This is a genomic window from Paenibacillus sp. J31R120 (assembly GCF_056269225.1).
Genome location: NZ_JBWDNN010000002.1, coordinates 115,344 through 172,883, shown reverse-complemented (window position 1 = coordinate 172,883; position 57,540 = coordinate 115,344). Strand labels below are relative to the sequence as shown.

General features: G+C 49.3%; 58 protein-coding genes and 1 pseudogene (2 of these 59 running past the window's edge). 26 read left to right on the top strand and 33 right to left on the bottom strand.

What is annotated here, in order from left to right; all coding sequences use genetic code 11:
- The 8 genes from AC0YNW_RS07390 to AC0YNW_RS07355 form a co-directional block, all read right to left on the bottom strand.
- Positions 1–48: the 5' portion of a hypothetical protein gene (locus AC0YNW_RS07390; RefSeq protein ID WP_475831391.1), read on the bottom strand. 1,176 nt of this gene lie to the left of the window's left edge; 48 of the gene's 1,224 nt are visible here — the first part of the coding sequence; it begins with the start codon at positions 46–48; its stop codon lies off the left edge, out of view.
- A 174-nt stretch (positions 49–222) separates the two neighbouring features.
- Positions 223–1,371, bottom strand: coding sequence for an efflux RND transporter periplasmic adaptor subunit (locus AC0YNW_RS07385; protein WP_475831390.1), 1,149 nt, complete (start codon positions 1,369–1,371; stop codon positions 223–225).
- Positions 1,372–1,392: 21 nt separating this feature from the next.
- Positions 1,393–2,271: a carbohydrate ABC transporter permease gene (locus AC0YNW_RS07380; RefSeq protein WP_475832173.1), complete on the bottom strand. Its 879-nt coding sequence runs from the start codon at positions 2,269–2,271 to the stop codon at positions 1,393–1,395.
- Between the two features lie 16 nt (positions 2,272–2,287).
- Positions 2,288–3,169, bottom strand: coding sequence for a carbohydrate ABC transporter permease (locus tag AC0YNW_RS07375; protein ID WP_475831389.1), 882 nt, complete (start codon positions 3,167–3,169; stop codon positions 2,288–2,290).
- Positions 3,162–4,565, bottom strand: a complete 1,404-nt coding sequence (locus AC0YNW_RS07370; RefSeq protein WP_475831388.1) for an ABC transporter substrate-binding protein — start codon at positions 4,563–4,565, stop codon at positions 3,162–3,164. Before AC0YNW_RS07370 ends, AC0YNW_RS07375 begins: the two co-directional genes overlap by 8 nt.
- Before the next feature lie 178 nt (positions 4,566–4,743).
- Entirely contained in the window at positions 4,744–5,937 is a 1,194-nt protein-coding gene (locus tag AC0YNW_RS07365; protein WP_475831387.1) for a hypothetical protein, read from the bottom strand.
- Positions 5,934–7,406, bottom strand: coding sequence for a sensor histidine kinase (locus tag AC0YNW_RS07360; RefSeq protein ID WP_475831386.1), 1,473 nt, complete (start codon positions 7,404–7,406; stop codon positions 5,934–5,936). The genes AC0YNW_RS07365 and AC0YNW_RS07360 overlap by 4 nt, the downstream gene beginning before the upstream one ends.
- A 2-nt stretch (positions 7,407–7,408) precedes the next feature.
- Positions 7,409–8,107, bottom strand: coding sequence for a response regulator (locus AC0YNW_RS07355; protein ID WP_475831385.1), 699 nt, complete (start codon positions 8,105–8,107; stop codon positions 7,409–7,411).
- Between the two features lie 183 nt (positions 8,108–8,290).
- Here AC0YNW_RS07355 and AC0YNW_RS07350 point away from each other — a divergent pair, with 183 nt between their 5' ends.
- The 4 genes from AC0YNW_RS07350 to AC0YNW_RS07335 all read left to right on the top strand — a co-directional run bounded on the left by AC0YNW_RS07350 (position 8,291) and on the right by AC0YNW_RS07335 (position 12,850).
- Positions 8,291–9,760, top strand: coding sequence for a sensor histidine kinase (locus AC0YNW_RS07350; protein WP_475831384.1), 1,470 nt, complete (start codon positions 8,291–8,293; stop codon positions 9,758–9,760).
- Between the two features lie 3 nt (positions 9,761–9,763).
- Positions 9,764–10,459 (top strand): response regulator transcription factor, encoded by a 696-nt coding sequence (locus tag AC0YNW_RS07345; protein WP_475832172.1) that lies wholly within the window; start codon positions 9,764–9,766, stop codon positions 10,457–10,459.
- A gap of 136 nt (positions 10,460–10,595) precedes the next feature.
- Positions 10,596–12,092 carry an S-layer homology domain-containing protein gene (locus tag AC0YNW_RS07340; RefSeq protein ID WP_475831383.1) on the top strand — a complete coding sequence of 499 codons (1,497 nt, stop codon included), beginning with the start codon at positions 10,596–10,598 and terminating at the stop codon, positions 12,090–12,092.
- Between the two features lie 32 nt (positions 12,093–12,124).
- On the top strand, positions 12,125–12,850 hold the full coding sequence (locus AC0YNW_RS07335) for an ankyrin repeat domain-containing protein (protein WP_475831382.1): 726 nt from the start codon (positions 12,125–12,127) through the stop codon (positions 12,848–12,850).
- 96 nt (positions 12,851–12,946) lie between these two features.
- Here the strand turns inward: AC0YNW_RS07335 and AC0YNW_RS07330 are convergent, their stop codons facing one another.
- The 5 genes from AC0YNW_RS07330 to AC0YNW_RS07310 all read right to left on the bottom strand — a co-directional run bounded on the left by AC0YNW_RS07330 (position 12,947) and on the right by AC0YNW_RS07310 (position 18,310).
- Positions 12,947–14,302: a hypothetical protein gene (locus AC0YNW_RS07330; protein ID WP_475831381.1), complete on the bottom strand. Its 1,356-nt coding sequence runs from the start codon at positions 14,300–14,302 to the stop codon at positions 12,947–12,949.
- Between the two features lie 150 nt (positions 14,303–14,452).
- Positions 14,453–15,220 (bottom strand): tryptophan-rich sensory protein, encoded by a 768-nt coding sequence (locus tag AC0YNW_RS07325; protein ID WP_475831380.1) that lies wholly within the window; start codon positions 15,218–15,220, stop codon positions 14,453–14,455.
- A 129-nt stretch (positions 15,221–15,349) separates the two neighbouring features.
- Entirely contained in the window at positions 15,350–16,555 is a 1,206-nt protein-coding gene (locus tag AC0YNW_RS07320) for an MFS transporter (protein WP_475831379.1), read from the bottom strand.
- A gap of 27 nt (positions 16,556–16,582) precedes the next feature.
- Positions 16,583–17,617 (bottom strand): ROK family transcriptional regulator, encoded by a 1,035-nt coding sequence (locus tag AC0YNW_RS07315; protein ID WP_475831378.1) that lies wholly within the window; start codon positions 17,615–17,617, stop codon positions 16,583–16,585.
- A 261-nt stretch (positions 17,618–17,878) separates the two neighbouring features.
- Positions 17,879–18,310 carry a hypothetical protein gene (locus tag AC0YNW_RS07310; RefSeq protein ID WP_475831377.1) on the bottom strand — a complete coding sequence of 144 codons (432 nt, stop codon included), beginning with the start codon at positions 18,308–18,310 and terminating at the stop codon, positions 17,879–17,881.
- A gap of 145 nt (positions 18,311–18,455) precedes the next feature.
- Here AC0YNW_RS07310 and AC0YNW_RS07305 point away from each other — a divergent pair, with 145 nt between their 5' ends.
- Positions 18,456–18,818 carry a helix-turn-helix domain-containing protein gene (locus AC0YNW_RS07305; protein WP_119803166.1) on the top strand — a complete coding sequence of 121 codons (363 nt, stop codon included), beginning with the start codon at positions 18,456–18,458 and terminating at the stop codon, positions 18,816–18,818.
- Between the two features lie 60 nt (positions 18,819–18,878).
- Here AC0YNW_RS07305 and AC0YNW_RS07300 read toward each other — a convergent pair whose 3' ends face one another.
- Both AC0YNW_RS07300 and AC0YNW_RS07295 read right to left on the bottom strand, forming a co-directional pair.
- A complete protein-coding gene (locus tag AC0YNW_RS07300) occupies positions 18,879–19,745 on the bottom strand; it encodes a phosphorothioated DNA-binding restriction endonuclease (protein ID WP_475831376.1) in 867 nt (288 codons plus the stop codon).
- Positions 19,746–19,931: 186 nt separating this feature from the next.
- Positions 19,932–20,327: a hypothetical protein gene (locus tag AC0YNW_RS07295; protein WP_475831375.1), complete on the bottom strand. Its 396-nt coding sequence runs from the start codon at positions 20,325–20,327 to the stop codon at positions 19,932–19,934.
- A 454-nt stretch (positions 20,328–20,781) separates the two neighbouring features.
- On the opposite strand from AC0YNW_RS07295, the gene AC0YNW_RS07290 reads away from it, so the two are divergent.
- The 8 genes from AC0YNW_RS07290 (at position 20,782) to AC0YNW_RS07255 (ending at position 28,152) form a co-directional block, all read left to right on the top strand.
- Positions 20,782–22,233 (top strand): helix-turn-helix domain-containing protein, encoded by a 1,452-nt coding sequence (locus tag AC0YNW_RS07290; protein ID WP_475831374.1) that lies wholly within the window; start codon positions 20,782–20,784, stop codon positions 22,231–22,233.
- 131 nt (positions 22,234–22,364) lie between these two features.
- Positions 22,365–23,075, top strand: a complete 711-nt coding sequence (gene deoD, locus AC0YNW_RS07285; RefSeq protein WP_387477893.1) for a purine-nucleoside phosphorylase — start codon at positions 22,365–22,367, stop codon at positions 23,073–23,075.
- Positions 23,076–23,167: 92 nt separating this feature from the next.
- Positions 23,168–23,767 carry an ECF transporter S component gene (locus tag AC0YNW_RS07280; RefSeq protein WP_387477890.1) on the top strand — a complete coding sequence of 200 codons (600 nt, stop codon included), beginning with the start codon at positions 23,168–23,170 and terminating at the stop codon, positions 23,765–23,767.
- A 44-nt stretch (positions 23,768–23,811) separates the two neighbouring features.
- On the top strand, positions 23,812–24,561 hold the full coding sequence (locus tag AC0YNW_RS07275) for an energy-coupling factor transporter transmembrane component T (protein WP_387477887.1): 750 nt from the start codon (positions 23,812–23,814) through the stop codon (positions 24,559–24,561).
- The gene (locus tag AC0YNW_RS07270; RefSeq protein WP_387477884.1) at positions 24,558–25,418 is read left to right on the top strand and encodes an energy-coupling factor ABC transporter ATP-binding protein; all 861 of its coding nucleotides are present in this window, start codon (positions 24,558–24,560) and stop codon (positions 25,416–25,418) included. Before AC0YNW_RS07275 ends, AC0YNW_RS07270 begins: the two co-directional genes overlap by 4 nt.
- A complete protein-coding gene (locus AC0YNW_RS07265) occupies positions 25,415–26,221 on the top strand; it encodes an energy-coupling factor ABC transporter ATP-binding protein (protein ID WP_475831373.1) in 807 nt (268 codons plus the stop codon). Before AC0YNW_RS07270 ends, AC0YNW_RS07265 begins: the two co-directional genes overlap by 4 nt.
- Before the next feature lie 20 nt (positions 26,222–26,241).
- Positions 26,242–27,189, top strand: coding sequence for a nucleoside hydrolase (locus AC0YNW_RS07260; protein WP_475831372.1), 948 nt, complete (start codon positions 26,242–26,244; stop codon positions 27,187–27,189).
- A 27-nt stretch (positions 27,190–27,216) separates the two neighbouring features.
- Positions 27,217–28,152 (top strand): nucleoside hydrolase, encoded by a 936-nt coding sequence (locus AC0YNW_RS07255; protein WP_475831371.1) that lies wholly within the window; start codon positions 27,217–27,219, stop codon positions 28,150–28,152.
- A 291-nt stretch (positions 28,153–28,443) separates the two neighbouring features.
- Here AC0YNW_RS07255 and AC0YNW_RS07250 read toward each other — a convergent pair whose 3' ends face one another.
- Together AC0YNW_RS07250 and AC0YNW_RS07245 are read right to left on the bottom strand one after the other, a co-directional pair.
- Positions 28,444–29,592: an SEC-C metal-binding domain-containing protein gene (locus AC0YNW_RS07250; protein WP_475831370.1), complete on the bottom strand. Its 1,149-nt coding sequence runs from the start codon at positions 29,590–29,592 to the stop codon at positions 28,444–28,446.
- Positions 29,593–30,040: 448 nt separating this feature from the next.
- On the bottom strand, positions 30,041–30,349 hold the full coding sequence (locus tag AC0YNW_RS07245; RefSeq protein ID WP_475831369.1) for a hypothetical protein: 309 nt from the start codon (positions 30,347–30,349) through the stop codon (positions 30,041–30,043).
- Positions 30,350–30,559: 210 nt separating this feature from the next.
- Between AC0YNW_RS07245 and AC0YNW_RS07240 the strand changes: the two genes are divergently transcribed.
- Positions 30,560–30,892 carry a hypothetical protein gene (locus AC0YNW_RS07240; RefSeq protein WP_475831368.1) on the top strand — a complete coding sequence of 111 codons (333 nt, stop codon included), beginning with the start codon at positions 30,560–30,562 and terminating at the stop codon, positions 30,890–30,892.
- A 196-nt stretch (positions 30,893–31,088) separates the two neighbouring features.
- Positions 31,089–31,718 (top strand): HD domain-containing protein, encoded by a 630-nt coding sequence (locus tag AC0YNW_RS07235; RefSeq protein ID WP_387477866.1) that lies wholly within the window; start codon positions 31,089–31,091, stop codon positions 31,716–31,718.
- Positions 31,719–31,857: 139 nt separating this feature from the next.
- Here AC0YNW_RS07235 and AC0YNW_RS07230 read toward each other — a convergent pair whose 3' ends face one another.
- The 6 genes from AC0YNW_RS07230 to AC0YNW_RS07205 form a co-directional block, all read right to left on the bottom strand.
- Complete coding sequence (locus tag AC0YNW_RS07230) at positions 31,858–33,081, bottom strand: CynX/NimT family MFS transporter (protein WP_475831367.1); 1,224 nt, start codon at positions 33,079–33,081, stop codon at positions 31,858–31,860.
- A 232-nt stretch (positions 33,082–33,313) separates the two neighbouring features.
- Positions 33,314–33,874: a helix-turn-helix domain-containing protein gene (locus AC0YNW_RS07225; RefSeq protein ID WP_475831366.1), complete on the bottom strand. Its 561-nt coding sequence runs from the start codon at positions 33,872–33,874 to the stop codon at positions 33,314–33,316.
- 219 nt (positions 33,875–34,093) lie between these two features.
- A complete protein-coding gene (locus AC0YNW_RS07220) occupies positions 34,094–35,143 on the bottom strand; it encodes an SPFH domain-containing protein (RefSeq protein WP_475831365.1) in 1,050 nt (349 codons plus the stop codon).
- A 23-nt stretch (positions 35,144–35,166) separates the two neighbouring features.
- A complete protein-coding gene (locus tag AC0YNW_RS07215) occupies positions 35,167–35,919 on the bottom strand; it encodes a TPM domain-containing protein (protein ID WP_475832171.1) in 753 nt (250 codons plus the stop codon).
- Between the two features lie 41 nt (positions 35,920–35,960).
- Positions 35,961–36,992, bottom strand: coding sequence for a TFIIB-type zinc ribbon-containing protein (locus AC0YNW_RS07210; protein ID WP_475831364.1), 1,032 nt, complete (start codon positions 36,990–36,992; stop codon positions 35,961–35,963).
- A gap of 28 nt (positions 36,993–37,020) precedes the next feature.
- On the bottom strand, positions 37,021–37,668 hold the full coding sequence (locus AC0YNW_RS07205; protein WP_475831363.1) for a PspA/IM30 family protein: 648 nt from the start codon (positions 37,666–37,668) through the stop codon (positions 37,021–37,023).
- A 318-nt stretch (positions 37,669–37,986) separates the two neighbouring features.
- Between AC0YNW_RS07205 and AC0YNW_RS07200 the strand changes: the two genes are divergently transcribed.
- Positions 37,987–38,355 carry a hypothetical protein gene (locus AC0YNW_RS07200; RefSeq protein WP_475831362.1) on the top strand — a complete coding sequence of 123 codons (369 nt, stop codon included), beginning with the start codon at positions 37,987–37,989 and terminating at the stop codon, positions 38,353–38,355.
- 96 nt (positions 38,356–38,451) lie between these two features.
- Here AC0YNW_RS07200 and AC0YNW_RS07195 read toward each other — a convergent pair whose 3' ends face one another.
- A complete protein-coding gene (locus tag AC0YNW_RS07195) occupies positions 38,452–39,681 on the bottom strand; it encodes an aminopeptidase (protein WP_475831361.1) in 1,230 nt (409 codons plus the stop codon).
- A gap of 200 nt (positions 39,682–39,881) precedes the next feature.
- Here AC0YNW_RS07195 and AC0YNW_RS07190 point away from each other — a divergent pair, with 200 nt between their 5' ends.
- The 3 genes and pseudogenes from AC0YNW_RS07190 to AC0YNW_RS07180 all read left to right on the top strand — a co-directional run.
- Positions 39,882–40,490, top strand: a complete 609-nt coding sequence (locus AC0YNW_RS07190; protein ID WP_475831360.1) for a DUF1349 domain-containing protein — start codon at positions 39,882–39,884, stop codon at positions 40,488–40,490.
- Positions 40,491–41,024: 534 nt separating this feature from the next.
- The gene (locus AC0YNW_RS07185) at positions 41,025–42,119 is read left to right on the top strand and encodes a M24 family metallopeptidase (protein ID WP_475831359.1); all 1,095 of its coding nucleotides are present in this window, start codon (positions 41,025–41,027) and stop codon (positions 42,117–42,119) included.
- 79 nt (positions 42,120–42,198) lie between these two features.
- Positions 42,199–42,351, top strand: a pseudogene (locus AC0YNW_RS07180) (hypothetical protein); the annotation flags it as partial.
- A 302-nt stretch (positions 42,352–42,653) separates the two neighbouring features.
- Here AC0YNW_RS07180 and AC0YNW_RS07175 read toward each other — a convergent pair.
- From AC0YNW_RS07175 to AC0YNW_RS07165, 3 genes are read right to left on the bottom strand one after another with little or no spacing between them, the layout of a single operon-like run.
- Positions 42,654–44,234: a SagB family peptide dehydrogenase gene (locus AC0YNW_RS07175; protein ID WP_475831358.1), complete on the bottom strand. Its 1,581-nt coding sequence runs from the start codon at positions 44,232–44,234 to the stop codon at positions 42,654–42,656.
- 53 nt (positions 44,235–44,287) lie between these two features.
- Entirely contained in the window at positions 44,288–46,231 is a 1,944-nt protein-coding gene (locus tag AC0YNW_RS07170) for a TOMM precursor leader peptide-binding protein (RefSeq protein ID WP_475831357.1), read from the bottom strand.
- Positions 46,228–48,144, bottom strand: a complete 1,917-nt coding sequence (locus AC0YNW_RS07165; protein WP_475831356.1) for a putative thiazole-containing bacteriocin maturation protein — start codon at positions 48,142–48,144, stop codon at positions 46,228–46,230. Before AC0YNW_RS07165 ends, AC0YNW_RS07170 begins: the two co-directional genes overlap by 4 nt.
- Before the next feature lie 299 nt (positions 48,145–48,443).
- Between AC0YNW_RS07165 and AC0YNW_RS07160 the strand changes: the two genes are divergently transcribed.
- The 7 genes from AC0YNW_RS07160 (at position 48,444) to AC0YNW_RS07130 (ending at position 54,105) form a co-directional block, all read left to right on the top strand.
- Positions 48,444–48,575 carry a hypothetical protein gene (locus tag AC0YNW_RS07160; protein WP_475831355.1) on the top strand — a complete coding sequence of 44 codons (132 nt, stop codon included), beginning with the start codon at positions 48,444–48,446 and terminating at the stop codon, positions 48,573–48,575.
- Positions 48,576–49,090: 515 nt separating this feature from the next.
- Positions 49,091–49,258 (top strand): hypothetical protein, encoded by a 168-nt coding sequence (locus tag AC0YNW_RS07155; protein ID WP_475832221.1) that lies wholly within the window; start codon positions 49,091–49,093, stop codon positions 49,256–49,258.
- Positions 49,215–50,711: a spore germination protein gene (locus AC0YNW_RS07150; RefSeq protein WP_475831354.1), complete on the top strand. Its 1,497-nt coding sequence runs from the start codon at positions 49,215–49,217 to the stop codon at positions 50,709–50,711. The genes AC0YNW_RS07155 and AC0YNW_RS07150 overlap by 44 nt, the downstream gene beginning before the upstream one ends.
- A 27-nt stretch (positions 50,712–50,738) precedes the next feature.
- Positions 50,739–51,830 (top strand): spore germination protein, encoded by a 1,092-nt coding sequence (locus tag AC0YNW_RS07145; RefSeq protein WP_475831353.1) that lies wholly within the window; start codon positions 50,739–50,741, stop codon positions 51,828–51,830.
- Entirely contained in the window at positions 51,827–52,993 is a 1,167-nt protein-coding gene (locus tag AC0YNW_RS07140; RefSeq protein WP_475831352.1) for a Ger(x)C family spore germination protein, read from the top strand. Before AC0YNW_RS07145 ends, AC0YNW_RS07140 begins: the two co-directional genes overlap by 4 nt.
- 68 nt (positions 52,994–53,061) lie before the next feature.
- Positions 53,062–53,292 carry a ribbon-helix-helix domain-containing protein gene (locus tag AC0YNW_RS07135; RefSeq protein WP_475831351.1) on the top strand — a complete coding sequence of 77 codons (231 nt, stop codon included), beginning with the start codon at positions 53,062–53,064 and terminating at the stop codon, positions 53,290–53,292.
- A gap of 15 nt (positions 53,293–53,307) precedes the next feature.
- Positions 53,308–54,105, top strand: a complete 798-nt coding sequence (locus AC0YNW_RS07130; RefSeq protein WP_475831350.1) for an alpha/beta fold hydrolase — start codon at positions 53,308–53,310, stop codon at positions 54,103–54,105.
- An 84-nt stretch (positions 54,106–54,189) separates the two neighbouring features.
- Here AC0YNW_RS07130 and AC0YNW_RS07125 read toward each other — a convergent pair whose 3' ends face one another.
- The 6 genes in view from AC0YNW_RS07125 to AC0YNW_RS07100 are tightly spaced (at most 15 nt apart) and all read right to left on the bottom strand, a layout consistent with a single transcriptional unit that may run on beyond the window.
- The gene (locus AC0YNW_RS07125; protein ID WP_387477826.1) at positions 54,190–54,591 is read right to left on the bottom strand and encodes a Na+/H+ antiporter subunit G; all 402 of its coding nucleotides are present in this window, start codon (positions 54,589–54,591) and stop codon (positions 54,190–54,192) included.
- Complete coding sequence (locus AC0YNW_RS07120; protein ID WP_387477823.1) at positions 54,575–54,856, bottom strand: Na(+)/H(+) antiporter subunit F1; 282 nt, start codon at positions 54,854–54,856, stop codon at positions 54,575–54,577. The genes AC0YNW_RS07125 and AC0YNW_RS07120 overlap by 17 nt, the downstream gene beginning before the upstream one ends.
- Entirely contained in the window at positions 54,853–55,332 is a 480-nt protein-coding gene (locus AC0YNW_RS07115; RefSeq protein ID WP_475831349.1) for a Na+/H+ antiporter subunit E, read from the bottom strand. The genes AC0YNW_RS07120 and AC0YNW_RS07115 overlap by 4 nt, the downstream gene beginning before the upstream one ends.
- A 15-nt stretch (positions 55,333–55,347) precedes the next feature.
- Positions 55,348–56,823, bottom strand: coding sequence for a Na+/H+ antiporter subunit D (locus AC0YNW_RS07110; protein ID WP_475831348.1), 1,476 nt, complete (start codon positions 56,821–56,823; stop codon positions 55,348–55,350).
- Positions 56,816–57,154 carry a Na(+)/H(+) antiporter subunit C gene (locus AC0YNW_RS07105; RefSeq protein WP_475831347.1) on the bottom strand — a complete coding sequence of 113 codons (339 nt, stop codon included), beginning with the start codon at positions 57,152–57,154 and terminating at the stop codon, positions 56,816–56,818. The genes AC0YNW_RS07110 and AC0YNW_RS07105 overlap by 8 nt, the downstream gene beginning before the upstream one ends.
- Position 57,155: 1 nt before the next feature.
- Positions 57,156–57,540, bottom strand: partial view of a Na(+)/H(+) antiporter subunit B gene (locus AC0YNW_RS07100; RefSeq protein WP_387477812.1) — the 3' portion only. 38 nt of this gene lie beyond the right edge of the window; 385 of the gene's 423 nt are visible here — the last part of the coding sequence; the start codon falls outside the window, past its right edge; its stop codon occupies positions 57,156–57,158.

Here is a 57,540-nt window from a genome sequence, read left to right as displayed (position 1 = left end):
CCAGATTGCTGCAGCAAGGATGACGACTAGCCATTTTCTCCACTTCACCGTATATGCCTCCAAATATAATAATCGGATATTATTTCAATAGAGTTTCAACTATTCCCTATTAAAATACATCCTTCCATATTCTATCCGAATGCATGAAGGCTGTATAGCCATTTATTTTTATATTTTTCCATACGTTTATCCTTGTTAGTAATCATAATAATTCACCATAAATCATGAATACCTAACCCGCACCCCATCAATAACCGGCTCGCTGCTGCTTATAATCACTCGTTGCTTATCGAACAGCCCAGAGCTGACGGCGGTGGTCGTGCCGTTGGCTTCAGCAATTGTAACCGGTACGCGCACGACGTAATAGGCATTGCCGAGCGGGCCTTGCTGTTCATTGAGCGTATAGACATACGGACCTTCCAGGTCCTTGCGGATCGCTTCATTCGGAACCAATACGCTGTCTGATGTCTTGGACCGCTTCAGGTTCAGATTCACCTTCTCCCCACCGCGCAGCTCCTCGTCGCTCAGCAGCAGCTTGATCGCCGCTGTCTGAGCCTTCTGCCCCCCATCGGTGCTATCCCCTCCACTGCCTGCCGTATCTCCCATCGAAGAATGAACCACAGACCATTCAGCCAATCGTCCCGTAATCATACGGCTATCCTCACCGTCGATCGCCACCTCAAGCTCCTCACCCTCAAGAAGCAGATTAGCGAGCGATTGCGGAATCGAAAAGTCAGCCTGAAAGCCTCCCGCCGTACTGGATATGCGCACATCCGGCGAGCTGGAGCCGCCGAGTCCCTCCTCCGCAAGTACGTCCAAGACCAGACCGTCGAACGGAGCTGTTAGCCGGCGATGCTCGCTCGCTTCCGACTCCAGCCGTTCCATACGCCGCTTCTGATCGGCGATATCAAGCTTCGCACTCTCAATCGCAAGCTTAGCACTCTTCTTGGCCGCCTCATCCTCAGACATGGAGGCCAGCTTGTAGGCATGCTCCAGACCCTCCATCGACATCTGAAGCTTCTTCAAGGCCGAATCTTGCTCCGCAAGCTGTCCCTTCGCTTCCGAATCGTCATATTCGACAAGCGTCTGCCCTTTTTGCACGATTTCCCCCTTTTTGACCAGCACCTTCGACACCTTCCAGCCAGCCGGATTAGCCAGTTCCTTTACCTCTGAAGGGTACACCATAGATGTCCCCTGATAGGCGTGAATCAGCTCGCCTTTGCTCACCTCCACCGTATAGACCTTGGGCAGCGTCAAAGATTGCACCGTATTCCCTGCAAGCGTCAGCAAAATCAGCAAACCTATGAATATGCCGGCCGCGAGGCGGAGTTTTCTTTTTTTCGCATGCGCTGCTATTTCTTCTCTATCCAACGACATCACCCCCGAACTCATCTATCCTTTAATGCCCGACAATTGCACGCCCTCGACAAAATAAGATTCCGCATAGAGGAACAGCAGCACCATCGGCGTCATGTACAGCACAGACGCAGCGAAAGCAATGCCTCTCGCCTCCTTGTCGATATAAGACAGGTAGAGGGACAACGGCTGCCTGGATGCCTCCTGCAAAAAAATAATCGGCTGCTCGATCATATTCCAGTAATCGACGAACAGAAGCACGATAAGCGCCGCAAGCCCTGGCTTCGCCAGCGGCAATATAATGCGCAGGAAGATCGTCCATTGCCCCGCTCCATCCATCTTGGCCGCATCGGAATAAGCCGACGGAATATGAGCCATGAACTGCCGCAGCATAAAGACGCCGAACGCGCCGAAGATGCCGGGCAATATGATGGCCGCCTCGCTGTTCATCAGCCCCAGCCAATCAATCACCATATAATTGGGTACCAGCGTCACTTGAAAAGGCATCAGCATCGTCATCAAATAGACCATGAACAGCTTGTCCCGACCTACAAACCTCAGCTTGGCGAAAGCATAAGCAGCAAGCGCGGCGACGGCAACCTGTCCGGCAATAATCGGCAACACCATCGCCGCCGAATTCCAGAACATGCGCAAAAATTTGGGCGCAAGCACCAGCACATGCGTATATTGCTCCAGCGACAGCCAGTCAGGCACTATTTTCAGATTGATAAAAGCATTCTTCCCGCCCGAAGCCGTGTCGATCATCTGTCCCAGCAAGCCATAGTTCAGCCCGATTTCCCGCTCCGTCATGAGTGAGTTCGTCACCGTTAGCAGAATAGGGACCAGCATTAGTATCGCGAGCGATCCGAGCCATAACGACAGAGCCAGCCGGGGAAGCCATTCCCATCTCTTCATCACAAGCCTCTCCCCCTCACTCCATATCCTCGCGGAATCGCCGTTCCACCCGAAGCATCCCCGATACAAGCAGCACAATACAGCCAACCATCAGCGTAGCCGCTGCCGTCAGCTTCTGCATGTCGAGCGCAAAAAACATGTTGTTCATAAAATGCTGTAGCATGTAGATACGGTCATACGGATAGTCGCCAGCCAGCAGATACGTCTCGCGGAATACCTTGAACGAATTAATGATGGAGATCAGCACGACAAAAAATAGGGTAGGCGTCAAATACACAAACGTAATGCCGAATAGCTGGCGAAGCCTTCCCGCTCCTTCAATCTGTGCCGTCTCGTAATAGTCCTTTGGAATGGACTGAAGCCCTGCCAGAAACAAAATCATGTTGTAGCCGATGTTCTTCCACACATACATCATGACAATGATGCCCATTGACCATTCGGATTGCAGCCAATCCACCCGCTCCTTGCCGAGCGCGCTCAGCCACGCATTAAGCGTTCCGTTCCAATCGAAAAAGATTTGCCAGATCATCACGATCGAAGCAACCGGCACGACGAGCGGTATGATAAAGGCGGTCCGCAGCCCGTTGCGGAAATATAAGCTGCGGTTCAGCAGCATGGCGAGGCCGAGTGATGCCACGATCAACAGTGGAACACCAACAGCGGTAAAGAGCAGCGTATTGCCAGCCGCCTTGCGGAAGGAGCCGCTATCCAGCAGCTCCTTGTAGTTGTCCAGGCCGACGAACGTGCCGCCCATGGTCCGGTCCGTGAACGATTCGTAGATGCCAAGCAGAAAAGGGATCGCATAGAATATCCCGAAGCCAATCACGCTTGGCGCAAGGAATAGCAGCGCGGCGGCTGCATCCCTGCGCATCCAGCGTTGCAGCTTGCTCTTATTCATTGAGATAAGTGGTCGCCTTGTTCTGGATCAGCTTCGCAACCGCCTCCGCTGACTTCTGACCGCTGAAGAAAGCCATCGTCTCCTGATAGACGATCTCCTCGATTTTGTCCGATTGATAGGCTACGGGATGAACGGCTCCGTTCACATAGCCATTCAATCGCTCGATGCGCTCATCGTCCACCTGCACCGCTGCTCCCTTCAGCGGGCCTTCCTCATGCCCCTTCACCGAGCCCATCTTCTTCAGCTCCTCCAAACCTTTCGCATATACGCTCTTGTTAATCGGGAATCCGGCCGATAGCGGCGAATAGGCCATCTCCTCTGACATCATAAATTTAATAAAATCCCAGGCTTCCTGTTTCACTTCAGACTTGGCATTCAGACCGATCGTTCGGTACGAGCGGAAGTAGCCGCCGGGCGCAGTCTCCTTCGTATGAGGCTTGGCGTACAGATGCATGTTTTTGGAGAGATATTCCTGCATTGTGGTCAGGTAATCGCCTGCCGAGTTGATCTGGGTCGGGAAGAAATACGGACGCCCTTCGCCGATTACGCCTTCATCTGCCATGTTCTTCACCTGACCCAGCATCGCAATGAACGCCGCAGAATCGAAGCTCGCCTTCTTGTTCTTCACATCGACGAAGCTGGCGTAGTGGTCGGTCACCATCATCGTCAGCAGGCTGCCCGGAGTGGTCGCAATCACGTTCTTGAACTCTCCGTCCTTCACCAGCTTGTTCCCGATCTGGGCGAAATCCTCCCAAGACCAGCTCTTGTCATCGACCTGCACGCCTGCCTTGGCAATGGCATCCGCATCGCCAGCGAAGCCCATCAGGAAGAATGAAAGCGGCATGCCATACAACCCGCCGCCCGCCTTGGCGTTATCTAAAACATTCGTGAAATAATCGTCCCGCTTGAACGCCTGATCATGCTCAATCATAATATCCAAATCGACCAGCAGGCCGTTCTTCACATAGCTGTCCATCGGCAGCTTGTCCATCTCCAGCAGATCCGGTCCTTTGCCCGCCAGCATCGCCGTGTTGGTCGTCGTGGTGAACTTCTCCAGATCGGCCTCCACATGGGCATTGTCTGTATCGATATAATCAAGCTTGATCTCAATATTGGGATGAAGCGCTTCGTACCGCTTCTTGGCTTCCGCGAATTTCTCATCCTTCCAGAAGGTCGAGAATACGATAGTCTTTTTCTCCCCGCTGGATGCGCCTGATCCGTTGCTGCCCTGAGGCTTGTGCTCACCGCCGCTATCCCCGCTTCCTGACTGGCTATTGCCGGGAGTGTTCGAAGGCTTGCCCGTCCCCCCATTACCCGCTCCATTCGTGCCGCTGCATGCCGCCAATGCAAAAATCAATATGAAACTCATCAGTATGCCTATCCATTTTGTTCTCATCGTATAGCGTCTCCCTTCTATCTCTGTACCTGTGTGGTCTACCTCCTCACTGTAAGGCAGCCATGTCACGAAAGCTTGTGGGAGATGTCTACAAGTTGTCACAAAAAAAAGCATCCTCCGATCAGCGAATCGCCATATGGCGAATCAACGTCTCAGAAGATGCTAATGGGTGTATGTCCTACTTATTGCTCTTAAATGCGATAATAATCGCCTGTTGACCGTACAGATCCCGTTGACTCGGAGCTGGAAGCGGTTCTTCTTCAACTGCAACATTCGGGGCCACGACCGTCGGCATCTCGTACGGCTTGCGCCCCTGGACCAATAACGAGTTGTTGTCCGGGCTCCATGCCAGCTCGACAGCGATCAAGCCGTGGTACACCGTCGACTTATTCAGCAGATTGTTGCCTTGCAGCTTCGCAACATCAATGGTCGCCTCATCGGTCGAATACGCAATGTATTGTTTGTCGGCGGACAAGGAGAATGAGCCAGCCTGATCCATCAGCACAGAGAGATCTCCATTGCGCCGATCATAGACGAACAGCGTCCCATCCGTACCGGCAAACACAACACGGTTAGGATCGAGCCACTCCACCCCTCCGTCCTCATGGAGCGAATGCTCGTATTCGCTAACGAATTGGCCCCCCCTCCATCGGCCTAATACAAAGCTCTTCAGCTTGCCCGGCTCGGACCTCACCAGGAGCGCGCTTTCGCCTTCTTCCGATAGCTTCACGCTATGAAGAATCGCCGATTTATTCTGATCCGGCATCGTATACGACTTAAGCTCGCCACGCTCCGTATCATAGGCTGCAATGCCGATTTCCCCTTGCTCGTTCATGAAGAAATAAGAAACAAACCGGCTATTGCTAGACCACATCAACTTGCGCTCAGCCGATCTCGGAAGGAGATGAGGAGAATCAAGCTCTGTCTTGGTTCCGTCCGGAATGGCAATCAGCGTTAAGATAGACTGAGATTGCTCTCCATTGCCCGGTGCCAAATTGGCAAAATAGCGGCCATTCGGAGACAGCTCGCTGAATTCAAGCGGATAACCTTCCAATTCCGTCAGCTTCTCCGGCTGCTCATAGGGGATGTCGTAGCGGTTCACTTGCTCCCAGCCGCCCCTCCCCCATGAAAGGCCGACCAGCGTATCCGATGCCATCCATCGCCACGGATTCTCTATGAATTCTTCCATGCCCGGCAGGCGGTAAATCGTATTCACGCCGAAGGCATGTCCGCTTGCAGTGTCTGGCACAGTCTCGGCTTGATCTGGAATAAGGATCGTCTCGGTGCGCAGGCCTCCCGCGCAGCCTGATGCCAGCAGCAATATAGCCGCCCCTGCGATCCAAGCGGGCCATGGCGTTCGCTTCGCTTTCATGACCATTCCACCCCCTTCGCCGCAATTGGCAGCAGCACCGTTACGCGCGTCATTCCGTCAGCGCTTGCCATCGCGATCGTACCGTTCATCCCATCAACTATAGACTTCGCAATATGAAGGCCAAGCCCTACACTGCCTTGCTCCCGTGCGAGCTTCTCGTCGTCTGTACGGAACGGCTCGAACAAGCTCGCCAGCCGTTCTGGCGATATAGAATCGCTTGCATTGGCAAACTCGAAGCGGATCATGCCGGATTCGGTGCTCGCCTTCACCTCAATTTGTGACTGGGGATGCCCATACTTGATCGCATTGTCAATGAGATTGATGAACAGCTGGCGAAGCTTGTCCGGCTGCGCCTCTACATACAGCTCCCCTGCTGCTTCGATGTGAATCGCCTTCTTGTAGCGCTGCGCCTTGAAGGACATCGCATCACACACATCCCTCAGAAGCTGTCCTGCTTCGATTCGTCCGGTCTCCTCCCAGCGTCCCTGCTCCTTCGACGTCTCCAGCAGCGACGCCACCATGTCTTGCAGCCGGCGGCTCTCATCCACAATATGATTCATGCCTTTCGTGAAGAAGGCAGGATCGCTCTCTCCGTTCTCCTTAATCAGCTCTGCATAGCCCAATACCGAGGTGAGCGGTGTCTTCAGCTCATGCGTCACATGGTCAAAGAAATGCTTGTTCTGCAAATGCAGCTTCTCCAGACGATCACGGTCCCGCTCGATCTTGTCAATCTGGCTCTTCAATCGACCTATCATTTCGTTGAAGTTGGCTGCAAGCCTGCCGATCTCATCCTGCCGCTCCATGGACAGGCGCACATCCAGGTTGCCTTTCGTCACCTCATTCGAAGCAGCGGCAAGCTTCGTAAGCGGAATCGAGATATGGCGGGACAGCAGGTAGGAGAATAGGAAAGCCGCCGCGAAGATCGCCAGCGCAATATAGAAAACCGCGTTCAGAATACGCCCAGACTGCTCATAGAGCAGATCGAACGGCTTGACATAACGCAGAATGCCCACCTTCACTCCGTCGATGACGACCGGATAAGCGTACAAGACGCTGGCAGTTCCGCTCTCATAAGAGATCGTATAGGCGGTGTTGCCGCCAATCGCCTCCTCCAGATCATCAACTGTTGTGCCGGTGAACACGGAAGGATCAGAGGCATGGATCAGCTTGCCGTCAATGGAGTAGGCGCTGACCTCGCTGGACGTCGCATAGTAGAGATCGCGAATCATCTCCTCTGCAATTTGCTCGAAATAGATATCGTCATTGCCGAAGTGATTCATCAGAAAGGCTTGGCGCACATAGCTGCTGCCTGTTTTTTTCAGCCCAATCAGATCGTCCGTAATGATATTCTGGTTGCTTGTCCGAATAATGCTCGTGACGGTCCCGTTGAGCAGCACGAAGGAGACCGCAAAGATCAGCAAGAAACCGATGAGAAACTTGGCTCGGATCGAACGAATGCGCAGCTTCATCGCTAATCCATGTCCTTCTCGAATTTGTAGCCGACACCGAAGACGGTCGTGATCAGATCGACGGCATCGAGCTTCTTGCGCAGCCGCTGAATATGATTGTCGACCGTCCGGGTCTCACCCGCATAGTCGTAGCCCCATACCAGCTCCAGCAGCTCTTCCCGCGAATAGATCCGGCCCCGGTTGCCGGTCAGCTTCAGCAGCAGATCATATTCCTTGGGCGTCAATTCCACAGCGCAACCTTGGTTCTTCACGACTCGCTCGCTGCGGTTAATTTCGATATGCTTGATCTGTATGGCATCGCTATGGTTCTCTTCCTGACTGGACCTGCCCGCCTGCGCCAGACGGCGGAGAATTGTACGAATCCGGGCAATAACCTCCCGCAGATCGAACGGTTTCGTAATATAATCGTCCGCACCGAATTCGAGGCCGAGAATTTTGTCCGTAATATCAGATTTGGCGGTAATCATCAGAATAGGAATGTTGAACTCCGCGGTCACTTTTTTGCATATATCCAACCCGCTCGCATCTGGCAGCATCCAGTCCAATAGAAGCAGATCAGGCCGGAATTGCTCTACTTCGCGAAATCCTTCCGCACCGCTGGATGCCGTCCTCGCCTCATAACCTTCCTTGGTTAATCCATAGGCAAGCAGGTCGGCAATGGCCGCTTCATCCTCGATGATGAGTATTTTGGTCTTCTCCATATGAATCTCCTGATCTACGTATGATTTGACACCATCATAGCATGGGGAGGCAGATAATAGAAAACGGGCGTGATGATAAGTCTCACGGTTGCGAAGAATAACAATCTCCACTACAATTCTTTATTAATGCGCACTGCGCAGTTTATTACTATGAAGAATCCGCCGGGAAAGGAGAGCTTGCGCGTGTCGATTCGCTTCAGACTGCTCTTGTCGTTCACATCGGTCGTCGTCATCTCCGTCATCTTGTTCGTGCTTGCCGCTTATCTGCTATCGGTAGCCGTGACAGGCGACTTCCGCAGTATCAGCAGCTTTTACAAGATCCATCTATCGCTCCACCCTCTCTCCGAGGAGGAGGAAAATTTATTTCTCGACATGAAATATTTGGCCAAGCATGATCCGGCCCAGCTCAAAAACCGGCAAATACTCGAAGAATATGATTATCAGCTGAAAATGGTACAGGCGATGCTCGTCGTTCGGGAGAACGATAAGATCCTCTATGCCGCTCCCAAGCTCAAAGATGTCAATCTGGACGAGGTATTGCCGCCTTACGATATGTATAACAACACCATTCGCCATACCATGAATGCGGGCAATCATTTTTTCTCGTATGCGAAGTTTGATTTCTATTTCTCTGCGGAAACCGATGAGAAGGGCAGCATCTTTGTCCTGCGGGAGAGAAGCCCCTTTGCCGAGATGATTCGCACCTTGCTTCCCTTGTTAATATTCGTCTTTGTTGCGATTTTATTATTAACCGGCTTTCTGCTCTATCGTTATGTGACCCGGAAGATTGTCCATCCGCTGGACCAGCTCCGCAAGTCAGCCGAGCATATCAAAGACGGCGACTTGACCTATGAGCTTAAGGCTTCCTCTCGCGATGAAGTGGGACAGCTGGTCCAAACCTTCGACCAAATGCGTGATAAGCTGCATCAGTCGGTCCAGCTTCAGCTCCATTACGAAGACAACCGCAAGCAGCTGCTCTCGAATATATCGCATGATCTCCGTACACCGATTACGACGATCAAGGGTTATGCCGAGGGCATTCGGGACGGCGTGACGCATACGCCGGAGAAGCTAGGCAAATACGTGGAGGCCATCCACACGAGAGCCTCCGATATGGAGCGGCTGGTCGATGAGCTGCTCTTCTATTCCAAGCTTGATCTGAACAAGGAGCCCTTCTCGTTCGAGCAAGTGGAGCTGAGTCCGTTCTTGCATCGCATAGTAAGCGAGCTGTCGATCGAACTCGACAACCAGTCCGTGGAGGTTCGCTGGGAGGAGGAGCCGCAGACGCTGTTCGTACTGGCTGATCGCGAGAAGCTAAAGCGTGTGCTGATGAACCTGCTTGATAATGCTCTGAAGTACATGAATCAGCATCCCAAGCAATTGACGATCGGCATCAAGCGCCAGGAGGATCAAGTCTTAATCTGCATCTCGGATAACGGCCCCGGCATTCACCCGGATGCCTTGCCTCATATCTTTGAGCGGTTCTACCGGGAGGAAGCATCACGAAGTCCATCCGTGCGCGGCAGCGGACTGGGGCTAGCGATTGCAAGACAGATTATCGAAGGACACGGCGGTGAAATCTGGGCAAGCAGCGAGTCCGAACAAGGCACAACCATCTGTTTTACACTAAAAAACTTTGTAGATCGTCGGTGATGAATCGTGAAGCAAATCTTAATCATTGAAGATGACCCTTATATTGCGGAGCTGCAAAAGGACTACTTCCTGCTGCATGACTTCGGCGTGGATGTGTGCCACGATGGCCGCGACGGCGCGGAGAAGGCACTCAAAGGAAGCTATGATCTGATCATTCTCGATCTTCAGTTGCCGGGCATGGACGGCTTCGAGATCTGCCGGATGATCCGGGGGCAGCTGGATGTGCCGATTCTGATCGTATCCGCGAAGAAAGAGGATATCGATAAAATCCGGGGCTTCGGCCTTGGCGCGGACGACTTCGTCACGAAGCCGTTCAGCCCGAACGAGCTGGTCGCCCGGGCGAAGGCGCATCTGGCGCGATATGAACGATTCACAGGCGGACAGAAAGCCGCGAACACAGACCGTATCGATATCCGGGAGCTGTCCATCCACAAGTCTTCGCATCGGGTTTTCGTGCATGGCAAGGAAGTAGCACTCACTGCCAAGGAATTCGAGGTGCTGCTGTTCATGGCTTCGAATCCTAACCGGGTGTTTAATAAAGATGAGCTGTTCGAACGAATTTGGGGTTTGGAATCGAGCGGCGACATCGCTACAGTGACGGTTCATATCTCCCGAATCCGAGAGAAAATCGAGGCCGATCCTTCCAATCCGCAGTTCATCGATACGGTCTGGGGTGCTGGCTATCGCTTTACGATCTGATGATCTGACAGCAGAGTTTGCAAAAAGTTATCCTCCCGTTTAGAAATTGTTTATACTTTCTTATCTGCCGATTTAGAGTGGTCGCTTAAGATGAATATAAGCCACACACCACTATTAACGGAGAGGAAGATAAGCAATGAAAACGATCAATCAGAAAGCGGCAATCGTCGCTCTATCAGCACTTATAGGCGGGGGCGCATTGCTTCCGTTCACGGCAAAAGCGGCATCACTGGCGCCGGTAGCCAATATTCAGCAATCTGCCATTACGAATTTCAATCAGCAAGCCGAACAGGCCATTCAACAATTGATTAATCAAGGCGTGCTTAGAGGCTACGCCGACGGCAGCATGAGAGCCGAGAAGCAAGTAACCAATGCCGAGATGATGAAGATGATTCTGCTCGCGCTGAATCCTGATCAAGGCAAAGCCGCACAGCAATTGGAAGGCAAGCAAGATCACTGGTACACCTCGTATCTGGAAGCCGCTGCTGCAAGCGGCCTGGTAGAAAGCGCAGAGGCCGTGCAGCCGAACGCACCGGCAGCAAGCTCCGATATCTCGGCGATCATCGCCAAAGCACTGCAACGTGATACCAAGTCCATTCAACATTGGATGGAACAACTCGGTGCCGGAGAGCAAGGTCTGACTCGCGGACAAGCCGCTCAACTGCTTGTATTGTCCGAGAAGGCGATTCGTTCTGAAGCCGCCGAGATCGTATCCATCAGATCGCTGAACAAAATTACGCTGGAAGTGACGTTCTCCGCACCTCTTACGCTGGAGGATGAGACGACTGTTGCAGCCAATGCCAACTTTGCCTTCGACCATGATCTGAAGCTCGTCAATCAGCCGCGTCTGAAGACGGGATCGATCGCCACTTACATCGTTCCGGTACAGACGATGACACCGGGTACGACGTATACGACAAACTATAAAGGTCAGCACACGCATACGGTACAAGCAAGCGATGAGATGATCCAGCTTCAGAACGTCCGCCAAGTAACGGCTGATACGTTCGAGGTAGACTCCTTCCGCGCGGACGGTGTCGTTGACTATGGCTATCTCATCTCCGCTTATGCGGGAGGCCGCGGTGCCAATGCGATCGTCGTGGATGAGAACAACAAGTGGAATGGACAGCCTCTGCAAATCATTTCGTCCCTGGCGACTAGACAAGCTACGCTGACACCTGAAGGTGGAGAGCCGATTACAGTAAGCTATGTCGGCTTTACACAATCGACCGACGGCAAGCAAGAGCCGAAGTTCCGTCTGCCAGCTGGCACTACGCTTCAGCCTGGCGTAAAATATACCGTGACAGCGGACTGGTTCGAGCTGAAAAACAACACATTCACAGCTGAGGCTATGTCGCCGCTTGAAATTGCTTCCGTATCGAAGGTAGATGCGGCTACTCTGAATGTGACACTGACAGCGGACCCTGGGGATGAGCTGTTCGGTTACCGCTCGGTTCAATTGAAGGGCTCCGACGGCACGACGCTTACTGCTCAATACAAAGTACAAACCCGCAAAGGCGCGGTTGGCGTATTCGAACTGCAGAAAGAAGGCAAGCTTGCTGAAGGCGTTACGTATGAAGTAACTCCTGTCGGCAGCTGGGCAACGGCAACTAACGTTACTCTGCAATCGTAAATCAACGTTAATCTTGAAAGAAAGGATGGGACATGTTGCGAATAAGCGTCTTAATCCTGCTAGCCCTTACCCTGATTGTCTCAGGCTGCCAAAGCAACCGCGACTCTCAGACAGAAGGCCAGCCGCAATCCTCCCAGACGGTGAATGATATGGGAAACCTTGATCAGAATCAGGCATTATGGACCGCAGTCACAGAAGGGGATCAGGAAGCGGTGCTCCGGTTTCTGGATGAAGGGGCCGATCCGAATGCTGTCGATGCGAAAGGACGAACTTCCGCCATGATCGCAGTCCATTCGAATCAATTGGATGTATTCACCCTTCTCGCCCAGCATGGTGCAGATATCAATACTCGGGACCAGCGTTCTGATAACCCGCTTCTCTACGCAGGAGCGGAAGGGCTGCTCCCGTTCGTCCGGGCAGCCATCGCAGCGGGAGCGGATACGACACTGACCAACCGTTTTGGCGGCACGGCCCTTATCCCCGCCGCTGACCGGGGTCATGTCGAGATCGTGGAGGAGCTGCTGACGACCTCTGACGTAAACATTGATCATGTGAACAATCTAGGCTGGACCGCTCTGCTGGAGGCCGTCATATTAGGCGACGGAGGCGAGCGGCACCAGCGGATCGTCAATCTGCTGATTGAACACGGAGCCGATGTCAACCTCGGCGATTCCGCAGGCGTCACCCCGCTCCAGCATGCGAAGAAGCACGGCTATCAAGAGATGATTAAGAGCTTGGAGCAAGCTGGAGCGAGGTAATCGAGCTGTTAATAACAAAAGGGCTGTTCCGCAGATCATCTGCTGGAACAGCCCTTCTGGCATTTTGGTCTATTCACAAGTAAACTTTAAATTGTTCTATTCACAAGTAAACTTTAAAACGGTGTCTTTGATCTGTTGCTCATACGTAAATCCAGGGTCCTGCAAGTGTATATTTTCCAGAATGAAGCCTTTTGCCCCAGTTGCGTTAATTGTGTTGTTTTCCTCGACGAAAGCGACCGGTGAATTGACAGCATACCCATCGAGACGGATCAGCCAAGCCGAAGCACCTTCCTCATACTCAAAGAAGTCAGTCAAGTAAGCTGTGGCGCCAATCCACTTCTCCCCGCCTTCTCCTCGAACGAAGTCTTCACATAGATAGTATTTTAACTGAGCTTCTGCCGCAGCAATCATCTTGTCTTTGCGTGGAGAAGATCCGTAGTTCGGCTTACGGGCCTTCTCGATCAAAACCGGAAATTGAGCCACGGACTCCCACTTCCCTTGCGGCCAACTCGTTTCCCCTTCGCTCACTTGTCCGTCTCCGTATACAATGTCCACTTTCTGCTTTAACACGATTAGCCAATCCGCCTTATTCGTGTGGGCATACACCGTCTCCTCTCCTGCTTCATCGGCATACACTCGAACGTCTACATCAATTGTTTGACCAATGAAAGGCTCAAAGCTCTTTTCACTAACGGTTCCGTAGATGTGATCCGGACTTGTCCACATCCGATAGTTGGCATATTCTATAACTGCATTTTTTATCGAATCAACGGTGTAACCATCGGGAAGAGTGGCCCTATCCAATTCAACTTGTGGTGTAGAGTCCTCTTCCTGAATAATCTCATTAATAATATGCTGATGCTTATCTGCAACATCTGGCGAGTTGCTAACAGCTTCATTATTCCGCATGATATTCTCCCAATTCGAACGGATATCTTCCGATGAAGACCCGACCCCTAATCTGATGTGATCAAGTTCACCCATCATTTGTGCAATTACAGCTATGCCTTCAACCTGACTATCGGTTAATTGTACATACGGTCCGTTCTCATCTTCCGCTAAAGGAAGTTCTTGTGTATTAAATTGTGAGAAGTACTGAGCATAATCCCGCAGCATATCCATCAAGCGATTCGTTCCAATACTGCTAACATCCCGGTAAGAATTCAGCGTCCTATACAGGATCACCATCTCCATATAAGTCATGCTTAATTGTTGAATATGCTCACGGAGTCGAAAATCATTAGCGTATAACTTTTTTTCATCCACGGCTTTCGCCAAGGTTTGCTGAATCTCTCCAATTTTGCTGTACTGTTGAAGATTAAAATCCATTGCAACTTGGTAGATGGCAAAATCCATTTTTTTGTTTTTATTGAATTGAAACACATTCAGGATGACGGATAAAATAAGTAACGCCGTTAAGATGAATATTAAACCCGTTCTGTATCGGTGCATTCAATCACTCCTTCACTTATTCCAATATATAAAAATAACGGCGGCTTCTCAGCCACCGTCTTCACTCTAAGTACTTTATATAGGAACACGTCAGAGACTGGTTATGTTGCAAGTAATTCTTATACCTGCAACAAAGATCAACAGAATTAGCTACACTATTTTTGCCTCTTCCGTCCCCTTCACCATTTTCACAACGATGAACAATGCCACAAGAACGAGCAGCGCTGCTAAAGCATAACTCGTGTAAGCAACCTCCGGGTAAGCCTGCTGCTTGATGCCAATCGCAATGAACGCCCAAATAAACACGAGCATGCTGGCGACATCTCTATACCATAATCCCATTGCCAAAGCGACAACCGTCGCGATGCCCAACATAATAATCGCCCACATTGTATCCGCAAGGCCGAATCCGTCCCAACCGCCGGCAGAGAGCGCAACTGCCACGTTCACAATCGTCGCGACACAAATCCATCCCAGATAGATGCTGAACGGCAGCCGAACCGACCATCTTTCCGCTTGTCTTGCGGGCTGTGTACGGTTGATGTTGCCATACACGATACCTAACGTGATCAGCAAAGCGAACATCATAAACACGCTGCTTGTCAGTTGCTCATAATGCCACAGCAACAGCCATCCGATATTAAACAAACAAGATAAAAAGAAAAATACGCCAATCGCCGATACCCTGCCGCTGGCTCTCCCGTCCTTCGTAAAACCATAAATGACAAACAGGAACAACAGCATATAGATGATGGACCATATCGAAAAAGCATAACCGGCAGGCGTGATGAGCACCGGATATTGTGCCGAGATCTCTCCAGTTGTTTTGCCGCCAATAGGCAGCTTATTCGCCAAGAAATTCACCACAATCATACCGGCAAAACCGATCAAATTAAGCCATGCGTACATCTGCTTCATAGGCAGCCTCCAATGTTTTCAATCCCATCCTGCGCCGGACTTGTACAGCCCTTGTACTGGGTATGTTATGCCTTTACCCGAATGGTTATGTTTTAAACATGGAGGCAGCTATGACAATCGTTGAAACTCTTATCCAACCCGCACTTTTCGCACAAAATAATTCAGTCGCTCCGTACACAGAATCATCGCTACGGCGAACAGAATGATGAACATCGGGAAGATGCCGATCGTAGAGTTGGACGCAAGCAGCCCCAATAATGGCGGTACGAGGGTGCTGCCCGTATAGGCCGCCGCCATCTGGTAGCCGATAATGGACGGAGCATGACCTTTGCCGAATCGTGCCGGTGTCTCGTGCAGCATGCACGGGAAGATTGGCGCCAGCCCAAGTCCGATGATCATCAATCCAGCTAGTGAAACGATGGACGGAAGCGGCAGGATCAAGAGCACGGTACCAGCCAAAGCAACCCATTGACCGTATCGAATCAGCATACGGTTGTTCACTTTAAATGTAATGAACCCAGTCAGCATCCGGCCGACCGTAATCCCTACATAAAATAAAGATACCCACTGAGCGGCAGTAGCCGCAGGCAAATCCTTGATATTAACCAAGAAGCTGCTTCCCCACAAGCCTACGCTGGCTTCGACGCCGCTGTAAAACACGAAAGTAAGCAGAGCCAGGTTAACTCCTCTTACACGCCAAGATTTGACCGTACCGGAAGCCGCAGCAGCAACTTCGTCATACTCTTGCTGTCCCTCCAGCTCGTTCTGATGAACCTTGCTGCTCTTCGCCACCTTATCCCATAAAGGAAGCGTAGCGAACAAAATAATGACGAGCAGAAATTGAATGCCCGCTACCGCCAGATAGCCTTGTCTCCACAAGTTATCGCCAGCCATGAACGAGGCCATAATAATCGGTCCAAGCGATGCTCCGACACCCCAGAAGCAGTGTAGCCAGCTCATATGATGAGCTTTGTAATGGGCAGCGACATAGCTGTTCAGGCCCGCGTCGACAGAACCAGCGCCCAGTCCAAGCGGGATCGCGAACAGGACAAGCCAGATCAAGGAAGGCGACCATGAAAAGCCGACCAATGCTCCAGCTGTCAGGATACAGCTGACCAGCGTCACTTTCCCGGTGCCGAACAGTCTCAGCACTGTCCCGCTTAATAAACTAGATATAATCGTATTGGCTGCAATAACCATGGACAGCACGCCCGCAGTGCCAAGTGACTCATCCATATCCAGTCTCATGACAGGCCATGCCGACCCCAGCATGGAGTCCGGCAGCCCCAAGCTAATAAATGCCAAATAAATAATTATTAAGAAGAACGTTGCCATGATGATATCTTTGCTCCTTCGTGGTGATTACGTATGAGTGTTGCATGAAAGCAGCAAATCGAGTCCAAGCCGCTGCAATCCGTATAGATAATCCTGCTTCCAATCGCTTGCTGCCAGCTCCGGCAGATGCTCCTTCGGAACATACACTGCGCTTCTCTCCGCGATCAGATGGAGCATGGAGGAATTCACTTCTTCTTTCCCAAAGATAATCGCATGAGGGTTCAAGATGGCGACTATAGAAGCGACAATACGTCCAATCGCATCCATTTGTTCCCCCGTCACTGTCACGGTGTCTCCTCCGCTCTTCCCGCTTGTTAAAGCCTGTTGAAAGTTTTGATGATCGTATTGCGGAATAAAAGAAACCTCGCCCGAAAAAAACGACTTCCCGCGCACAATCTCGCCACCTACGATAATCCCAGCGCCTGGACCATTTTGCCCCAGATAGATGTAAACCAGCGACGTCTTCTCCTGCATCTTGCGATGAGCCTGATAGCCGAGAACAGCGGCGTTCATATCGTTCTCGACGACAACAGGAATAGACAAATGCTTCTCGATATATTGCTTCAAATCCAATCCATGATAGTTCTTATACCCAGGAATAAGAAAGATTTTGCCGTTATTCACCGCCCCCGGTACACCGATCGATACGGCTTGAATGGCAGGATAAGCATGCTTGATCGCCTCAATAAGCTTCGTTAAGCTCGAAACCTCTTCCCCGAGCAGACTGCCCGCGTGGCCATCATCCATTCGATCGCCGGAAGCATTGAATATAATATAGTTCGTTTCATGACGCTCCAGAAAAATAGCGAGGCCCATCTGGTAGTTCGGGTTATAGGCGTATCTTTGCGCTCGACGTCCCCCGCTGGACTCATCCAGTCCAAGCAAAGAAACCTCCCCCGTCTTCTCCATCTGCAGCAGAAACTTGCTGACCGTCGGGAAGCTTATGTTCAAGGCCCCGCTCAGCTCCGCCTTTGTAGCGCTGCCTAGCTCCAGCAACACCGACCGAATGCCCCGTATGATGGCTAGCTTCGTATCTTGCGATGAAGGGATTTCATTCACCAATCTCACCTTCCTCGGAGTAGAAAGACTTTTTAAATGCGTTTAATAAGCCATCATGATCATAGCAGGAATCATTCACTTGAACAATATAGATCTTGCAAATAGCCAAAAAAGCAAAAAACCTGACCAAAATCGATCAGGTTTTTCACTTCGGCGAGCCATCTTATTAAGCTGCCTTCTTACTTGCTAGTTGCGCTTAGTTATTTTTATATTTTAAAATGCATCATTATTGCCGGCAATGGTTAATCCGGAATTTCTATAATTTCAGCACTCTTGGCGCAGCTTCAAATAACGCTTAAGCCGTCTTAACGCCCGCTGCTTGTTCAATCGCAGCAATTCGAAGCGTGACGGATAAAGCTGCGTCCACCATTTATCGGTATCCGCATCTCCCCATCTTTGGGCCAAATGAATGATCGGACAATGCATGATTTCCTTCTCGTACAGCTGAATTTCGCTCTCCGTATCCATAATCATTTTCTCCACAAAATAACGCTTCAGCGCTCGATTATGGACATAATGGATGAACTCGTAGTCGCACCGCTCCACCTCTAAGATGTCCTCGTCCCCATATCTGCGGCAGTAGCGCGGCGCATCAGGCCAGCCATGCTGAATCGAAACGAACACTTCATAGGCTTCATTGCTATCGGAATGATAAAACAACGCTTTTGCCGGAATACCGCGTATAAGAAGATCCATACCCTTCTCCCTACGTTAGACATGTTAGATTGTTCACGAATTCATTATAATCCTAATATGTATTAATATCAATAATAAAACTCATAAGTGACTTATAAATTCATATCCATTTACCTACCCTCATAGTAATGAGGTGAATTTGCTAATGGAGATCTTAAGAAAATTTATCGGAAATCGCATACGTACCATTCGCAAAAGAAAAGGAATGACACAGGAAGCACTGGCAGAAAAGGCTGACCTCATGTATCAATATATCGGTGGTGTCGAGCGAGGAACCCGCAACATATCCTTAGATTCACTGGAAAAGATCCTTATTGCGCTCGATGTTGAATATAACGAATTATTCCCGTTTAACAACTTAAAGGATAACCCGGTTGATGAAACAGAAATGAATAAAGAGTACGTCTTAACGGTACATACTGAATTTTTACGCAGCAAATCATTAGAAGAAGTTAAAGCCATTCATCGGATTTCAGAGGAAATATTGAAGTCGTTCGGGCGGCAGTAATTCTATTTCAACAATACAAAACCCAGAAACCCAGCCTTTACGGGCTGGGTTTCTGTTATATTAACCATAAAAACGAGCAGGCCCTTTGAATACTTCCTTTACGTGCCAATCGAGATAATCTTTTTGAGGCCTGTACAGAGGATTTATTGGTGAACGGATAACTGTGCCATGATATCTCATCAGCCATTCTTCAAAGCCTTGCGATCCATGTGCTTCTTCCGAAACCAGAAGTTGTCGATCATTCGTAATAGAAAATACGCCTCGATCAAACAGTTTATGATGCAATGTACATAAAGCAATTCCGTTCTCTTCACGATCAGGTCCACCAGCTTGATACCATTGGATGTGCGCTGCATCTATTGCTACTAATTGATGACCTAGCCGAACATTAAATCCACAGACCGCGCAACTGAATTCATAAGCTCTCAATATTTTATTTCGAAAATCAGGACTGCGTCTCCGTCTAATGACAACAGAGGTATCTAACCCCACTTCTTCAAGAATATCTTGATGTGTCGTTTCAGGGAAATGATCATAAAGCAATCTTTCTGCTAACTCCTGAATTAAATCTCCCTTCCTGTTCAACAACTTTATCACTTCAGTAGTAAATCCGCCTGTAACATGGTTATCTATAAGCTGTTTCTCCGAAAAACGCCTCTTATCTACAGGTTCACTCAACTCCCAGATACCGTCAGTGGTTAATCTTACAAAAGGCTCTTCCGGATGATATGATTTTCTTGGAGGTCCAAATTCAAATAACAGCTTTTTTAGTTTGACCATAATCTCCTCATAGAAAAGGACCGTAATATTCTGTTGGAATAGAGCAAGTGCCAGTAACAGCAATAGTGGTTTATGCGGTGCTCTCTGACCATTCTTTTTCCAGATGGACAAATTTGAAAACTTTGTTTTCAGCTCTTCTTCATTCATCACTTCGTACCTCGACGTCATTTTATAAACTGAACAATCTATGTTTAATGATTCGACGCGGTATGGAGTCCGACCTTTTTTCTCCTCATGCGCGTAGGATTTATTGGAGGTCAGGATAATCGCTCCTTTCTCATACCGCTCCGCGATGATCTGGAAGAAATAACTACTGGCGGAACTCTGGTTCAATTAATTCTTAATTTGTGTCACTGCTTTAGTTCGTCTGTAATACTGGATTTCAATTTCTTGTTGTAATTTCAGTTCTTTAATCTCTTTAACAAATTCTTTATGCGCCCTAAATTTCTTCACTTTACCATTTTCCATTAAAACTCCAACAGTATATACTTTCTTTTCAACTAATTTTCCCCTTATAGTTACATAATCCTGTTTGACTAAATCAAGACTAGTCATTGTTAATACAATCAAAAAAATTGGCAGTGGAATAATCTGTATTAAAATTATCCAGGTAGGTATTTGCACATTTTGCACAATAAAATTCGAAAACAATCCATTTAAAGAAACAAATATACATATTACTGAGAGAAGTAGTGATGACTTAAGTAATTTTATAGTCTTTGATTTCATTGTTGTTATTGTCCTTTCATTATTTGTGGTATTTCATCTAACATCTTATTTACGAACATCTTAAATAACTCTATGCAGAAAGTATTCGTGAAATTATTTTGCTATCCTGCCTATCAACGTAATGTGACATTACCGGCCCAATACCTTTATTTTCTTTTGACATCAATCATCCATTTAGAATTTTCAAATTTGATATGGAGGCAACTTGGAGGTTTTTTTGCATTGGCAAAAGGGTTAGTTTCCCTAACGCTTGAATATACCGATTGCTTAAAGCCGCAAAGCCCATTACGATACCTATAAGGACACTCGTCCTTCTGTACACCGCATGAGGCGTCCACCCAATGAACGTTTCACGGAAATATTTATAAATACGCGCATTCTGTCCCATACTTAGGTCTATCAACTTAAGAGACGACTTCATCTTACTGATTCTTTCAGGAAGGGAGATCAGACCATGGAAAAGGAATTTACATTGACGCAAAAGCTGTTGACTCTGCTCGATTCGGAATATCGCTGGTTTACTCTGGCCGAAATTGAAGAGCAGCTTGGCGTATCGGACAAAACGATCCGTAAAATTATTGACGAAACCATACAGGAGCTTCCTCCTTCGATTCATATTGAGATTTCCCGCGGAAAAGGCGTCATTCTTCATTATGAGAAACGAAATGTCGCGATTGGCGAAGTCATCTCATCCATGTACAGGCAGAGAACCTTATATCAGCTGCTCGATTTGCTGTTCGCCGAGGGGGGCCAAAGCTCACTGGAAGAGCTGGCCGACAAGCTGTATATGAGCTCTTCCTCGCTGAAAAAGCTGATTATTCGGCTGAACAATCATGAATTGAAACGATATCATCTCCGCATCGCGTATTCCATGCCCGAGGTCAAAGGCAATGAAATGAATATCCGTTATTTTTATTGGAAGCTGTATCACGATGCTTATGAATTTTCCGGCTGGCCGTTCCCCGGCATGGATCAGACTCAAATCCACGAATACATCACGACAATCGAGTCGGAGAATGATATCGTGTATTTCCTCAATGCCAAGCGGAGCTTGTCCTTTCTGGCAGCCATTATTATGACGAGGGTACTGCAGGGCAAATATGCAGACGTTCCGAGGGGGCAATACGACTGGGAGAACAGCATGCTCCACTCATCTGTTACCGCATTGGCCCGTGCGCTTGAGCAGAGGTACTCCATTCATTTGCCGATGGACGAAATCCGGTTCCTTCAAGCCATGTTCAGCTTGGGCCAATACAACTATTATGATAATGCGAAAGTCAGCACGATGATCGCGATGGAGAAAACCAGTCTCGTGCAGATCCAAGAGGAAAAATATCAAATTGTTAATCATTTTCTCATGCTTGCGCTCAACGCTTTTCCTGCCATTGATATGAATGACCGGTTCATCTGGGAAGTCGGGGAATTCTTTGAGAAGCTGCGGCTGGAAAATGTGCTGCCCGATATGATCGCGATCTCGACAAGCAACCTGACGGAATATGTCCAAAAAGTATGCAGTCCCATGTACCAACGTGTAAAGAGCTGCATGCAGGAATGGAGTCAGCGGTATCCCGATATTCTGTATAATGACTATCATCTGACGAAGCTGACGTTATTGATCATCTCCAGCTTGCGCTACAAGAGCAAAAGAGCTTTCCTGCTGATCGGCGGGGAATTCTCCATCCGCCATTACGTAGCTAAGCTCATCAAGAATGAAATCGGTGACGAGCTGATCATCAACACCTCCATTATGGAGGGTCTTACCGATGAAATCATTCAGAAGCACGGCATTGATTTTGTCATCAGCACCTTCCCCGTTGAGCTGAATAGCGTTCCCGTGGTCATCATTTCAACTATACCGACCAAGCGGGATCTGGAGAATATCCGCAAGGAGTTAATGCAACCATGAGGCCCATGGTTGCATTTTTCCGTTAAGCTCCGTAACTTTCTGGTCTTGGTTCTCCCGCTGATTATTACTATGATGGAGACAGCAAGATAATAAAGCGCTTTCTTAAGAGGGAGGCCAGCAGGAGGAGCAACATGAGTATACATTTGGGAGCAAAATTGGGAGATATCGCAGAACGTGTGCTGCTGCCCGGCGATCCGCTTCGGGCAAAGTTTGTAGCAGAGAACTTTTTAGAGAATGTCCATTGCTACAACGAAGTGAGAGGCATGTATGGGTATACCGGGCTTTATAAAGGGGTTCCGGTGTCGGTCCAAGGCACAGGAATGGGCAACCCTACGATGAGTATTTATGCGACAGAGCTGATTCAGGATTACGGTGTCAAAAAGCTGATCCGTATCGGTACATGCGGCGCCATGCAAAAAGAGCTTCAGGTCCGCGATATCGTGCTGGCCCAAGCCGTATCATCAGACAGCAATATGATGGAAAAAATATTTTATGGCTGCAATTACGCTCCTACAGCCGACTATGGGATGTTAAGCAAGGCCCATCAACTGGCTCAGGAGAAAAGCGTCAATGTCTTTGTCGGCAATATTTATAATTCGGATGAATTCTACAGGGAAACGCTGGATCGTCTTCATAAATTCATGGATTTCGGTGTGCTCGCGGTCGAGATGGAAAGTGCGGCGCTGTACACGCTGGCCGCTAAGTATGGTGTGAAGGCCCTGTCCATCTTAACGGTAGGCAGCCATCTGCTGACCAATGAACGCTCCTCTCATCAACAAAGCGAGAAGTCGTTCCATGACATGGTGGAAGTGGCGCTCCATACGATCTTAGCTGACGAATAGTCTTGAAGAGGATGTTCAAAAAGCCAACTTTTTGAACAAGCACTTTTAATGGTTTTCTTTTATGCCAAATATGCTCCTAGGGGGAAAAAGCGATGGGAATCAAACGCGGACTGAAATATGATTTTTCATTGTTGGCCATTTTATTAATTCCGATCGGTATCGCAATCAACTTTGTCGGTGCGCAAATTGTGCTCCTGCTCAAGCTGCCGATCTTCCTGAACACCATCGGAACGATTCTGACCGCTATGATTGGCGGTCCTTGGGTTGGTATGATTACGGGCGCAAGCACCAATCTCGTAGTCGGAATAACGAACCCGGTCTCATTCGCATTTACACCTGTACAAATGGCCGTCGGTCTGGTGGTCGGCGTACTGGCCATGAAAGGGATGTATACGAAGCTGTGGAAAGTCATCTTGGCTTCATTAGTCGTCGTACTGACCGTACTGATCGTTGCATCTCCGATCCAGGTGCTGATGTTCGGCGGTGCAACCGGCAACTCCTCAGATGCCTTGGTCGCTACATTCCTGGCTTCCGGACAACAGATATGGACAGCCGTATTCTCAACCAAAATTGTATTGGAAAGCGTCGATAAAATTCTCACCAATCTCATTGCCTTTGCCATTGTGATGAAGATGTCCCCGAGATACTTATCCAAGCTGAATTACGGCGCGATATTCATCAAAAAGAAATGACGTATAGCCAGTAATGGTTGCGCTCTTTAGAAGGAGGGGTTCTTGTGAATAATGAACGGTCCATGCTAAGCCGTCTTTATCCAACAACCAAGTTTTTCATTACCATCGCTTTATGTTTGGCCGCCTTTATCGTACCCGGCTACGGGTTCAGCTACGCCGTTCTGCCGATCTGCATGGTGCTGGCCTACTTTGCCGGCAGCTTCAAGGAATTTTCCAATCTGGCGGTCAAGGCACTGCTCATGATTGTTGTGTTCATCTTTATTCTGCAATGCTTCTTCTATCCCGGCAAAGACATTATGTGGAGCTGGAGCATCTTCTCCATCAAGCGGGAAGGTCTGGAGTTTGCCCTGTTCCTGACATCCAAAATCGTGGCGGTAGCATCGGCGTTCATTCTGTTCTTCCGCATCACCAAGGTCAAGGACTTGGTCTATTCTCTGGAACAAGTCGGCCTGCCGTCCAAAGTAACTTATGTGATCTTGTCCACGCTACAGCTTATTCCGGAGATGAAAAAGCTAACCCATGTCATCATGGATGCGCAAAAAACGAGAGGCGTCGAAACCGAAGGCAAGCTTTTTGTCCGCATGAAGGCTTTCATACCAACGCTTAGTCCGCTTATTCTCGGATCGGTGGCAAGCACGGAGGAACGGGTATTAACGCTGGAATCGAGAGCTTTCTCAGCCAAAGTGAAGAAAAGCAGCATCTACAAGCTGGAGAAAACAAAGGCTGACCGGCTGGTTCAAATTCTGCTGCTTGTCCTGCTTGTTATTCTAATCGTCTGGAGAGTTGCGCTATGAGTATTATAACGATCAAGAATTTATCCTACCAATACCCCATTAGCGAGACTGATGCACTTAAAGACGTGAATGTAACGATCGAGAAAGGCAAGCTGTATGCGCTGGTTGGCGCCAACGGAGGCGGAAAAACAACCCTGTGCAACGTTATCCGCGGGTTTATCCCCCATTTCTACAAAGGGGATCTGCGCGGCGAGATGCTGATTGAGGGCAAAGATATCCGCGAGTGGGAATTGGGCGAGCTTTCGCAAAAAATCGGCTATGTGTTCCAGAATCCTTTTACCCAAATTAGCGGCGTGAAGGATAACGTGTTCGAGGAAATCGCATTTGGCCTTGAAAATCTGGGCATGGAGCCCGAGCTTATCCGTGAGAAGGTGGCTCAGGTTATTGAGATGCTGGGAATCGGCTATTTGCGGGACAAAAACCCGTTTGAGCTCTCCGGCGGCCAGAAGCAGCGGGTTGCCCTCGCTTCCATTATCGTCATGGAGCCGGATGTGCTGGTCATTGACGAGCCGACCTCCCAGCTTGATCCGAAGGGCACGGAAGAAGTATTCAAAATTATTGAGCTGATGAAGAAGAAAGGAAAAACGATCATTCTCGTCGAGCACAAAATCGAACTGATTGCCGAATATGCCGATTACGTCATCCTGCTGAACGAGGGTGAAGTGGTGATGCAAGGTAACACGAAAGAGATTCTTACCGATGAGCGCGCCCTTTCATTCGGGGCCGCCATCCCTCAATATTCGATGTTCGGCCTGGAAATGCGCAAGCGCGGAATGGATCTCGGTACGATACCGTTAACGGAAAAAGAAGCGATTGAAGCCGTGAAGGCTTGGATGAAGAAGGGGGTAAAAGCATGAGCTTCCTCACTTTGACGAACGTATCCTTTGCCTATCCGAACGGGTATAAAGCAGTGGATGGAGTCAACATGACCTTCAATAAAGGCGAGTCGGTTGCCATTGTAGGCCAGAACGGCGCGGGTAAAACAACGACGGTCAAGATGATGAACGGGCTGCTGAAGCCTTCCGAAGGTGACGTCGTCATTGATGGCTGGAATACGCGGGATTATACGACCGCGCAAATATCGAGAAAAGTCGGCTATGTGTTCCAGAACCCGGATGACCAAATCTTTCATAACGATGTGTATAGCGAGATTGAATTCGGCCCCCGCAAGCTGGGTCTGCCGGAGGACCAAGTCAAAGCGAATGTCATGAAAGCGGCGGAGCTGGCAGGTGTCGTCCCATACCTTAAGGACAATCCCTACAACTTGCCTTACTCCATGCGCAAATTCGTCACGATTGCCTCCGTCATTGCGATGGATTCCAGTGTCATCATTCTGGATGAGCCGACAGCAGGCCAGGATATTCCGGCTATGGAGCGGCTGTCTCATCTCATTGAGACCTTAAAAAAAGAAGGTAAAACCATTATTACGATTACGCATGATATGGAATTTGTCGTGAACAACTTCCAGCGGGTCATCGTCATGGCGAACCGCCAGGTCATTGCGGATGACGACAAGAGGGCCATCTTCTGGAATCTGGATGTATTGGAGCAGGCGATGCTGAAGCAGCCGCATATTAGCAGACTCTGCTACTCCCTGGGTATCGGCAGCAACATCCTGGCGATACCGGAGCTTGCGGACGAGCTTGCCAAGCATAAGTGAGGGAATAAGGGAGTGACGATATGGAGCAGGTAAAGCACATCCTGTTGGATGTGGATACTGGTGTGGATGATGCCCTGGCGCTCATCTTTGCCGTTAAATCCAATAAGCTGCACATAGAAGGCATTACAACGGTATTTGGCAATGTGGATGTGAAGCAGGCGACGGAGAATACGCTCCGGGTGCTGGAATTGGCACAGCCCCGCTACGAGATTCCGGTTGCCATGGGGGCGAATGCTCCTTTGTTTCGTCCCCGCCGCGAGAATGTAACCGCCATTCATGGAGCAAACGGCCTTGCCGGATACGAGCTGCCTGAATCGAGCCAGTTGCCAGTGGACGAGCGGGCATCCGACTTCATCGTGCGAAAGGTGCGGGAACAGGCGCATGACATTACGCTGGTATTCACCGGCAGGCTGACTAATCTGGCAGTCGCCCTTGCCAAAGATCCGTCGATTGCGCAGAAGGCGAAGCTGGTGCTGATGGGAGGCGCCGTCAAGGTGCCAGGGAATACGACGCCAGTGTCCGAGGCTAACATCCACGGCGATCCTGAAGCGGCGCACCGGGTGTTCGAATCCGGGATTCCGATTACGATGGTAGGCCTGGACGTGACCGGGAAGGCCAAATTCGGCGAAGCTCATTTTCATGAGCTGATGAACGGCTTTAGGGATGAACAGGCAGAATTAAGAGCATTCATGCAGCATATCTTCACATTCAGCTTTGAGGCAAGCGAGCGCTTGAACGAGGGCAAAAACCGGCTAATGCATGATCCGCTGGCACTGGCTGTCGTCGAGGATGCTTCCCTTGTAGAGATGGAGGATTATTACGTCTATATAGAGACAAAGGGTCAGCTATCCTCCGGTGCGACGCTGGTCGACTTCAGACGGCCGCCGTCACGGACCAATGCCTCCGTATGTATGCATGTCCGTGAAGAGGCATTCCTGCAGCATTACATTCGCACGGTGCTGTCATAACCGTCAGACGAAGGAGGAGCATGATTGATGCACCGAATATTATTGGATGTAGATACAGGGGTTGACGATGCGCTGGCGATTGCCTACGCTGTCCGGTCCCAGGCTCTGGATGTTATCGGGATCACAACCTGCTTCGGAAACGTACCGGTGGACCACGCGACACGCAATACGCTCCATGTGCTGGAGCGGCTAGGAGCAACCGGGATTCCTGTCGCAATGGGCGAAGCCGCCCCATTGTTCCATCCCTCTAAGAAGGACTATCCCGCCCAGTTTCATGGCGAGAATGGGCTTGGCGACCTGACATTCCCCGATCCGGCAGGCAAGCCGGTGTCAACTCCCGCGGCGGCCTTTATGGTAGATCAGATTAGGCGATACCCCAAGCAGGTGACGCTCATCTGTGTCGGCCCATTGACCAATCTGGCTGCTGCCATTCTGCAAGCGCCGGAGATTACTACACTGGTGCGGCAGGTTATCGTAATGGGCGGAGCTGTGGAGGTGGCGGGTAACCGCCGGATGCATGCGGAGGCGAATGTATATTCCGACCCGGAAGCGGCTCAGCTCGTCTTCCAATCCGGAGCTCCGATTACGCTGGTCGGACTGGATGTCACCATGCAGACTGAGCTCAGGCTAGAGGATATTCAGCAGTGGAGAGAGCTGGATTCGGACCTTACCCGCTTCCTGGCTGACATTACCTCCTACTATATCGAAGGCTACCGGGAAGCCTATGGCGATCGGACAGGCTGTGCCCTGCATGATCCGCTGGCGGTAGCTGTTGCGATCGACCCGAGCCTGGTCGAGGTGCAGCCAATGGTTCTCCAGGTAGACCTCGAGGGTGTCCACTCCTATGGCAGAACCATTGCCGACCTGCGTCCGCGCTGTACAGACCAGCCGAACGTCAACGTCTGCACCCGTGTCGACGCCAAGCGGTTTCAGGATCATTTTATGAAGACATTAATGACATAAACAGCAGTAAAAGGAGTGTACGCCGGGTGCGTGCACTCCTTTTATGTAGCTAGCCGGACAGGCGAGTCCGTGGATTATAACAAAGGGCAGTTCCAGATCGTGACGATCTGGAACTGCCCTTTTCTTTGCATCATTAGTGTTGCGTGGCAACGTTATTTCACCTTTTGAGGCGATTTGGAGCATTTAACGTTTCTCAGCACCACTATTTTCGAGTTTCTTCACATTTGATGCGATTAGTGTTGCGTGGCAACGTTATTTCACCTTTTGAGACAAATTCTTTGTCGTGTAGGGCTAAGCGCTGCAGCATTTTTTGAATTTCTTGCCGCTGCCGCAGTAGCAAGCATCATTGCGCCCAATCTTCACCGGGTTCAAGTGCTGGCGTGACCCTGTTTTCGAAGGGCTCGCCGCCTCGGTCAATTCAGCAGCTGTATATCCGCCATTCGACCACACTCTCGTATGGTTTGCAACCTCCGTTACCAGGCTGACGAATTTTTTCGCTTGATTGAGATCCTGGAACACGATCCCTCGATCTGTAAGCTCACTCAGAACCTCATCCATCCCGCTTTCCCAGGAGAGCATAAGCTGGATATTCTCCATGACCAGAGAGGCAATCCCCTCCCTCTGCTCAAGCTCCTTCTGAATATACAGCTTTAACCTGTGCAGCTGCGGTGTCATTTCATAATGCGCCGGGCTGGCATACTTAAGAAACTCCTCTTGGTTTGGCAAATAATGAGGCTTGTCCTTTATTTTAGCCAACAACTCCTCCAGCTCGGAGAGTTCAGCCTCTTCAAAATACGTATCGATCAGGTAGCCATTCTGGTGCCATACAAATGGCTGCTCCCTGTTACTGTGAAACTCGCCGACTGTACGCAGAGCATGAAGCTCAATGGGAACGGCTTGATGCGAATTATAGATTTCTACAACCCGCTCCGGCTTGGATGCGCCGTACAGGTGAACTGCAGCAGTCATATAATCCAGCACCAGTTGCTCATAAGTCCTTGTCTTGTTTACATGCGACCAATCCAGCTTCTTCAACGCTTCTTTTATTTCAGGCGGTATAAAGTAACCGTATTGGCCCTCTTGCATCACGCTCACGAGCACGCCATTATGAATGAGAAACCTGAATTTGACAGGCATATATTCACTTACAGTTACAGATTCCGAAGTCAGCAGCCCCTGGTAAAAGCTGAATTCATCGTTATGCATAAGCAAAAGGATCTCCTGCAATGCCTCCGGTTGAACAATAGCCTCCGCTAATGCGGACACCAGGTCAGCCTTGTTCAATTTGGAGCGTCCAACAATGGCATAAGCGCTTGCTTTCTGCATGAGGCTATCTTTTTTCTGCTGCATGAGCACATGGTTCAGCCCGAATTCAGATACTGACTCCAACACATAATTACGATTCAAAGCTATTTCTGTCTTCTTATTTAAGTTACTCATATTCCTCTCCATCTCTTGCAAAAATAAACGGTCATGCCTTGCCCTCCTGACTACTATACCACTACCTTCGCTGAAATGCTTCTTCCCTGAAAATTATTAATCGTTTTAATTTTCACGCATGTTAGCCAGAAGATTCAGTTAAATCTCCCTATTCATCTATCCATACCATCTATTAACTTTTGAATACGATGTAGTATTCGCTAGCAGAGAGGGGGAATAGGCATGAGCAAAAAAGTAGAGATTAGCCAGCGCTTTGACGATGACGAAGACTTTGACTTCGAAGACTTTGAACGCAACGGCCGCGGTGGCGGCGACAGACGCCGTCAACTCCGCAGACTGAGACGCTTGTTGAGACGTCTCCTTAGACGCCTGCGCAGATTGATTCGCCGCGGCGCTGACCGCCGCGAAATTCGCAGACTGAGACGCCTCATTCGACGCATCCGCCGACTCATTCGCAGATTGGAAGATCGAGATCGAGATCGGGATCGAGATCGGGATCGAGATCGGGATCGAGATCGGGATCGAGATCGAGATCGGGATCGAGATCGGGATCGGGATCGAGATCGGGATCGAGATCGAGATCGGGATCGAGATCGGGATCGGGATCGAGATCGGGGTCGAGATCGGGATCGGGATCGAGATCGGGATCGAGACCGGGGTCGAGATCGAGATCGAGATCGGGGTCGAGATCGGGGTCGAGATCGGGGTCGAGATCGGGGTCGAGATCGGGGTCGAGATCGGGGTTAAGGCAACTCAAAACCTGTAAGATGGCGATGGCCTATCTTACAGGTTTTTTGTATACCGGGCAGGGCGCATCAATAAAGGTCCATCTTTTCGAGTTAGCGGGACAACCGTCTGCTTTTCCGTATAACGCGGAAATAAATCAATGAATCACCCTATCAATCTATCTATACCATTTCAAATCTACTGAATAGAATGAACTATTCTTGAAGAGAGGGAGATGGAGATGAGCAAAAAAGCAGAGATCAGCAACCGCTTTGATGATGATGATTTTGACGATTTTAATGATTTCGATGATTTTGATTTTGATGATTTCGATTTTGACCGATTTGATCGCTTTGATCGCTTTGATCGCTTTGATCGCTGTGATCGCTTCGAACGCGACCGTGATTGCGGTGACGGACGGGGACGCAATCGCAGAAACCGCAGAATCAGACGTCTGATTAGACGCCTGCGCATTCGCCTGCGCAGATTGATTCGCCGCGGTGGTAACCGCGAAGAAATCCGCAGACTGAGACGCCTGATTAGACGTCTTCGCAGACTTATTCGCGAAATCTAATTCGCTAGTGTTAACCGATTGTAGATGGCAATCCTCTGTCACAAAGGTATCGCGCAACCTGACCCGTAAGATGGACAAGAGTCCATTTTACGGGTTTTACAATTCTAGCAGCTAAATTAATCATCCATTAACAAATGGCATTTATACTTAGCATCATGAAGCAATTATTCTATGTCGAAAGAAAGGAACTCATCATATGGGAATTCATACGTATTTTCAATCGCTGACCGATCTGGAGCGTATCATTCGTTGCCCGGGCAAATTCAAATTTCAGGAGCATAGCGTGTCCGCTCATTCATGGAAGGTCGTACAATACGCAAAGACATTGGCGGACATTGAAGAAAGCAATGGCGTCACCGTCAACTGGAAGAAGCTGTACGAGATTACAAGCAGTCATGATTACGGCGAAATCTTTATTGGAGATATTAAAACACCGGTTAAACATTATTCGCTAGAGCTTCGCTCCATGCTGCAGCAGGTCGAGGAAGGCATGGTCGCGCACTTCATCGACGAGCATATTCCGGAGGAGTTCAAGCCGATCTTCCGCCGTCAGCTGCGCGAAGGCAAGGATGATTCCATCGAAGGCCAGATTCTCGAAGTGGCTGATAAGCTCGACCAGATCTATGAGGCGTTCGCAGAGCTGCAGCGAGGCAATACCGAGAAGGAATTTATCGTCATGTACCGGAGCGCATTAATCAAGATTAAAGGCATTAACTTGCACTGCGTCACCTATTTTCTTCAGCACATCCTGCCTGACATGGTCAGCGAAGGCGCAAGATCCCCCATTGATATCGCGAAAATTACAAGCGAGGCTCTGGCGTCATAACATATGCTTCAGCGCAGAGCCGTTTATACGCGATCATCCCCATTTACAACCTCTCGCACATCATGAAAGCTTCCCTGTATCATGCAACATTTCCTTGATAATCCCTCAAAGCCCTTCCTACGCACACCAATTCCTCTCCTTATTCCACGTAACGATTTCTCGCTGCACCAAGGCCCACTATCCCGAGCAAGACCGATGCAGCAACCAAAATCATTAGAGGAGCCTTCCAGCTTTGGGTGGCGTCATGCAGGTATCCAAATAGCGCCGGGCCCGTTGCGGCGAGCAAATACCCTACTGATTGCGCCATACCAGACAGCTCAGCCGCTTGCCTGGAGGTCTTGGTGCGTAAGCCCAAAAACATCATGGACAAGCTGAATGCAAAACCCACGCCCATTCCGAGCAAGATAATCCAAGCAATCAGCAGATTAGAGCTTCCATACAGCAAACCAAGCGTTCCCGACAATAAAAGAACGGACGTAATGATAACCAAATAACGCTGGTTAGACATGCGAGCTGCCATGACAGGTACGATAAATGTAAAAGGAAGCACAGCCAGTTGCATCATAGACAGCAGCCAGCCGGATTGATCGGAGCTCACGCCTTGCAGGCGGAGCATATCAGGAAGCCATGCAATCAGCACATAGAACAACATAGACTGAATGCCCATGTACAGAGTGATTTGCCATGCAAGCGGGGATCGCCATACATTCACCCGGCGCTCGCTTTCCGAACTCACCGAAGCCATTACCGCCCGGCGGGAGCGAAGCTGCGGCAGCCACACCAATAGAGCGATAAAGCTTAAGATCCCCCATATGCCGAGCGCACCCTTCCATCCCAATCCTGCGCCCACCGCAAGCGGTACACTGATGCCTGAAGCAATAGCTCCGCACAAATTCATGGAGATAGAGTATACACCCGTCATGACGCCCAGCCGATCGGGAAAATCACGCTTAATCAATCCCGGCAGCAGTACATTGCACACAGCGATAGCCAGTCCCAATATGGCTGTACCCCCGAATAAAGCGGCTGTGCCGGATGTAGAACGCAGTACAATGCCGATGAATAAAAACAAAATCGCAACAAGCAAAACTCGCTCCATGCCATATCGTCCTCCAAGCCGAGGCACGAACGGAGACAGTAGTGCAAATGCCAACAATGGCAGTGTCGTAATCATTCCGGCCCAAGTGCCGGTCAATTGCAAATCTCCTCGAATGAGCTCCGACAACGGACCTACCGATGTTAAGGGCGCCCTCATATTCATCGCGATAAAGACGATCCCAGCAATAAGTAAAAAAGCTGCCGAAGGACGGCCAAAGGTGCTTTGTTTCTCCGTATGCTCTTGCATTCGCTCTGTTGCATTCATGTTGACTTCCTCCTATTGTATCTCACAATTCATTAGAGATGACTGATATTTTATATATTATAATATACTTATTATTTTATATTGTACATAATAATATATAAACTACATTTTGTCCACTTCCGTATTCTGCCTCAATTCTGCATAACTAAACGCAATTGCTGAAACACAAAAAATCCTCAACCCATGCGGATTGAGGGATTCAATCGTATATTTATAGCTCGAAAGCTGCACATTAGTTGTATCTCAAAATGAGGTGCAGTACGGCAAGCTCATCACTCGGATTCGTATAGGAATGTGGCTCGTCTGAGCGAAAGCTGATGGAATCATAGGCATTCAGCCTATAAGTCTCATCCTTCACGTTGATCTCGATCATGCCGGACATGACTGTAGCAATCTCTGTCGTGTGCGGATGATGCATCTCCGGATAATAAGAGCTATTCGGCTGCAAATACGCCCGGCACATCTCGACATCTTGGCTGCTCTGCTGAAAGATCGGTTCGATCAGCCAAGCTTCGCCGTCGCCGGCTATTCTGAGTCCTTCTCCCGCACGCGATACTTGAACGCCGCTTTGATCGAAGAAGAGCGCCATCAGAGGAACCGAGAGGCTCTTGGATATTTTCCACAGCATGCCTATGGTTGGGTTCGTATCTCCCCGCTCAATATTGCCAAGGGTCAGCTTGCTGACACCCGACACTTGCGCCAGCTCCTCCAGGCTCAGCCCCTTGTCCTTTCGCAGCTTCTTGAGGGCGGAGCCCACTTGCAGCACGACTTGCTTCGGGTCATCGATCTCCATTGGTTGCAGCCCCCCATTTTGTGTCTTCAGTCCGTAATCATCACTTTCCCTATTATAATGGAACGTCTATTATAAGCAAAATATCCTGCGCCGCTGTACTTGCTGCAACAAAAAGCTGACTCCGGTATAAACCGGAATCAGCCTGAGCATTACGTATTACCTATAACCGCTGAGCAGGAGAATACACCGCTGTTGGCAGTCGCCTTTGCCCGAAATCGTCTATCCCAGCTTCTGGCCGCAATTCGGACAGAAGTTCGCACCTTCCGTTTTGGTTCCGCAATTCGGACAGAAGTTCGGCTTGGCGCCGTCTTGGGAAGCAGGCTGGTTTGCTGGCGGCTGCTGTCCGCTTGACTGTTGCTGTCCCGCAGGCTGTTGCTGACCGGAGCCCGGAGCAGGCTGTCCGGCGTTACCCCCGCCATTTTGATTCTGGCCCATGTTCTGCATCATCTCTTTGGCGATATTCATGCCCATCATCATGCTCGCCATATCCGCTGCAGCGCCGCCGCCCTGCATTTTGCCCGAAGCCATACCGTCCACCATCGACACCTGCTGGTAACGCTGCATATCGCCGATCATGCTATGGGAAGCCGTCTTCGTAATCATTTGCTGAATTTCCGGCGGGTAGTTGAAGCTCATCACCTGGAAGCCTGTAATGCTAATGCCGCTTGCCAGCAACTCCATGTCCAGATCTTCCTTAATCCCTCTGGAGATCGCATGGGCATTCGCTTGCAGGTTGAACATATCCTTGCCTTCGGTGCTGATCCACTTCATCAGCAGCTGATCCAGCACCGACACGATTCTCAGGCGTACATCCTCCACCAGATAACTCTCTCGTACACCCGCGATTTTATCAATAAACGTCACATAATCCTTGACCTTGAATACAAAGGTGCCGTTCGCGCGAATCGGCAATCCTCCCGGAAGCTGCGGCGTTGGAATCAGAATCGGATTTTGCGTTCCCCATCTGACGGTGAATTCCTTCGTGTTGACGAAGACGACTTCCACCCGCATGCCACTGTTGAAGCCAAATTTAAAGCCCTTCAGCGTAGAGAGAAACGGGATGATTTGCGAATCAACCGCGTATTCCCCTTCATCCTGAAAGATACCCTCAATCTTCCCGTTATGAACGAAGATCGCGTCTTGTCCGGGACGAATGATCAGCTTGCTTCCTTTCTTGATCTCGTTGTTGCTCCACTTCCAAAATATCATGTCATCGCGGAACTCTTCCCATTCCACAACGTTAGCGAATTGATTTCTGAAAAATGACATAAGACTGCTCCATCCTCTCTAAGTTAAAATGATCCTCTACTGCCGCTATGCGAGTGACCGCCCGAGGTCCGTCCCCCGCCACCACCACCGCCGCTGGTATTGGTCGGTTTCGGTATCCGCTTCTTCGTAACCGTCGTGTTCAGGTAGTTGTCATGCTTGTTGATAATGCCTGAGGTTCCGGCATTCGCATAGGTTCCTGCATTCACGGTTACACGCCCGCCTGCATTCGCTCTCATTCCCCATACGATGAAAAAGGCGACGAAGAAGGCGACCGCCAGCTGGAACCAGCCATTAAATACAATGTTATCCGGGTTAACACCCGGCTTAAACCCCATATAGCGGTTTGCAGTACTTATATAATCGGAAAACGCTGAGTAATAATAGCCGCCTGACAAATTCGACGTGATTTTGTTGCGGATTTTGTCCAGTCTGCCGTCATCCAGAAGCGTCTTCGCTTTGTAGAAGCCAGCAAGATACACTTCCCTGTTCTTCATATCCATGGTCAGAATGACTGCGTTGCCATGAGGCTTGTCATAACCCAGCTTCTTGTTGTCATAGAAATCCTGAGTCAGCTTCACCACATCGACGTTCTTCTCGTTATTCGTGGTATAAATGATAAAGTCCGTTTCCCGTAAATCAGCATAACTCGCTGCAGCATTTTCGAGCAATTGTATTTCGTCCAAATCCAGCAGCTTGGCTTCGTCATAGATCATGCGCTTCGGCTCAGCGGCATAGACGGTGGACGAAAAGAGTGGCGAGACGAATACGGCAAGCATGACAAGGAGCAACGCAGCTCCTATCCATCGTTTCCCTTTCTTCACCAGAAACCGCCTCCCATCGCCATGGAGACACACTTCACGGAAATCAAAGAAGCCAAGAAAATTCCCGAGAACCACATGAACATTTTGCCTTTGCTGATCGGCGGGCGGCCAACCACTTTGCCTGTCTGACCGTTCATCGCAAACGTGTATTTCGTCCGGTTGTGATCATAATGGAATACCCACACCGGCAGCAGCACATGCTCCGCTTTGCGCGCCGTCGTATCAATATCCTTGCTCTTATAGGTTAACGTGTGGTATTGCGACATGGTTGAGCGTACATAGGAATCAATAAAACCGTCAACCTTATGCTGAGCTCTCGGCATCAGCTGGTTGTCATCGTAATTGTATTTTTCCGCGATGTATCCGGCGAGGTAAGGCGTCTTGAAGTCCTTCAGCTGGTCGTATGGGAACGGCTCCAGCTTATCCATCAGCTCGTCGTTCATCTTCTCCGACGCGTCCACAGGCACCTTTACATAATCCAGGGTAATATCTCGGTACACGTCAAAATGCTGCGTCTCGGTATAAATATAGTCGCCACGAGTGTAAGATCTCACTCTCGTGCCATGCGCCCGCACCTCTACGTCGCTGTGCAAATCATACAGCCAGAACGGGACATATAAGCCCGTAATGCCTTTGATCCGGTTCGCCCGCATGAAGCTGCCTGGTGTCAGCCGCCCGTTCTTGCACCATTTCTTGAACGCCTTCTGCGCCTGGTCTTTGCTAATCGCAAATGGGATGACCTGCGACGGGGCGAATTTGCCTGCCATCCGGTCGATCAGTACGACGCTTGAATTACAAAAGCTGCACATCGTGGCCGTTGTCTCCGGCTCGGTCACGATGACAGCGCCGCAGCTATTGCATTGGTATTCCTTCATCTCGCCCTGGCCGAATACGGAAGAGCGCGGAGCATCCGTGTAGTGCTCGATATTATCCTTTCTTCCGCAGCTCCCGCAGGACAGCATGCCCGATGCGCTGTCAAACGCCATTTCCCCGCCGCAATTCGGGCATTTGTAGTCGACTACTGCCAATTCCCTCACCTGCCTGATATCATGATCTTCAATCTCGATTGTTCAGCCTATTCTTAAGCTCAGCCAGCTCATCAACAGGACTTTCGACTTTGCCTCTCTCCAGCTCAGCAAATCGCTCGTCCAGATCGCTGCTTTCATCCTTTTGCAGCTCCGCAATCGCGAGCGCTTCGTAATAGGCCTGCTCCGCTTTCTCTTCCAGGGCGCCTAATGCCGCCCCGTTCATCTTCTGCCCGGATTGTGAAGCGGCCAGCTTCCCCTTTGCTTCTAGCACACGCGCTTCGAGCGCTCCGACGTCGGCTGACAGTTTGTCCTGCAGCTGTCTCATTCGCTTCACATTGACCGCTGATTGGTCGTATGCGAATTGCAAGGATATCTCCTTCTTCGCCTCTGCTGCCTTCAGCTCAAGGAACCGCAGTGCTTCATCATCCCTGCCATCCTGCACCATTTTCTCCGCATAGCGCTGCAGCTTCCGAATCTCGGCTTGGCATTCGTCCAGCTCTCTTCTTGCTCTGCTTTCATCCGCCAGCATCGAAGCCATCTCGGCTTTTACTTTGCCCAAATCCGAATTCAGGTCTCTCATATATTCGTTCAATGCCTTCACCGGATCATCCGACCGGTTCAAGCCGGCATTCACATTGCTCGACATAATTGTTTTAAATCTGGACAGGATGCCCATAGACGAATCCCTCCTTAGATATTTCTTGCTCCTTGTTCTAATAGTACCTGATTTATGGTCAAAAGGATTCACTTTTCTCATTACTTCTAGCTTATGGAAGCTTGATTCTTTATCGAACAAAATTATTTTTTACAAAAAAATGAGTCTTATAAAGGCCAAATATTAATTATGCAGCAGCAAAAATGTTCACATATTCAGCTTGTATGCTAAGTATAATGGAACGCAGAAGGGTTTTCACAACCAAACAGAACGCTGGCCAGCATTCAATCAACCAGAGATGAACTCCTTCTACAATCCTCCAATCTGAAAGGAAGATGAATGAAATTGAAAAAGGTAGCCATCCTTCTCACCACTGTTATTATGCTTTTCATGACTTCTGCTATCGCGAGCGCCTCCGTTCCGCTTAATCACACGGATACGGTAACGGGCCAAGGCACACTAATCATCACGGGCAGTGCCTACTTCAGCGGCTCTCCTGCCGCGGGGGTCATCTTTGCTAATGTCTATCGTGTAACCGGCGGGACGGAAGTGCTGGTCGAAAGCAGCCGTTCGAATATTTTCTCGAATCCGAATGTCGTCAGCTACACGATTAACTTCAATACGAATTTCACGCAAGGCACCTATATTATCCGTTATTCACATAGCGGATCGCTTGCTGATTTAACGACATATGCACGTTTCATTTAATACTTAAATAAAGAGGAAACCGTCAGTCGTATGATCTGCATCCCTTTTCGGTGATGCAGTCATCGTTCTGACGGTTTCTTTGCGTTTTACGAGCGATTAAGCCCAATTCCCTTTCCGGAAGACAGGCTCGATGGTGCCGTCCGGCAGCTCTCCATCGATATCAAGGTCTGCGCAGCCGATCATGAAATCCACATGCGTCAGGCTGACGTTCGCCCCACGCTCCACCAGCTGTTCATTGGACAGCTTCGTGCCACCCTCCAGGTTGACCGGATAAGCGCTGCCCAGCGCAAAGTGGCAGGAAGCATTCTCATCGATGCCTGTATTGTAGAACACTCGGTTCATATTCGAAATCGGAGAATCATGTGGCACTAAGGCAATTTCTCCAAGGTAAGCTGCGCCTTCATCCGTCTCCAGCAGTGAAGTCAGATGCTCTTTACCCGACTCAGCATCATACGCCACGACCTTGCCATCCTTGAACGTGAAAGTAATCCCATCCACCAGACGGCCATTCAAATTAAGCGGCAGCGTGCTCTTCACCGTTCCGTTCACGCCCATGCGATGTGGCATGGTATATACTTCTTCGGTCGGCATATTGGCGACGAAATAGACGCCTTTCTCGTTCTCCCCGCCGCCGCCGCGCCAAATATGGCCTTCCGGCAGCTCTACACGGATATCTGTACCAGGTGCACGGTAATGGAGGCTCTTGTACCTTTTCGCATTCAAACGGTTCTGGCTCTTCTTCAATTGCGCAATATGATCACGCCAAGCGGAGATAGGATCTGGCGTATTGACACGAGCCATGCGAAATACGGCTTCCCACATCGCATCCATACGCTGATCCTCTGGCAGATCGGCGAATACTTTGTTCGCCCATGCCCGGGTAGGCGCTTTGATCAGCGACCAGCTGATCTTGCTGTTGCGCGTATACGTCGAGTACTCCTTGCGCGCAACGGCAGCCGCCTTGACCGCTCTCGATACTTTGGAGGAATCGATGCCTTGGAACAGCTCCGGATTTGGCACTTTAATATGAAGAATGGCTCCGCCCTCTTCGGCAAAATGCACCATGCTGTCCGCCTGCCACTGCGGGTAGTAGTCGAAGGAGTCATCCGATGCGTGCTCATACCGCGCGCGGGTAACGGCATCATCGTCCCATTCTACGATGACGTATTTGGCTCCCGCCTCATACGCCTTGGCGACGATCAATCGCGTAAGCTCAGCCGTCTCAATCGGGGCATGCACGATCAGCACCTGTCCGGTCTGAATGTTCACGCCAACCCTGACGACCAGCTCAGCATATTTATTTAATTGTTGTTCGAATGTATCCATTGTTATTCCCCTTCCATCTGTTCCCTTGCTCTACGGTGTCTTTGCTTAACATTCTCAAAAAAAAAGCTGTATAACTAGCATACCAAATGCCCACTGTGATTGCATCTGTGCAGGAAATGGACGGGTTTGACAACGGCTGGAAGGGTGCTCTAGCATGAGGGTATAACTTGTTCGCTTATCTGGAGAAGGAGTGAAGAGAAATGGACACCAAAAACATCTCGTGGAATCAAGGGACATGGACGGTCAAACCCGTATCCGTCAGCGTCGAAGCAGGCTGCCTGATAGCTGTAGCCGAAAAAGGGAGCGACTATTGGGAGAAAACGCTGTATGAGTTCCAGCACCGCAACGGCCATGCACTGCTTGCTCCCTGGGAGGACAGCCATGCGATTGAAGTAACTTTTCGGCTCGATTCGTTCACCGAGCTGTATGATCAGGCTGGTCTGATGCTGTGGCATGACCAGGAGCAATGGATTAAAGCTGGTGTCGAGCTGAACGATGGCGTCCCACACCTGGCCGTCGTCGTCACGGACAGCTATTCGGACTGGTCGCTGGCTCCTGTACCGGAGTGGGCAGGACAAGAAGTGACCCTTCGCGCTTCCCGTATGAAGGATGCCGTTATTCTGCGGGCCCGCTCCGGCTCCGAGGGCTGGCGAACGGTCCGCGTAGCCCGTTTCCCTTACCCTGCAGGCAAGCAAGCCGGACCTTTCTTCTGCGCCCCTACCCGCTCGGGACTGGAGGTCGCCTTCACCCGCTGGGTCATGACTGCACCTGATGCGGAACTGCATACGGATCCTCCAATATTGAAATAAAAAGCTAGGAACCCTGGTATTCATAGGAGTCAGGGGTGAATCCGTCCAGACAGAAAGTAAATCTATATATAACTGCGATCTTCAGCACATGATGAATCAAGCAGGTTTTTTGGTACCTCTAAGCTTGCAACTGCCTCGCGGCTCGGATTGATCGCTCTAAGCCTGTTTCTAGGCTTGCAACTGCCTCGCAGCTCGGATCAATCGCTCTAAGCCGTATTTCTAGGCTCGCAACTGCCTCGCAGCTCGGATTGATCGCTCTAAGCCGTGTTTCTAGGCTTGCAACTGCCTCGCGGTTCGGGTCGATCGCTCTAAGCCGTGTTTCTAGGCTTGCAACTGCCTCGCGGCTCGGATTGATCGCTCTAAGCCGTATTTCTAGGCTTGCAGTTACTCATCAACGGAGGAACTGCCACATCTCGCTAGCTGAAGGAGTTTGGGACCTAACCCAGACGAATAACACGGTTATGTATCATAAGCCCACTCACTGGATACTTCACAGCAGAGTGCTTACAATAGGAATGAAAGGTGGCTAACAACATGACCTCTTCCCGTATAAACAAGCTTCAATCCTATATGGATACAAACAATCTTGACGCTATATTGATCACTTCGCCGAGGCATGTCTATTATTTGACCGGCTTCGCTACGAATCCTCACGAGAGATTCCTCGGGCTGCTCCTGCTTAAAGGAGAGGAACCAAAGCTGCTCGTGCCGGCGCTCGATTACGAAGCCGCCCACGCGGCCTCCTCCGTAACGAAAATCCATACGCATAGCGATACCGACAATGCATATGAAATTCTAGGTAAGCTTATGCCTTCCGGTATCCGCCATCTAGGCGTGGAGAAAGAAGATCTAAGCGTCCTTCGCTTCGAGGCGATCAGCGAAGCCGTCGGCGTGACGAGCTTTAGCGATATCGGATTACCGCTTAGAGAGATGAGGGCCATTAAGACGCCGGATGAAGTGGCGCGCATGAAGCATGCTATTCGAATCGTCGAAGATGTGCTGAGCGCAGGCGTTGCCAAAGTAAAACCGGGCGTTACCGAGATTGAGCTGGTAGCAGAGTTGGAATTCCAAATGAAGAAGCTCGGAGCGCAGGGCCCTTCGTTCGATACGATGGTTTTGGCCGGTATTAAGTCGGCATTGCCGCACGGTACCCCAGATAACACGAAAGTAGCCGAAGGGGAGCTTCTCTTGTTCGATCTTGGGGTATATGCAGACGGCTATGCCTCGGACATTACCCGGACATTCGCTGTCGGCGAAATATCGGATGAGTTGAAGAACATATACGGCGCCGTGCTGAATGCCAATCGCCTGGCGATTGAAGCCACACGCTCGGGTGTCACTTTCGGCAGTCTGGACCGCTTGGCTCGCGAATCGATCGAAGCGTCGGGCTATGGCCCTTACTTCAATCATCGGCTCGGGCATGGCCTTGGGATGGATATTCACGAATACCCGTCCATCCATGGCCGGAACGAAGATCTCCTGCGCGCAGGCATGGTCTTCACCATCGAGCCGGGCATCTATGTGCCGGCAGTAGGTGGCGTCAGAATCGAAGACGATGTGCTTGTAACGCCGGAGGGCGTGGAGGTGCTGACATCCTATCCGAAGCAGCTTACGCTTATTGGATCATAGGCATTTGAGTCATGAGAGATCCCCGTAAGGTCCATATCGTTGACCTTATGGGGCGGCTCTTGTTTGATCTGGAAAAAGCACATTGGCCAAATGCTGGCTCGGCTTGTATCGGCCTGATGCAGGGTCTTTCAAAATCGACGGCATTTCTCTTAATACAATGAAGGTAGCAAGCGTTCAAGAACAAGTAAGTGCTATGTTCCAGGATTTCATACAATATCCGTGTCGCGTATAAATCCACAATCTTGCCATAGTGATGATCAGGCTGTTTGGGGAGGTGGCCTAATCCAACTTTATAAATACAAATTCCATGAATTGGCCTCTACTATTCAAGCTCATTGCGTCTCCATAACCGAATCGTAAGAGACATGCCAAAAGACACCCCGCATGGTGTCTTTTTCCTAGTTTGGTGGAGGCGAGCCGTGGCTTGGTAAAGTCACAATTTGCCGCAATATGCTGATCCGGACGTTTTCTAATAGCATCTCATGTGCTGTCTCTTAACGACTCACCTATTCACAGAAGCTTTACCATACCCTTCTAGCCGTGCAACCCTCCCGTTAAACGAGGACTATGACGATAGGGTCCTACCGGGACCTGGATAAGGCTGGTTAACCCTTGCGAAGTCATCTTGTAGATCTCATCACATAATCGGGCATCAAATCCGAGGAGCGGATGCCCCCCTAACCCGATAGCTGATGCTGCTAACAGCAAACGCTGTACAAGCATCCCCGCTTCCATCTGTTGGATGCGGTATCCCCTATACCCCATCGTTCTTGTAAGATGATCCTTGTTCCCTGCTATATGAAAGCAAAGCGGTACTTGGAACAGGTTCACATTATCGGAAGGCATTCCTTGCTGCAATTGGAGCCGATGATCCCCCTGACGTATCAATTGTAACGCATGAGCAGCGCTGTCATAATGGTATGCACCTTCTGGAATACCGTCAACGTTATACAGACATACGTACAGTGAGACGCGAGATACGGAGTTCTCACGGTCTCTTTCCAAATCATTCCAATACCTGAAGGAAGCCGTGGCCTCCTGCAACAGTAAGGCCAGCTGCTCTTGGCTTACCTTGCTCATTATAAAATCACTGTCCGGCGAATAGCGCTTTCGGCTCACTGACGCCAGATCATATAACAGCTGCTTCATGCGGGGCAGAGCTATCACTGAATCCTCACAGTGAACATTCTTCTCTTCCCTCATGCGCGGTATCGACGGAAGTGATTCGAATAGGGATGCCTCGTTCATTCTGATTAGCATCGGAAATTCCTTGACCCTCCGGGACCGGACGTAATGGTCGTGCTGAACCGTTGGCAACTCCCGGCTTAATTCGGTAGCGGAGACGGCCTCCTCTCCCTCATTCCAATTGGCAGACCAAGAAATTCCGGGCTCCACCGACAGCGGAATTACCGCATACACGCTTTCCTCTTGCTCGGATACCCCGAGAAGATGATTCACGGCTCGATCAAGAAACTGGAAATGCACCCCCGATGAAAAGCCAAACCGTTTGCCCACTTCCAAGAGCTGCCCGATTAGCGTACCCGCATCAAGTCCTTGCAGGCGGTAAGAAAAGTTATGGTATTTAAAAAAGTTTTTCCAAAACATGCTCGATACAAATACAGCGCCAAAGCAAGCCGACACGTCATAGCGATTACCAAGAGCCCTTGCCAAATAGGAATCGAAATCGCCTTCTCGCAGCAACACCAAACGATGATGCGCCACATCATAATGATATACCCCCGCAGGCAAATCCTCTATTTTTAGATACACGTATAATTCATTCGGATATAACGCTCCACCGGAGGGAGCAAACCGCCGATAGAGCTGCAGCACGCCCATGGATTGCATCATGGAATTCGAGGCAAGGACTGACTGAGACAATTGAGTGAGCCCGAAGACGTACCAGAGAAAATGGCCCATTCGACGAAGGTCGGGCTTCACCGACGCTTCACTGCCTTCGAGCGTCAGCGGAACTTCCGGAGATAACGGAATCACGGGCAAACGGCGATAGAGCTTATAGGCAAGCGGTCCGTCTTCCCAATCCACCACCAAATCCGGCGGTTTGGTCTTATCAATGTCATAATGCAGATTGTGCAGAAATGCTTCCAGACTCATCCGTGTCCCTCCTTATATGAACGAGGGTGGTCAACCACGCCACGATTTTACATCTATGGAAACGGATGCGGATAGGGATTGAGATCTTCTAGCTCTAGCGGCTCCTTCACGTACCCGAGTTCCGCAGGTACCCGGAGCACCCGCTTAAGCCCTGCTAAGCGGGTAAACTGGTGTCCGAACGTCATCGGCAGCATCCCAGGAATCAGCACTTTCACGCAATGCAGCCCATTTCGATTAATTTCTGGCGCGGTTACGTCTACCACGATCACATCGAGATGGAGTCGGCGCAGTGCATCAAGAATGTCCCTCAGGTCATCCGTTAAATCAGTATGCCTTGCCCCCCGCTCGAATTCCTCTTCAAACGTTCGCAACGGGCGATTGTCATCCAGCAGAAATTGCAGGCGCTCCTGCGCTTGCGGCAACCCGTAAAGCAGTGAATGATCCTCCATCTGCTGCACCAGGGATGAATCATGGAACATTCGAACATACGCCTCCCGGTTCGTATCCAATTTCTCGTTGAGCGACTGCATCATGCCGGCCAACTCGTGAACCGCACTTTTCACGGCCCGCACCGGATCCGGATGAGCTCCGGCCGCACAGATGAGATTCGCTCCTGTTTGCTTCCTATTTTTCGCTACTCCCCATACACTTGGAATCCCATTCTCCATCGTCGCGTTAAAGAAATGCACATCAAACCCTGCCACTGTCTGTAATCGATCGATCATCAATCGTAATTCTTGGTCATTAGCGGAGTTGAGGTCAAGGCGCGGGAGAGGCAGCTGCGCATACCAAGTCATCAGAAACGCATCTCGCTCCACCACTTCCAATATGCCGTAAAAAATAGCCTCCTCCAAACTTCCGCCTAACGCGCACCCGTTGGACGTTTCAAACACAAAGTTGTGCCTACAGCTCATGCTGTAATAGGCGAGCTGCTCCGGAACCAGAATGGGACGCTCTTGCAAAAACGAATAACCCCATACCCAATTGATCGATTGGTCAGGATTAAACGCTGTGAGCGGAACCCCCCGCTGGGCATATTGTTCCTCCGTATGCACCCCTACTTTAACAGGGTCAAGCGCTTGGTCTTTCAGGCTGCGGAAGCTGCCTTGGACTACCGTCCGTTTGCCTCGGGGTACCAGCCCGCAGTACCGCTCGAGCCCCTCCAATATAGCGGTCAATTCACTCGCCGCATAGGAATGGGATCGGCCTGCCGTTCCCACATCCTCTCCGAATAACGGCAGATTCACACTCACATCGGCAAATAATGACTTAGGGTTAACCATCCTCCAATTCAAAAAGCCGGTCCGGTAATCCAGATAGTCTTTGGTCAATACTTTGCTCAGCTCATCTATGGAGCGGCAGCGGTAACTATCTGCGCTAATCTTAGGGCTTGGCTGCAGCGAAATATGGGCAGCAGTCGATGAATCATCAGGTAATCGACTACAAACCGGACACAACGGGTCAGGGAGAATGAGGTGAAGGGTGCTCTCCAGCGTTTTCAAGTTGATCAAAAACACTTTCCCTGCCGATTGAACCGATTTGCCCTGTAACACCCTTCGTGTCTCTTCTACCAGCAAGTGAGCGACCTGGAGTAGCCCTGTACGTGACGCCCATGCATCACGCGGCATTCCCCCATGCGTGACCAGCCTCTGCTGCAGCTCCCGCATCTCTTTGCGTTCACGTCCCGCCATGAGGCGCCGCGTGTCTGCACACTGGGAGCAGCCTTGTGTACCCGGACTAACCAACGGTCCGATCACGCCTTCACCAAATGAAACGAAGCCGCGCAACCAAGGGATGCCGGCCGGCTGCAGCGCCTCTTCTGCCTTCTGATGAATGATAGGATGCCAAGCATCGTCCAACACCAGAACCAAATCCACCGTTTCAGGTACTCCTGCCTCGAAATCGATCTGACGAACGACCTCAAATTGGCCTGACAGTTCCCCATACACGCAGTCTGCCAACACCCCTTCTCCAACAATCACTACGATAGCGCTCACCGGGAACCCTCCTCACGCAGCACCACACCAAACACCCCTGCTATTTCCTCCTTCAAAAACGGTTCTACTGCCAGATCGAGGACCAAGCTCCTCTTCCTGTTCCGATTCAAAACCTGCAAGGCGGACTGTAGAACCTCTGGTTGTGACGTTGCTTCACATGCAGGGATCTCGAGCCTTATTGGCACCTGTTCTTCCAGATACACGGATGAAAACGCCAATGCTTGCGATTTGAGGCAATCCGGTTGGTTTTGTGCTGCTAGCAGAGCCTGTTGTAATGCCTTCCGCAAAGCCAATGTCACATTTAAGCCTGCATGGCCATACCAGCCATCCCTCGTACCGATCCACGCCACAGGAAATCCGAACATTTTCTCTCCCAAGGCGATCATCGGCTCTCCCTTCATGGTCGTCAATGCCTGCAAATAAAAAAGGCAGTGTTGATCTTCTACCGTACCTAACTGTACACGGGAGACAAAAGGCAACTGATGCGCCTGCCGCATGCGCAGGCCTTCGTCCAAGCACCTTTGCAGCCCTCGGCAAATACCTTCCGCAACCGTTTCTCCTGCTCCTATGCCAATAAACTCCTGGCGAGAAACGAGCAGACCAGCCATTCTCGACACATATGCTTCAATTCCAGCCAGCCCCGCTTCCCGCCGCGCCTCCTCATGCGTCAGATCGGTACAGATCATGTCCGGCAGCAGTCCGGCCGGCCCTTCCGATAGCGGATCGATTGCCTGAACGCGACACTGAGAGAGCGGCAGCTGCTTTAAATCCCCCTCCTCCCAAACATGAAAAATTCCTGATTCTGCCGATGTCAATCGGCTGAAGTAAGGAATCAATCCGTTCACCCTGTTGCTCGATCCCCGTTCAAGCTGTCGATCGAAATCATGAATCCATTCTGGTGTGCGAAGTCCGGTCACAAGCGGATGAGGTATGAACGAATGCCACTTTCCTTCCAAAGTCTCCAGATCCAACAGATAAAATCGATTATTCTGTTCCGAATCGTCCGCTCCCGTCAACTTTTTAAATAATTCAAACACGATCACATTCGCCAACATCGCCCCTGCTGTAAAAGAAAAGGTGTGCAATTGCGAGTCTTTAGAAATCGCAGACTGGTGTATGCGACGCCATGCCGACTCCCAGCATCCCTCAGCGTCCGGATGCACTAGCGGTCCCGCCATGCCGACTTGTTGCACGCATACAGCAGAGAGAAACATCTTTTTCTCCTCCCTGCAAGCGGCATGAAGAGCTTGAATTTGCTCGATATCGTCCTCTCGCGACACGAACAATATTGAATCAAACGGCCTTACAATCTCCCGCCAGCAACTCTCCTCCTCCTTCTCTAAGGTAACCTCAACAACAGCCACCTCGGAATCCGACTTACGGGCATGTACCGCCAATTTTGCCATCCGTTGCCGATCAGTAGAATCCGAGCCCGAGACCAGAACATAAAACTTGGGCAGCCCGGATTCAAGCAGCGCGGAAATCGACGAGATCAAAAATGGACCAGAACCGACCACCAATACCTTGGACTGACGATAGGATTGAAACCGATACGCACCCGAATCACCGAAATGATCCAAAAACTCAATTTGAGAAGCATACCTTTCAAGAACCTCTTTCGGCAATTGATGCGGTGCATCTTGGCTTACATCCCGAACATAACCGTTGCGATACAAAACTTCCGCAATGCCATATACCTGGTTCCGGTGTTCGTCCGGTAATCTGTCTGTCAAATCCCCCAATCTATGCTCCCCATTGAATATTGGTATCAGCTTTTCAATCCACTGATCGATCGCCTCACCTTCCATGCGGAATGAGCTTACATTGTTTCGAAAATACACACCGCCAGAATCAGCGAGAAAAAATGTATCCCTTTTTACCTTTAGACGCATGGAAGGGTTCAAATTTGTCATTCTATTCCTCCTCCGTTAGCTGTTTTCGATCTGCCCCAACACTTCACAAATAATCTTATGTACAGCTATTTGTCCCTCATGTCTGTAACGTTGTAACTTTTGCCCCTTCTTCGCTATAACGAAAAGCACCCCTATAGTATCATCGATTAAACACTAGGGTGTTTTTCCAATGTCTACTATAAAGGGTGCACCTCATGAGTTCTAACATCTATATTTAGGGGTCTTTCTTTCCTCATTAAGTAGGCACAAACATAGTCTTATCGTCAAAAAGCGCCTTATCGTCCTCCGCCGTGACAGTTATGACAGTTGTGGCAGTTGTGGCAGTTTTGACAGTTGTGGCAGTTTTGGCAGTTATGACAGTTGTGGCAGTTATGACAATTGAAGCAATTAAAACAACTGAAGAAGCAATTAAAACAACTAAAGAAGCATAGACGAGCTGATTGCTCATTTTGCGTGTTCCAAGGAGACACCTCACTCGCCTTAATTGGGGAAACATTCAGATTCGATAAATCATTTTGGAATTCATTCATACTCTTACCTCCATTTGTAATAAATCGTTTTGCTGGCTGCCCAATAAGAACCGCCAATTTCTAATACCCATGACAACATATGATTTGATCTCCGCTCTTGTTACTGATTAAAATGCCTATATTTTGTTTTTTTCTCAAATCCAGGTTAGTGCATACAAAAAGGAACCTGCCACCTTTACAGTGGCAAAGCGAGCTGAACAGCACCAAATAAAAACGAGGCAGCGCAAATTATAATTTGCACTGCCTCGCTTGTTTATCTTCCGATTCTCAAATTCCGCTGCCACTCGCTTCTTCCCTCGGTTCACCGTCACATATCCATATTCGAATTAACGTGCGATAAGTTTAAAGGGCAGTAGCTTAGATCATAATGGAGTCATAAAAGACTACAGAATTGTAGGCATAATCAGGTGATGTCAATGTGGAACAAGGTGGTTTTCTACCTTCCGGAATGGACCGTTTTTATGCAGGGCTTCATCGCTTTTTTTATTCCGTATATGCTCTCAAGATTTTTCAAGTGGCTTTACACATCAAAGGAAGAAAATGAAATGGCGGACATCGAAGATGAAACAAAACTTGAATCCTGAATCGTGTACTGGTGACTTTACCATAGATCTCGAACTTGTAAGGAACGAAATCGGTCATAACTCGGATGTGCACTTTAGAGAGTTTTACATAGGAGGCACAGATGTTTGTGCTGCTATTATTTTTGTAGAAGGGCTGTCGGATCGAGAGCTCATCGACAAGCACATTATCAAATCGTTAATGGCGCCTATAGCGAACGGAACGGTGTCAAACGAATTTATTACCAGTCGGGTCTTAACCATTGGCGAGTTGACAGAGGAACGCATCTTGAAAAATCTGGCCGCCAAGATATTGACCGGATCAACCGCATTGCTGGTTGGTGGCCTTCCGAATGCGCTCATTCTCGGCACAACCAAAGAGAAATCTCGTCCAATTGAAGAACCGGTATCGGAAGCTTTGGTCAGAGGTCCACGGCTTGGCTTCACGGAAACGTTATGCGATAACACTGCCCTATTGCGACAGCACGGTGAAAATGCCAACTTGTCCTTCATCAAATTCCAAGTAGGGCAACGCACCAAAAAAGAACTGGTCATCGCCTATATCAAAGATATTGCCGATCCTGATTTGGTCGAAGAAGTGAAGAAAAGAATCAAAGAAATAAATGTGGATGATGTGCCGGAATCAGGCTATGTCGAGCAGCTGATTGAAGATAACTATTTGAGTCCATTCACACAAGTACAGAATACGGAGCGCCCCGACCGTGTGTTCAATGCCTTGATGGAGGGGCGAGTGGCGATTCTATTAGACGGGACGCCTTTCGCTTTAATTGTTCCAGTTACCTTTAGTATGATGCTGCATTCACCGGAGGATTACTATGAACGCTGGCTGCCCAGTTTTCTCTTCCGCCTATTGCGTTATCTGGCGGCGGCTATTTCGCTATTTGGGCCCTCCTTGTATATTTCTTTTGTCTCCTTTCACCAAGGCATGATCCCAACCAAGCTAGCCTTATCCATTATGGGCACGAGGGATGGCGTTCCTTTTCCTGCCATCATAGAAGCGCTGATTATGGAAATCACCATCGAAATATTGCGGGAGGCCGGACTGCGCTTACCCAAGCCAATTGGTCCCACGATCGGCATTGTGGGCGGACTTGTCATCGGGGAAGCGGCTGTGCAGGCAGGCATCGTCAGTCCCATTATGGTTATTGTAGTAGCGTTAACCGCTATTTCATCCTTTGCCATCCCTCAATATAGCGCAGGGATATCGTTACGCTTGCTCCGCTTCCCTGCTATGTTTTTTGCGGCTGTATTTGGACTATACGGGGTTGTTCTGTTTGCCCTGTTCCTTTGCAGTCATTTGGTGAAGCTGAAGAGCTTTGGCGTACCTTATGTCAGTCCGATCATGCCCGATCGCTTAAGTAATTGGTCAGCCTATGTCATTCGTATGCCGCTTATGAAGCTGAAGCGCAAAGCGACGAATCGAATACCTGCGAAAAACGCCTCACGCAAAAAATAGCTCATTACGAAGGGAAATGGACTAGCTATGAGCGGTCATTCAAAGGATCAAATTACAAATTCGCAAGCAGTCGTCATACTCGTCAACTATATTCTGGCAGCAGGCATCCTCACTTTGCCCCGTACCTCTGTCGAGAAGGTAAAAACACCAGATGTATGGATTAGCGTGATTATCGGCGGTCTAATCACCATGATCGCAGGGGTCATTATCGTGAAACTAAACCAACGGTATCCCGAAAAAACCTTTTATCAATATAGCGGAGAAATTGTGGGGAAGTGGGTAGGCGGGCTGCTCAGCATCCTAATTATCGCTTATTTCTTCACCATATCTGCCTATGAAGTCAGAACCATGGCCGAAGTAACCGGCTTTTTTCTGCTGGAAGGCACCCCCACCTGGGCGATCATCATGCCCTTTATGTGGATAGGTCTGTATCTCATCATAGGCGGAATAACTCCGCTCGCCCGACTGTTCGAAATGATCTTCCCTGTGACGATTATCATCTTTTTACTCGTTGCCTTTTTGAGCCTCGGCATATTTGAGTTCAACAACCTGCGCCCTGTGTTAGGACTCGGAATTGTACCTGTGTTAAAAGGGATAAAAACGACCTCTCTCGCCTTTCTGGGTGCGGAGATTATGCTGCTTCTTGTTGCATTTATGAAAAAGCCGGAGAAGGCTGTAAAAGTCGTTCTGATCGGGGTCACCATCCCCATGGTCTTCTACGTCATCACCGTCGTCATGGTCATAGGTGCCTTATCTGTCGATGGAGTGACTACGAGAACATGGCCAACACTTGAACTTATGCGAGGCTTTGAGATCCCCGGCTTGATCTTTGAAAGGTTCGAATCCTTTTTGCTTGTGATATGGATAATGCAAATCTTCACCACATTTACGATCACCTACTATGCCGCTGCTCTAGGACTGTCCCAGCTATTCAAGAAGGACATCCAGCCCTTTATATATGGATTATTACCGGTTATTTATGTGATTGCCATGATTCCCAAAAACATCAATGACCTATTTCACATGGGGGACATGGTCGGCAATGTCGCATTGCTTTTATTTGCTGTATTGCCTCTGACTCTGCTCTTCCTATCGAGACTGAGGGGTGGAAAAGCATGAATAATCAGCATCTGCGGTTACTATTGTGCTCACTGGCTATTCTGATCTTACTACCTATTGCAGGGTGCTGGAGCAGCAAAGAAATCGAGAATTTAGGGTTCATTGTAGGCACTGCATTGGATTTGGAAACAGCGGCCCCCGACCATAACCGAAATCTGCTTACCATAACGAATCAATTTCTAACCTCAGAGACCGTTGGCACAGGTACCAAAGAAGGCAAAACTCATCAAAAAGCATACAAAAACATATCGGAGACGGGAGATGCTGCCCTTCCCACCTTGCGCAATATGATCTTGAGAATCGACAAGCGTGCTTTTGCTGAGCACTCAAAAGTCCTTGTTATTGGAGAGAATCTTGCACGCACCTTGAATCTGCAGCAGACTCTGGATTTCTTTATCAGGGAACAAGAGATGAGACCAAGCGGACTGATCCTGATCGCCAGAGAACGCGCAAGCCTTACGCTGGAGACGAAGAACCCCATTGATATTCCAGCCTTTCAACTCCTCGAAATGACACAAGGCCATGACCGAACGACCAAAATATTGCCCCCTATGACTCTTACCAAAATACAAGGGAAGCTGAATTCAGGCGCCAGCTTTCTATTGCAAAGCGTGAGCTCGATTAAAGGGGAAACCAAATTTACAGGCGCTGCCGTTATTAAAGGAAAGACCAACAAACTGAGCGGTTTTTTGAATGAAGAGGAATTAGAGGGTTTAACGTGGATATCCGGAAAAGGAAAAGGCGGTTTGGTTAGGGGGTTTGATGAAGAAACAGGCCTGCCCCTTGTATACGAAATCCTGTCTATGAAAAGCGTCATTAAATCTAATGTTGACGGAGAGCGCATTTCATTCGATGTCCTAATCGAATCCGAAGGAAGGATTGCTGAGCATTGGGATGTCTCGGAGAAGGAATTTGAGAACGGGTACTTGAAAAGAGCTGAGCAGGCTTCTGAAAAAGAGGTCGAGCGTTTAATCAAAAATGTCTTGAACAAAATACAGCATAAGTACCAAGCAGACGTATCCGGATTCGGCAACCGTTTGCGAATCGAACATCCTCGTGTGTGGGAAAAAGTAAAGCGTGATTGGGATCAAACCTTTAGCGAGGTTCCCATCCATTGCGAGGTGAAATTAACGATCAAAGACTACGGAACATCTGATCATTGAGGTTTGATTTAGGTAGCATTAATTGACTGCTCTAGCATCCTATGGAATGATGTTGTCAGGGTGATGACATGGAAAAGTTGATACATATCAATGACTCAGAATTTAAGACAAGCATGAAGGGCGGCTACCGTAAAGGGGCAGGCCGAAAGCCCATCGGCATTACGCGCAAAATCTCATTGACCTTGCCGCAAGCCTGTTGGGATGAAATTGACCGTTACTGTCAAAGAGGCGATTACGCCATATCTGAAGTGATCCGGGCCATTATCGAGGACAACCTGAGCAATACCGATTTATTGTGAAGGGGGCTTTAGATCATGAATCAGGACTACGTACATGTAGACGGTGGGCGCATTTTCTATACGGTTGCTGGAAGCGGCGATCCGATAATATGGATACACGGGAATTTCAATGATCACAGCATCTGGGATGAGCAAATTGCTGCTCTTGCCTCACGCTATCTGTGTATTCGCTATGATCTGCGGGGATATGGCCTCTCCAGCACACCAACAGGAACCTTTTCCAATGTGGAGGATTTAAGGGCGCTTGTTGACCTGTTAGGGTTGAGCAAAGTCACTTTGGTCGGTTCTTCATCTGGCGGAAGCGTTGCTGTAGACTTCTCGCTTGCCTATCCGGAGTTGGTGAAGGCACTGATTCTTGTCGCGCCTTCGATACATGGCAACAGCTATCCTCCATCCTTGATGTGGCAAGGCATCAAAAACTTTATCCATGTGCGCCTAAAAGGGCGTGATCAAGCCATTGCGCAATTCGTGGCCAATCCATTCTGGCAATATTGCTTTCCTGCACACACCAAGAAAGATGCTCGGCATAAGGTTGTCCAAAATATGAGCAACAGCCGCAACTTCTGCCGTTTCTCGCCAAAGCTATCGCTCGCTGTGAAGCCTTATGCATTCGGTCGATTGCAAGAGATACATATCCCGACTCTGATTATCGCTCCCGAGCAGGATCATCCCTTCAACATTCGCACCGCGAATGCCGTTCATGCCAAAATCGCATATTCAACCAAAATTGTGATGCAAGGCTGCGGCCATCTTCCATTTGTCGAGGAGCCGGAGTCGTTCAATCAATATGTACTTCATTTTCTGTTTGGATAATTGGCCTAAGATATGACCGTTTTCTCATAAAAGAGAGCATCCATATGGATACTCTCTTGTCATTCTCTCTGAAGATCGCTTGCTTCATTTCCCTTGATCCATTACAAGCTTGGCCTCATCTTCTTTTGCCTCAAGGATCTCATTCTCCATATAATAGTCCTTCAATTCATCTTGGGCGCTCTGCTCGGTTAACGGCACCTTGTGGCGGTAAGCGGCCCGGCAGATCACATGGGCAGCCACTGGAGCTGTCAGAAATACAAAGAAGATTCCTAAGATGAGACGGATGCTGAAGAACTTGTCGGTAATTAAAAAATACAGCAATGTTCCAACGAGCGCGCACAACACGCCAAGCGTAGAACTTTTAGATGCAGCATGAGATCTGGTATACACATCAGGCAATCGCACATTCCCTATTGCACTGATCAAGCTGAAGATAGCGCCAATAAGGATGAGAATCGCCCCGATTACTTCACCGCTTCCGCTCAATCACAACACCTCTTTCAATAAATCTGGCAAAGGCGATCGTTCCAATAAATGACAAGATTCCGATCAATAAGATGAGATCAAAAAAGGCATGAGTGTGCAGCAGCACGGAGAACACGGCAATACTGGCGATCAGATTTATACCGACGGAATCCAGCGCTATAACCCGGTCCGCACTGGACGGCCCTTTTATAACCCGGTACAAATTGGCCAGAATGGCCAGCATTAATATACCTAATGCAGTAATCAACACCGTCTCAAATATCATTTTCTCGTCACATCCTTTATCGCCTTTTCAAAAACAGACTTTGATTTTAAGACCGATTCCTTCGATTCGGGCATGTTCAGACCGTGGATGTACAGCGCCTTGGAATCAGGGCTGACCTCCATGACGACCGAGCCTGGCGTTAGGCAAATTAATAAGGATAGGAGCGTGATTTCCAAATCCCCCTCCAAATCCGTTTCTACCTTGAAAATGCCTGGTTTGACATCAATTTTAGGACGGAGTACATGCTTCATGACCGCCACCGCAGACGTATTCAGCTCGTGGATAAAAAGAATGAACAGCTTGCCGATTGCAGCTAGCGTAAATAGATAAAACCGTTTATTAAAAAAGCGGCGGATACACAGCAGAATAATCAGACCGACTATATAGCCGCTGAAAAAATTTAAGATGGTCATTTCCTCTTGCAGAAACATCCACAAGTAAGCAATGAATATGTTGAGTAGCACCTGAACGGGCATGGCTGGTTCCCCCCTTTATTCAAACACGGCTTGAATATATAAATTTGGATTCAGCAGTTCCTCTGCAGCTTGAGCCACATAACCCGTAATCGCCTCAGCGCCGATTCCCAGGGCCACACTAGCTACCGTCAATAGAGCGATCGGAAACAACAAGCCTTTCGTCGTCCCCTTCTCTTCCTCTGCACTCAGAATCGTTTCACCCCAAAAAGCGTTCATAAACAATTTGGTCATCGAATACAGAATGAACAAGCTGGCCACCAGCCCGATTACGCCAAGCCAGTAATAATCTGCTTCAAAAACGCCTTGCGTCGTAAATACTTTGCCAAGAAAACCGCTTAACGGAGGAATTCCAACCATAGACAAAGCTGCAATGAAGAACATCCAGCCTAATTGGGGGTGAAGCCGGATCAAGCCGCTAATATTTTTCAAATCACTTGTTCCCGTGAGATGAACAATCGTTCCCCCTATCAGAAATACAATCGCCTTAATCAGGATGTCATGAATCAAATAATAAATAGAACCCGTTATGCCGGCCGATGTCAAAGAGACAAGTCCAGCCATAATAAATCCGACGCTTATGATCACATTGTAGGTCAATATTTTTCTCAGATCCGAATAACCGCTCGCACCTAGTCCGCCTAATATCATCGTAATGGCGGCTAATATCCCGATAAACAGATGGGTAATCTGTGGTTCGTGATAAAAAACGAGTGTAAACATTCTGAAAATGGCATAGATCCCTACCTTGGTAAGCAACGCGGCAAAAATAGCTGCGATTGCCGTTGGCGGTACGCTATATGATCCGGGCAGCCAGAAATAAAGCAATAATCCCGCCTTCATGGCGAAAACGATGAGGAATAATAATGCGACAGTGGTTATTAACCCATCCTGGCCAATCTCTGCGATCCGAATCGATAATTGGGCGAGGTTCAATGTGCCCGTCATCGAATATAAGTAAGCAACGCCGATCAAAAAGAACGCCGATGCAATAATATTCGTAAAAATGTATTTCAGCGACTCGCGAAGCTGCCTCTTGGCTCCCCCCACTGTAATCAGTACGTAGGAAGCAACCAAAAACACTTCAAAACAGACATATAAATTAAACAAATCCCCAGTCAAGAACGAGCCGTTGACACCTGTGATCAAAAACAAAAATAAAGGATAGAAATAAAGTTTTTCTTGCCTTCGCCCAATCGATGAAAAGGCATAGATCAGGCAGCCTGCCGAGACAATAGAGGTAGCGAGCAGCAGCAAAGCGCTGAACATGTCACCCACTAAACTAATGCCGTAAGGCGCTTCCCAACCGCCTAATTGCAAGGTTTGAATACCGCCATCTCTGATCTGATTCATCAATAGAACCGAAGTGACAAGGGTGGCTAACAACGCGACCAAACTAAGAATCCGCTGCAGCATTATATTTTTTTGGAATATAATGAGGACCATTCCAGTCAACAGAGGAATGATTATCGGCGCGATCAACAAATTATTCATGCTCATTTCCCCTTAATTGCTCCATGTCATCCGTCCCGAAGCTCTGATAGGCGCGGTAACATAAAACGAGTACTACCGCTGTCACGGCAAAATTAATGACAATCGCAGTTAACACTAATGCTTGAGGAAGCGCATCAGCAAAACCTGCGGCCTTCTCTCCCAGCAGAGGGGCGCTCCCCGTCTTCAGCCCGCCAGAAGTTATGATCAACAGATTAACTGCGTGACCCATAATCGATACACCGAGAACAATCCGCAGCAGTTGCTTAGATAGAATCAAATAAGTTCCAATGGATACCAAAATACCGACAAGTATGACCATGAGTGTCTCCATATTAGCGGTCCTCACTTATGCTTAGAATAATATTGACTGCGGTGCCTATAACAGCTAGAGCGACTCCGGTATCAAAAATCAAAGCAGACGCGAGTTCGGTATTTCCGAATATAGGCAAGTCATAATAACCAAAGGCCTGGGTTAAAAAGGGTTGGCCAAATACCACGCCTGCCATTCCGGTTCCAATCGCAATCAACACGCCGATCGCCGCAAGCTTTTTGAAATCGACTCGTATATTTTCTCTTACCTTCTCGATTCCAAAAGAAAGATACAGCAGGACAATAGCTGACGCGGTACTAAGTCCCCCAATGAATCCCCCTCCCGGATGATGGTGACCATTCATGAACAAATAAATCGAGAAGGTCGATATGATCACGGCAGCCACT

Bases quoted from the DNA above. Each gene is read 5' to 3' on its own strand.
- AC0YNW_RS07130 (WP_475831350.1), top strand. From the start codon at position 53,308: ATGAATCAGGACTACGTACATGTAGACGGTGGGCGCATTTTCTATACG.
- AC0YNW_RS07205 (WP_475831363.1), bottom strand. From the start codon at position 37,668: ATGGGCATCCTGTCCAGATTTAAAACAATTATGTCGAGCAATGTGAAT.
- AC0YNW_RS07260 (WP_475831372.1), top strand. From the start codon at position 26,242: ATGGAGCAGGTAAAGCACATCCTGTTGGATGTGGATACTGGTGTGGAT.
- AC0YNW_RS07295 (WP_475831375.1), bottom strand. From the start codon at position 20,327: ATGAAATCAAAGACTATAAAATTACTTAAGTCATCACTACTTCTCTCA.
- AC0YNW_RS07225 (WP_475831366.1), bottom strand. From the start codon at position 33,874: ATGGAGATCGATGACCCGAAGCAAGTCGTGCTGCAAGTGGGCTCCGCC.
- AC0YNW_RS07135 (WP_475831351.1), top strand. From the start codon at position 53,062: ATGGAAAAGTTGATACATATCAATGACTCAGAATTTAAGACAAGCATG.
- AC0YNW_RS07380 (WP_475832173.1), bottom strand. From the start codon at position 2,271: ATGAAGAGATGGGAATGGCTTCCCCGGCTGGCTCTGTCGTTATGGCTC.
- AC0YNW_RS07220 (WP_475831365.1), bottom strand. From the start codon at position 35,143: ATGTCATTTTTCAGAAATCAATTCGCTAACGTTGTGGAATGGGAAGAG.
- AC0YNW_RS07175 (WP_475831358.1), bottom strand. From the start codon at position 44,234: ATGAGTCTGGAAGCATTTCTGCACAATCTGCATTATGACATTGATAAG.
- AC0YNW_RS07145 (WP_475831353.1), top strand. From the start codon at position 50,739: ATGAGCGGTCATTCAAAGGATCAAATTACAAATTCGCAAGCAGTCGTC.
- AC0YNW_RS07195 (WP_475831361.1), bottom strand. From the start codon at position 39,681: ATGGATACATTCGAACAACAATTAAATAAATATGCTGAGCTGGTCGTC.
- AC0YNW_RS07355 (WP_475831385.1), bottom strand. From the start codon at position 8,107: ATGGAGAAGACCAAAATACTCATCATCGAGGATGAAGCGGCCATTGCC.
- AC0YNW_RS07300 (WP_475831376.1), bottom strand. From the start codon at position 19,745: ATGAATGAAGAAGAGCTGAAAACAAAGTTTTCAAATTTGTCCATCTGG.
- AC0YNW_RS07335 (WP_475831382.1), top strand. From the start codon at position 12,125: ATGTTGCGAATAAGCGTCTTAATCCTGCTAGCCCTTACCCTGATTGTC.
- AC0YNW_RS07290 (WP_475831374.1), top strand. From the start codon at position 20,782: ATGGAAAAGGAATTTACATTGACGCAAAAGCTGTTGACTCTGCTCGAT.
- AC0YNW_RS07215 (WP_475832171.1), bottom strand. From the start codon at position 35,919: ATGCTTGCCGTATTCGTCTCGCCACTCTTTTCGTCCACCGTCTATGCC.
- AC0YNW_RS07370 (WP_475831388.1), bottom strand. From the start codon at position 4,565: ATGAGAACAAAATGGATAGGCATACTGATGAGTTTCATATTGATTTTT.
- AC0YNW_RS07105 (WP_475831347.1), bottom strand. From the start codon at position 57,154: ATGGAGACACTCATGGTCATACTTGTCGGTATTTTGGTATCCATTGGA.
- AC0YNW_RS07280 (WP_387477890.1), top strand. From the start codon at position 23,168: ATGGGAATCAAACGCGGACTGAAATATGATTTTTCATTGTTGGCCATT.
- AC0YNW_RS07270 (WP_387477884.1), top strand. From the start codon at position 24,558: ATGAGTATTATAACGATCAAGAATTTATCCTACCAATACCCCATTAGC.
- AC0YNW_RS07115 (WP_475831349.1), bottom strand. From the start codon at position 55,332: ATGCCCGTTCAGGTGCTACTCAACATATTCATTGCTTACTTGTGGATG.
- AC0YNW_RS07360 (WP_475831386.1), bottom strand. From the start codon at position 7,406: ATGAAGCTGCGCATTCGTTCGATCCGAGCCAAGTTTCTCATCGGTTTC.
- AC0YNW_RS07200 (WP_475831362.1), top strand. From the start codon at position 37,987: ATGAAATTGAAAAAGGTAGCCATCCTTCTCACCACTGTTATTATGCTT.
- AC0YNW_RS07330 (WP_475831381.1), bottom strand. From the start codon at position 14,302: ATGCACCGATACAGAACGGGTTTAATATTCATCTTAACGGCGTTACTT.
- AC0YNW_RS07375 (WP_475831389.1), bottom strand. From the start codon at position 3,169: ATGAATAAGAGCAAGCTGCAACGCTGGATGCGCAGGGATGCAGCCGCC.
- AC0YNW_RS07310 (WP_475831377.1), bottom strand. From the start codon at position 18,310: ATGGATCTTCTTATACGCGGTATTCCGGCAAAAGCGTTGTTTTATCAT.
- AC0YNW_RS07325 (WP_475831380.1), bottom strand. From the start codon at position 15,220: ATGAAGCAGATGTACGCATGGCTTAATTTGATCGGTTTTGCCGGTATG.
- AC0YNW_RS07255 (WP_475831371.1), top strand. From the start codon at position 27,217: ATGCACCGAATATTATTGGATGTAGATACAGGGGTTGACGATGCGCTG.
- AC0YNW_RS07155 (WP_475832221.1), top strand. From the start codon at position 49,091: ATGTGGAACAAGGTGGTTTTCTACCTTCCGGAATGGACCGTTTTTATG.
- AC0YNW_RS07150 (WP_475831354.1), top strand. From the start codon at position 49,215: ATGAAATGGCGGACATCGAAGATGAAACAAAACTTGAATCCTGAATCG.
- AC0YNW_RS07140 (WP_475831352.1), top strand. From the start codon at position 51,827: ATGAATAATCAGCATCTGCGGTTACTATTGTGCTCACTGGCTATTCTG.
- AC0YNW_RS07320 (WP_475831379.1), bottom strand. From the start codon at position 16,555: ATGGCAACGTTCTTCTTAATAATTATTTATTTGGCATTTATTAGCTTG.
- AC0YNW_RS07230 (WP_475831367.1), bottom strand. From the start codon at position 33,081: ATGAATGCAACAGAGCGAATGCAAGAGCATACGGAGAAACAAAGCACC.
- AC0YNW_RS07160 (WP_475831355.1), top strand. From the start codon at position 48,444: ATGACAGTTGTGGCAGTTGTGGCAGTTTTGACAGTTGTGGCAGTTTTG.
- AC0YNW_RS07340 (WP_475831383.1), top strand. From the start codon at position 10,596: ATGAAAACGATCAATCAGAAAGCGGCAATCGTCGCTCTATCAGCACTT.
- AC0YNW_RS07185 (WP_475831359.1), top strand. From the start codon at position 41,025: ATGACCTCTTCCCGTATAAACAAGCTTCAATCCTATATGGATACAAAC.
- AC0YNW_RS07265 (WP_475831373.1), top strand. From the start codon at position 25,415: ATGAGCTTCCTCACTTTGACGAACGTATCCTTTGCCTATCCGAACGGG.
- AC0YNW_RS07305 (WP_119803166.1), top strand. From the start codon at position 18,456: ATGGAGATCTTAAGAAAATTTATCGGAAATCGCATACGTACCATTCGC.
- deoD (WP_387477893.1), top strand. From the start codon at position 22,365: ATGAGTATACATTTGGGAGCAAAATTGGGAGATATCGCAGAACGTGTG.
- AC0YNW_RS07120 (WP_387477823.1), bottom strand. From the start codon at position 54,856: ATGATATTTGAGACGGTGTTGATTACTGCATTAGGTATATTAATGCTG.
- AC0YNW_RS07250 (WP_475831370.1), bottom strand. From the start codon at position 29,592: ATGAGTAACTTAAATAAGAAGACAGAAATAGCTTTGAATCGTAATTAT.
- AC0YNW_RS07110 (WP_475831348.1), bottom strand. From the start codon at position 56,823: ATGAATAATTTGTTGATCGCGCCGATAATCATTCCTCTGTTGACTGGA.
- AC0YNW_RS07365 (WP_475831387.1), bottom strand. From the start codon at position 5,937: ATGAAAGCGAAGCGAACGCCATGGCCCGCTTGGATCGCAGGGGCGGCT.
- AC0YNW_RS07165 (WP_475831356.1), bottom strand. From the start codon at position 48,144: ATGACAAATTTGAACCCTTCCATGCGTCTAAAGGTAAAAAGGGATACA.
- AC0YNW_RS07235 (WP_387477866.1), top strand. From the start codon at position 31,089: ATGGGAATTCATACGTATTTTCAATCGCTGACCGATCTGGAGCGTATC.
- AC0YNW_RS07190 (WP_475831360.1), top strand. From the start codon at position 39,882: ATGGACACCAAAAACATCTCGTGGAATCAAGGGACATGGACGGTCAAA.
- AC0YNW_RS07240 (WP_475831368.1), top strand. From the start codon at position 30,560: ATGAGCAAAAAAGCAGAGATCAGCAACCGCTTTGATGATGATGATTTT.